At 61.2% G+C, this 56233-nt stretch carries 56 protein-coding genes (2 of these 56 only partly in view); 34 read left to right on the forward strand and 22 right to left on the reverse strand.

Annotated elements, in window-relative coordinates; translation table 11 throughout:
• A protein-coding gene (locus tag QNM96_RS14995; protein ID WP_283837359.1) for a permease crosses the window boundary here: on the forward strand, window positions 1-581 show its 3' portion. Its footprint begins 340 nt before the window's first position; the window shows 581 of its 921 coding nt (coding positions 341-921); the start codon falls outside the window, past its left edge; the stop codon is at window positions 579-581.
• A 96-nt stretch (window positions 582-677) separates the two neighbouring features.
• Window positions 678-1709, forward strand: a complete 1032-nt coding sequence (locus QNM96_RS15000; protein WP_283837360.1) for a hypothetical protein — start codon at window positions 678-680, stop codon at window positions 1707-1709.
• 50 nt (window positions 1710-1759) lie between these two features.
• On the opposite strand, the gene QNM96_RS15005 is transcribed toward QNM96_RS15000, so the two are convergent.
• Window positions 1760-1951 (reverse strand): hypothetical protein, encoded by a 192-nt coding sequence (locus QNM96_RS15005; RefSeq protein WP_283837362.1) that lies wholly within the window; start codon window positions 1949-1951, stop codon window positions 1760-1762.
• A gap of 187 nt (window positions 1952-2138) precedes the next feature.
• Here QNM96_RS15005 and QNM96_RS15010 point away from each other — a divergent pair, with 187 nt between their 5' ends.
• On the forward strand, window positions 2139-2540 hold the full coding sequence (locus QNM96_RS15010; RefSeq protein ID WP_283837364.1) for a hypothetical protein: 402 nt from the start codon (window positions 2139-2141) through the stop codon (window positions 2538-2540).
• Window positions 2537-3220: an METTL5 family protein gene (locus QNM96_RS15015; protein WP_283837366.1), complete on the forward strand. Its 684-nt coding sequence runs from the start codon at window positions 2537-2539 to the stop codon at window positions 3218-3220. The genes QNM96_RS15010 and QNM96_RS15015 overlap by 4 nt, the downstream gene beginning before the upstream one ends.
• A gap of 27 nt (window positions 3221-3247) precedes the next feature.
• Here QNM96_RS15015 and QNM96_RS15020 read toward each other — a convergent pair whose 3' ends face one another.
• A complete protein-coding gene (locus QNM96_RS15020; protein ID WP_283837368.1) occupies window positions 3248-5128 on the reverse strand; it encodes a rhomboid family intramembrane serine protease in 1881 nt (626 codons plus the stop codon).
• Window positions 5129-5254: 126 nt separating this feature from the next.
• On the opposite strand from QNM96_RS15020, the gene QNM96_RS15025 reads away from it, so the two are divergent.
• Window positions 5255-5539, forward strand: coding sequence for a DNA-directed RNA polymerase subunit L (locus QNM96_RS15025; RefSeq protein WP_283837370.1), 285 nt, complete (start codon window positions 5255-5257; stop codon window positions 5537-5539).
• A 127-nt stretch (window positions 5540-5666) separates the two neighbouring features.
• On the opposite strand, the gene QNM96_RS15030 is transcribed toward QNM96_RS15025, so the two are convergent.
• The gene (locus QNM96_RS15030) at window positions 5667-6515 is read right to left on the reverse strand and encodes a hypothetical protein (RefSeq protein ID WP_283837371.1); all 849 of its coding nucleotides are present in this window, start codon (window positions 6513-6515) and stop codon (window positions 5667-5669) included.
• Between the two features lie 175 nt (window positions 6516-6690).
• Window positions 6691-7503, reverse strand: a complete 813-nt coding sequence (hisF, locus tag QNM96_RS15035; protein WP_283837659.1) for an imidazole glycerol phosphate synthase subunit HisF — start codon at window positions 7501-7503, stop codon at window positions 6691-6693.
• A 147-nt stretch (window positions 7504-7650) separates the two neighbouring features.
• On the opposite strand from hisF, the gene QNM96_RS15040 reads away from it, so the two are divergent.
• A complete protein-coding gene (locus tag QNM96_RS15040) occupies window positions 7651-7833 on the forward strand; it encodes a hypothetical protein (protein WP_283837372.1) in 183 nt (60 codons plus the stop codon).
• A 21-nt stretch (window positions 7834-7854) separates the two neighbouring features.
• Here the strand turns inward: QNM96_RS15040 and QNM96_RS15045 are convergent, their stop codons facing one another.
• A complete protein-coding gene (locus QNM96_RS15045; RefSeq protein ID WP_283837373.1) occupies window positions 7855-8076 on the reverse strand; it encodes a ribbon-helix-helix domain-containing protein in 222 nt (73 codons plus the stop codon).
• Between the two features lie 208 nt (window positions 8077-8284).
• On the reverse strand, window positions 8285-8584 hold the full coding sequence (locus QNM96_RS15050; RefSeq protein ID WP_283837374.1) for a hypothetical protein: 300 nt from the start codon (window positions 8582-8584) through the stop codon (window positions 8285-8287).
• A gap of 399 nt (window positions 8585-8983) precedes the next feature.
• Here QNM96_RS15050 and QNM96_RS15055 point away from each other — a divergent pair, with 399 nt between their 5' ends.
• The 9 genes from QNM96_RS15055 (at window position 8984) to QNM96_RS15095 (ending at window position 18691) form a co-directional block, all read left to right on the forward strand.
• Entirely contained in the window at window positions 8984-9574 is a 591-nt protein-coding gene (locus tag QNM96_RS15055) for a sulfite oxidase-like oxidoreductase (RefSeq protein WP_283837375.1), read from the forward strand.
• A gap of 32 nt (window positions 9575-9606) precedes the next feature.
• Entirely contained in the window at window positions 9607-10944 is a 1338-nt protein-coding gene (locus QNM96_RS15060; RefSeq protein WP_283837377.1) for an isochorismate synthase, read from the forward strand.
• Window positions 10941-12749, forward strand: coding sequence for a 2-succinyl-5-enolpyruvyl-6-hydroxy-3-cyclohexene-1-carboxylic-acid synthase (menD, locus tag QNM96_RS15065; RefSeq protein WP_283837378.1), 1809 nt, complete (start codon window positions 10941-10943; stop codon window positions 12747-12749). Before QNM96_RS15060 ends, menD begins: the two co-directional genes overlap by 4 nt.
• A 66-nt stretch (window positions 12750-12815) precedes the next feature.
• A complete protein-coding gene (locus QNM96_RS15070) occupies window positions 12816-13754 on the forward strand; it encodes a 1,4-dihydroxy-2-naphthoyl-CoA synthase (protein WP_283837380.1) in 939 nt (312 codons plus the stop codon).
• Window positions 13755-13902: 148 nt separating this feature from the next.
• Window positions 13903-14841 (forward strand): 1,4-dihydroxy-2-naphthoate polyprenyltransferase, encoded by a 939-nt coding sequence (locus QNM96_RS15075; protein ID WP_283837381.1) that lies wholly within the window; start codon window positions 13903-13905, stop codon window positions 14839-14841.
• Window positions 14838-15881: an o-succinylbenzoate synthase gene (locus tag QNM96_RS15080; protein WP_283837382.1), complete on the forward strand. Its 1044-nt coding sequence runs from the start codon at window positions 14838-14840 to the stop codon at window positions 15879-15881. Before QNM96_RS15075 ends, QNM96_RS15080 begins: the two co-directional genes overlap by 4 nt.
• On the forward strand, window positions 15881-17455 hold the full coding sequence (gene menE / locus QNM96_RS15085) for an o-succinylbenzoate--CoA ligase (RefSeq protein ID WP_283837384.1): 1575 nt from the start codon (window positions 15881-15883) through the stop codon (window positions 17453-17455). The genes QNM96_RS15080 and menE overlap by 1 nt, the downstream gene beginning before the upstream one ends.
• A 54-nt stretch (window positions 17456-17509) precedes the next feature.
• Window positions 17510-18265, forward strand: a complete 756-nt coding sequence (locus QNM96_RS15090; protein WP_283837385.1) for an NRDE family protein — start codon at window positions 17510-17512, stop codon at window positions 18263-18265.
• A 75-nt stretch (window positions 18266-18340) separates the two neighbouring features.
• Window positions 18341-18691 carry a MarR family transcriptional regulator gene (locus QNM96_RS15095; protein ID WP_283837386.1) on the forward strand — a complete coding sequence of 117 codons (351 nt, stop codon included), beginning with the start codon at window positions 18341-18343 and terminating at the stop codon, window positions 18689-18691.
• A 125-nt stretch (window positions 18692-18816) separates the two neighbouring features.
• On the opposite strand, the gene gatA is transcribed toward QNM96_RS15095, so the two are convergent.
• Window positions 18817-20115 (reverse strand): Asp-tRNA(Asn)/Glu-tRNA(Gln) amidotransferase subunit GatA, encoded by a 1299-nt coding sequence (gatA, locus tag QNM96_RS15100; protein ID WP_283837388.1) that lies wholly within the window; start codon window positions 20113-20115, stop codon window positions 18817-18819.
• A gap of 2 nt (window positions 20116-20117) precedes the next feature.
• Complete coding sequence (gene gatC, locus QNM96_RS15105; protein ID WP_283837390.1) at window positions 20118-20396, reverse strand: Asp-tRNA(Asn)/Glu-tRNA(Gln) amidotransferase subunit GatC; 279 nt, start codon at window positions 20394-20396, stop codon at window positions 20118-20120.
• A gap of 196 nt (window positions 20397-20592) precedes the next feature.
• Here gatC and QNM96_RS15110 point away from each other — a divergent pair, with 196 nt between their 5' ends.
• Entirely contained in the window at window positions 20593-20862 is a 270-nt protein-coding gene (locus QNM96_RS15110; protein WP_283837392.1) for a hypothetical protein, read from the forward strand.
• A 69-nt stretch (window positions 20863-20931) separates the two neighbouring features.
• Here QNM96_RS15110 and QNM96_RS15115 read toward each other — a convergent pair whose 3' ends face one another.
• Complete coding sequence (locus tag QNM96_RS15115) at window positions 20932-21465, reverse strand: cob(I)yrinic acid a,c-diamide adenosyltransferase (protein WP_283837393.1); 534 nt, start codon at window positions 21463-21465, stop codon at window positions 20932-20934.
• A gap of 169 nt (window positions 21466-21634) precedes the next feature.
• Between QNM96_RS15115 and QNM96_RS15120 the strand changes: the two genes are divergently transcribed.
• The 5 genes from QNM96_RS15120 (at window position 21635) to QNM96_RS15140 (ending at window position 26950) form a co-directional block, all read left to right on the forward strand.
• Entirely contained in the window at window positions 21635-22309 is a 675-nt protein-coding gene (locus QNM96_RS15120; protein ID WP_283837394.1) for a helix-turn-helix domain-containing protein, read from the forward strand.
• A gap of 258 nt (window positions 22310-22567) precedes the next feature.
• Window positions 22568-24025, forward strand: coding sequence for a 4Fe-4S ferredoxin N-terminal domain-containing protein (locus QNM96_RS15125; protein ID WP_283837395.1), 1458 nt, complete (start codon window positions 22568-22570; stop codon window positions 24023-24025).
• The gene (gene nrfD / locus QNM96_RS15130; protein WP_283837396.1) at window positions 24022-25383 is read left to right on the forward strand and encodes an NrfD/PsrC family molybdoenzyme membrane anchor subunit; all 1362 of its coding nucleotides are present in this window, start codon (window positions 24022-24024) and stop codon (window positions 25381-25383) included. The genes QNM96_RS15125 and nrfD overlap by 4 nt, the downstream gene beginning before the upstream one ends.
• Window positions 25380-25688, forward strand: coding sequence for a hypothetical protein (locus QNM96_RS15135; protein WP_283837397.1), 309 nt, complete (start codon window positions 25380-25382; stop codon window positions 25686-25688). The genes nrfD and QNM96_RS15135 overlap by 4 nt, the downstream gene beginning before the upstream one ends.
• Before the next feature lie 164 nt (window positions 25689-25852).
• Window positions 25853-26950 carry a P-loop NTPase gene (locus QNM96_RS15140; protein ID WP_283837398.1) on the forward strand — a complete coding sequence of 366 codons (1098 nt, stop codon included), beginning with the start codon at window positions 25853-25855 and terminating at the stop codon, window positions 26948-26950.
• Window positions 26951-27083: 133 nt separating this feature from the next.
• Here the strand turns inward: QNM96_RS15140 and QNM96_RS15145 are convergent, their stop codons facing one another.
• On the reverse strand, window positions 27084-28211 hold the full coding sequence (locus QNM96_RS15145; RefSeq protein WP_283837399.1) for an asparagine synthase-related protein: 1128 nt from the start codon (window positions 28209-28211) through the stop codon (window positions 27084-27086).
• On the reverse strand, window positions 28208-28894 hold the full coding sequence (locus tag QNM96_RS15150; RefSeq protein WP_283837660.1) for a PHP domain-containing protein: 687 nt from the start codon (window positions 28892-28894) through the stop codon (window positions 28208-28210). The genes QNM96_RS15145 and QNM96_RS15150 overlap by 4 nt, the downstream gene beginning before the upstream one ends.
• 229 nt (window positions 28895-29123) lie before the next feature.
• Here QNM96_RS15150 and purL point away from each other — a divergent pair, with 229 nt between their 5' ends.
• Window positions 29124-31337 carry a phosphoribosylformylglycinamidine synthase subunit PurL gene (gene purL / locus QNM96_RS15155; RefSeq protein WP_283837401.1) on the forward strand — a complete coding sequence of 738 codons (2214 nt, stop codon included), beginning with the start codon at window positions 29124-29126 and terminating at the stop codon, window positions 31335-31337.
• Between the two features lie 168 nt (window positions 31338-31505).
• Window positions 31506-31844 carry a hypothetical protein gene (locus QNM96_RS15160; protein WP_283837402.1) on the forward strand — a complete coding sequence of 113 codons (339 nt, stop codon included), beginning with the start codon at window positions 31506-31508 and terminating at the stop codon, window positions 31842-31844.
• Between the two features lie 241 nt (window positions 31845-32085).
• Here QNM96_RS15160 and QNM96_RS15165 read toward each other — a convergent pair whose 3' ends face one another.
• A complete protein-coding gene (locus tag QNM96_RS15165; RefSeq protein WP_283837404.1) occupies window positions 32086-33954 on the reverse strand; it encodes a PAS domain-containing protein in 1869 nt (622 codons plus the stop codon).
• 246 nt (window positions 33955-34200) lie between these two features.
• Window positions 34201-35181, reverse strand: a complete 981-nt coding sequence (locus tag QNM96_RS15170; protein ID WP_283837405.1) for an ornithine cyclodeaminase family protein — start codon at window positions 35179-35181, stop codon at window positions 34201-34203.
• A 145-nt stretch (window positions 35182-35326) separates the two neighbouring features.
• Here QNM96_RS15170 and QNM96_RS15175 point away from each other — a divergent pair, with 145 nt between their 5' ends.
• The 6 genes from QNM96_RS15175 (at window position 35327) to QNM96_RS15200 (ending at window position 42744) form a co-directional block, all read left to right on the forward strand.
• Window positions 35327-36493 (forward strand): FAD-dependent oxidoreductase, encoded by a 1167-nt coding sequence (locus QNM96_RS15175; RefSeq protein ID WP_283837406.1) that lies wholly within the window; start codon window positions 35327-35329, stop codon window positions 36491-36493.
• 135 nt (window positions 36494-36628) lie between these two features.
• Window positions 36629-37609, forward strand: a complete 981-nt coding sequence (locus tag QNM96_RS15180) for a nucleoside hydrolase (protein WP_283837407.1) — start codon at window positions 36629-36631, stop codon at window positions 37607-37609.
• A gap of 256 nt (window positions 37610-37865) precedes the next feature.
• On the forward strand, window positions 37866-38921 hold the full coding sequence (locus QNM96_RS15185) for a BMP family protein (protein WP_283837408.1): 1056 nt from the start codon (window positions 37866-37868) through the stop codon (window positions 38919-38921).
• A gap of 6 nt (window positions 38922-38927) precedes the next feature.
• Window positions 38928-40529, forward strand: coding sequence for an ABC transporter ATP-binding protein (locus QNM96_RS15190; RefSeq protein WP_283837409.1), 1602 nt, complete (start codon window positions 38928-38930; stop codon window positions 40527-40529).
• On the forward strand, window positions 40526-41716 hold the full coding sequence (locus tag QNM96_RS15195) for an ABC transporter permease (RefSeq protein ID WP_283837410.1): 1191 nt from the start codon (window positions 40526-40528) through the stop codon (window positions 41714-41716). Before QNM96_RS15190 ends, QNM96_RS15195 begins: the two co-directional genes overlap by 4 nt.
• A 35-nt stretch (window positions 41717-41751) precedes the next feature.
• Window positions 41752-42744 carry an ABC transporter permease gene (locus QNM96_RS15200; protein WP_345782535.1) on the forward strand — a complete coding sequence of 331 codons (993 nt, stop codon included), beginning with the start codon at window positions 41752-41754 and terminating at the stop codon, window positions 42742-42744.
• A 168-nt stretch (window positions 42745-42912) separates the two neighbouring features.
• Here QNM96_RS15200 and QNM96_RS15205 read toward each other — a convergent pair whose 3' ends face one another.
• The 4 genes from QNM96_RS15205 to QNM96_RS15220 all read right to left on the reverse strand — a co-directional run bounded on the left by QNM96_RS15205 (window position 42913) and on the right by QNM96_RS15220 (window position 46566).
• Window positions 42913-44136 (reverse strand): GNAT family N-acetyltransferase, encoded by a 1224-nt coding sequence (locus QNM96_RS15205; RefSeq protein WP_283837413.1) that lies wholly within the window; start codon window positions 44134-44136, stop codon window positions 42913-42915.
• 51 nt (window positions 44137-44187) lie between these two features.
• Window positions 44188-45372, reverse strand: a complete 1185-nt coding sequence (locus tag QNM96_RS15210) for an aminotransferase class I/II-fold pyridoxal phosphate-dependent enzyme (protein WP_283837414.1) — start codon at window positions 45370-45372, stop codon at window positions 44188-44190.
• A complete protein-coding gene (locus QNM96_RS15215) occupies window positions 45369-45854 on the reverse strand; it encodes an Lrp/AsnC family transcriptional regulator (RefSeq protein ID WP_283837415.1) in 486 nt (161 codons plus the stop codon). The genes QNM96_RS15210 and QNM96_RS15215 overlap by 4 nt, the downstream gene beginning before the upstream one ends.
• Before the next feature lie 127 nt (window positions 45855-45981).
• Window positions 45982-46566 carry a hypothetical protein gene (locus QNM96_RS15220; RefSeq protein WP_283837416.1) on the reverse strand — a complete coding sequence of 195 codons (585 nt, stop codon included), beginning with the start codon at window positions 46564-46566 and terminating at the stop codon, window positions 45982-45984.
• A 146-nt stretch (window positions 46567-46712) separates the two neighbouring features.
• Here QNM96_RS15220 and QNM96_RS15225 point away from each other — a divergent pair, with 146 nt between their 5' ends.
• The 3 genes from QNM96_RS15225 to QNM96_RS15235 all read left to right on the forward strand — a co-directional run bounded on the left by QNM96_RS15225 (window position 46713) and on the right by QNM96_RS15235 (window position 48323).
• The gene (locus QNM96_RS15225; protein WP_283837417.1) at window positions 46713-47276 is read left to right on the forward strand and encodes a thioredoxin family protein; all 564 of its coding nucleotides are present in this window, start codon (window positions 46713-46715) and stop codon (window positions 47274-47276) included.
• 141 nt (window positions 47277-47417) lie between these two features.
• On the forward strand, window positions 47418-47846 hold the full coding sequence (locus QNM96_RS15230; protein WP_283837418.1) for a hypothetical protein: 429 nt from the start codon (window positions 47418-47420) through the stop codon (window positions 47844-47846).
• Between the two features lie 93 nt (window positions 47847-47939).
• A complete protein-coding gene (locus tag QNM96_RS15235; protein WP_283837419.1) occupies window positions 47940-48323 on the forward strand; it encodes a thioredoxin family protein in 384 nt (127 codons plus the stop codon).
• Window positions 48324-48442: 119 nt separating this feature from the next.
• On the opposite strand, the gene QNM96_RS15240 is transcribed toward QNM96_RS15235, so the two are convergent.
• The 5 genes from QNM96_RS15240 to QNM96_RS15260 all read right to left on the reverse strand — a co-directional run bounded on the left by QNM96_RS15240 (window position 48443) and on the right by QNM96_RS15260 (window position 54010).
• Entirely contained in the window at window positions 48443-50641 is a 2199-nt protein-coding gene (locus QNM96_RS15240; protein ID WP_283837421.1) for a thioredoxin domain-containing protein, read from the reverse strand.
• Between the two features lie 363 nt (window positions 50642-51004).
• Window positions 51005-51505 carry a small multi-drug export protein gene (locus tag QNM96_RS15245; RefSeq protein ID WP_283837422.1) on the reverse strand — a complete coding sequence of 167 codons (501 nt, stop codon included), beginning with the start codon at window positions 51503-51505 and terminating at the stop codon, window positions 51005-51007.
• A 112-nt stretch (window positions 51506-51617) separates the two neighbouring features.
• Window positions 51618-52181, reverse strand: a complete 564-nt coding sequence (locus QNM96_RS15250) for a dihydrofolate reductase (protein WP_283837424.1) — start codon at window positions 52179-52181, stop codon at window positions 51618-51620.
• On the reverse strand, window positions 52178-53194 hold the full coding sequence (thyA, locus tag QNM96_RS15255; RefSeq protein ID WP_283837425.1) for a thymidylate synthase: 1017 nt from the start codon (window positions 53192-53194) through the stop codon (window positions 52178-52180). The genes QNM96_RS15250 and thyA overlap by 4 nt, the downstream gene beginning before the upstream one ends.
• Before the next feature lie 144 nt (window positions 53195-53338).
• Window positions 53339-54010, reverse strand: a complete 672-nt coding sequence (locus QNM96_RS15260) for a redoxin domain-containing protein (protein ID WP_283837426.1) — start codon at window positions 54008-54010, stop codon at window positions 53339-53341.
• A gap of 246 nt (window positions 54011-54256) precedes the next feature.
• On the opposite strand from QNM96_RS15260, the gene QNM96_RS15265 reads away from it, so the two are divergent.
• Together QNM96_RS15265 and QNM96_RS15270 are read left to right on the forward strand one after the other, a co-directional pair.
• A complete protein-coding gene (locus QNM96_RS15265; RefSeq protein WP_283837427.1) occupies window positions 54257-55876 on the forward strand; it encodes a ribonuclease H-like domain-containing protein in 1620 nt (539 codons plus the stop codon).
• Between the two features lie 82 nt (window positions 55877-55958).
• Window positions 55959-56233: the start of a DEAD/DEAH box helicase gene (locus QNM96_RS15270; protein WP_283837428.1), read on the forward strand. It continues 2497 nt past the right edge of the window; only the first 275 of its 2772 coding nucleotides appear in the window; its start codon is at window positions 55959-55961; its stop codon lies beyond the right edge, outside the window.

The raw sequence follows: 56233 nt of genomic DNA on the forward strand, positions 1-56233 counted from the left end.
ATGCGTACCCCCTAGACTGGAACGGCCACGGACAGGATTACACGGTGGAAGTTGTCGCAGTGTACGCGGTCGGCGTCGCGGGACTCATCGCGTCGACAGGCGGCGCACTGATCGCTCACTATCTCGAGCTCGCACAATCGGCTGGAGTCGGGGGCGGGAGTTCGCTCAAGGAAGAAGAGGCGGACGAGTCCTATACCGATGCGGAGATTCAACAGGATATCGACGCCGCGATGGAAGACGTCGAACTCTCCTGGGGCGGCGTCGAAAAGGGCGACAATACGAGCCTGAGTTTTAGCGGTCACGAGTTCGACAACGTCGAGATTGACAATACCGCAACGACGACCCGATCGTCCGGCGTCGATTCGCAGGTGGCGGGGCTCAAGGGGCTCAAAGGCGGCGAAACGAAGACAACGACCTCGAGTTCGTCCGTCGAGGACCAGACGGCGAAACTCAAAGAACTCAGGGAACAAAAGCGGGCCGAAGAAATGGCGACGGACGACTCAAGCCGTGCCCTCGAGACCGTGACAAAACCGGTCGGTTCAGTTGCCGAACGGTTGCGCGAACTCTTAGGTCGAAATTAATTCCGTTGCAACGGGACAACTGTCAGTTCTCGTTACCGTGTTCGAGATAAAAATAATCCACATAGATTTATAAGTTGTCGGTGGCCTTCCCAAACTATGGCCAAAGGCCTAGACGTTGGGACAATGAACATCCTGTCTGCCCAACAGGATGGCGACGACACGGTATTCGTACAGCAACGCAACTCCTTCGTAGAGATAGAGTACTCGGATATGGCCGAGCAGATGCTCTCCCGAAGCGAAGTCCTCCACATCCGAAAGGACGACAAAGTGTACGTCGTTGGCGACGACGCGCTGAACTTCGCGAACATCTTTAACAAGGAAACGCGGCGACCGATGAAACACGGGATCCTCTCGAACGACGAGAAGTCCGCCATCCCGATGATGAAACTCATCATCGAACAGGTCGTCGGCGAACCGACGTATCCGGACGAAAAGCTCTACTTCTCGACCCCAGCAGATCCGATCGACGACGATCTCTCGACGCTTTACCATCAGAAGACGATCGAGTCGTTCCTGAACGATATGGGATACGACGCCGAGCCGATCAACGAGGGGATGTCCGTTATCTACTCCGAACTCGCGGACAACAACTTCACCGGTCTCGGTATCTCCTTCGGTGCAGGGATGACGAACGTCTGTCTGGCGTACTACGCGGTCCCTGTCATGAAATTCTCCGTCGCCCGCGGTGGCGACTGGGTCGACGAACAGGCCGCTCGAGCGACCGGTACGCCGGTCGACAAGGTTACATCGATCAAAGAAGACGACTTCGAACTCGACTTCACGACGGACATCGGCGGCGTCGAAGGTGCCCTCTCGATTTACTACGAGAACCTTCTCGATTACGTCATCGAGAACATCGTCAGCGAGGTCGACGAGGAGGACGTCGAGGAAGGTCTCGACGTCCCCGTCGTCGTCACCGGCGGGACCTCGAGCCCGAGCGGGTTCGAGGACCTGTTCCGTGACCACCTCGAGGACGCGAACATTCCGTTCTCGATCAGTGGCGTTACGCACGCGAACGAACCGCTCTACAGCGTCGCACGTGGTGGCCTCGTCGCCGCCCGTTCGGACGAAGATGTCGACCACGACCGCGACGACGAAGAAGTAGAAGCGGCCACGGCGAACGAATAACAGCGACTTCACCGTCGCTTTCACCTGCTGTAAACCCCCATTGGCGCAGCTTACTCTTCATCGGTACTCTCGGTTATGTCGTAAAACCGATTGAAGGCGTCCCGCCACGATTCGAGTTCTGGGAACTCCCGTTCGTGTTCAACAGGAACATCAGCATACCCACAATGGCTACACGTCACCGTCGTCACGTCGGCGAGCGAAAGCCGCTCGAGCGGGGACGAACATCGTGGACAGTTCTCCATACTGGTTTCTGTTACGGCACGTTCTTAACTTTATCTCAGACTCGCTTGAGCGAGTACCGATTCGCCGCTGAATTTGACTACTTATTTGTCTCGGTTCGAGCTACTCCGGGAGTGTCTCAAACGGAATGGGATATAACTACTAGACATTTACAAAACCTTTTGTATGCGGCTTACGTATCCCCGTACAATGAGTACGTCATCGAACCCCACTATCGATCAAACGATCGAACAGTGTCAACCCGAAGACATTACCCCCGTTCGGCTCGAGGCAGAGACCGTCGAGTCGACCTCACCCAGCTACCTTCGCGAACTCAAATCCGAACTGCAGGAAAACGGCCTCTTTCCCGCTGGGCTGACGATCGAGGTCTCGTTCGACGAAGATTGTTCGCTCATCACTCAACGGGAAGCCGACCGAATTCGAGAGTACGTTCGCGCCGGTTCGTTCCTCGGCGTCGGCTCGGTCCACGTTTCCGTCGACGACGTGGCAAATCCCGAAAAGGTTCGACCCGCACTCGACGCTTGCTTCGAGCGAGCACGACGGGACGGAATCGCACTCGAGATCGATTCGTCGGTGCCCCTCGAGCGGTGAGCGTGCCCTCGAGGCGAACGATCGCGCGTCGGTTAGAGGGCGTTGCGGATTTTCGGGAACCGTCTGCTGACTTAGAGCAGTATCTCACACCGCCCGAAGTCGCGGCCCATATCTGCCATTTCGCTTCGTTACAGGGAGATTTAGCCGGCGACACCGTCGTCGATCTGGGAACCGGAACCGGGATGCTCGCGATCGGTGCTGGTCTCTGCGATGGCGACCGCGTCGTGGGGATCGATACCGATCCCGACGCGCTCGCTCTCGCTCGTCGAAACGAGCAGTCTGTACTCACCGGCCATTCCGTCGACGGTGTTTCGAACGAGGAATCAATGGTTCGCACTCCTCTCGAATGGGTCCGCGGTGACGTCACCCGCCCGCCGTTGTCAGTTACTGACGCGACGGTGCTCTCGAACCCACCGTTCGGTGCTCAGCGAGGGAACCGCCACGCCGACCGCGACTTTCTCGAGACGACCCGCTCGATCGCCGCGACATCCTACACGATCCACAACGAGGGTAGTCAGGAATTCGTCGAATCGTACGCGGACGACGCCGGTGGAAGCGTTACTCACGCGTTCCGCGCGACGTTTTCGCTGGATAACCGACTGGAGTTTCACACCGACGAATCCCGGACACTCGAGGCGGAAGTGTTTCGAATCGAGTGGGACTCGGGCGATCGGCAGTAACGCTCGATCACCGCCGACGCGGTGGCGTTAGTTGATTTCGTTGTACTCCTCTTTTTCTGCGACTTGAACGATCGTTCCGTCGGTGCTCGCGTAGATCCCGCCATCTTCGTGGATGAACTCGATGCCGCCGGCCTGGGCAGTCTCGCCATCATCGGGAACCTCAACGACCGTCGAATCGACGGTCTCACCGTCGTCGTTGGTCAGTTCGACCTCGAGAACGAATTCGTCCTCGTCGGTCGCGACCGTGACCATCCGATCGTCGATCTGAACGTTCGCCATCGACTCATCTGCTGTGAACGCCAGCTGTCCCTCGCCGTCGGCTTCGGAGAGCCAGATCTGGTAGACCGGATCGTTCCCCGTCGGAACCCAGCCGGTCCGTTCGGCGTGGACCGTTTCTCGCCAACCGGGGCCGCCGACCGAAACCGTTTCTTCGCCACTGAACTCGAGTTGATGGGCCGTCACGGTCTCTTGCCAGATGTGGCGTTCGTCGCTCGAGACGATGACGCCGTTCGATTCGACCGTCGTATCCTGCCCGAACGCGCCGATGTCGATGACGCCGACAAGTTCGTTTTCTTCGCCTTCGACGTACTCGATCGTGTAATCCTCGACGGTGATCGAGTTGTCCGCAGTCTCGGTCTCTCCCGAAATGACGAAGAGATTCACTGGAAGCGCGGGTCCAGAAATGGCCGCAACGACGAGGATAATAACGAGGAACGCGGCCTGTCGTCCACTAAGCGCCGAAAACGCGCCCGAATCACGCGGGTAGCTTCCGCGGTTGATAGCGTCGACCCGTTCGAGATTGTCCCTCGTCTTGTCTCGACTCGAGGCGCCGATCTCGAGGATACGATCGATCGTGACATTCGTACGAATCTCGCGGCTGGCAGTCGACGAGCGAGTGAATCGCTCTCGGACTCTTGTGGGAACGAGTGGCCGTTCCGAGGCGGTGACTGCCAGCGTAACGACGAGTGCGAGCGCGGTGACGATCGCAATGCCAGGTCCCTGGAATAGATAGTAGATGTTCTGATCGCCGAACCAGTAAATCTGCCACAGTCCCTGTGCGAACCCGAAGATAAGAATCGCGATCCACAATCGAAGTGCGTTCGGCCGATAGTTCCGACGATGGAGGAGTATCGCACCGAGAATAAAGCCGATAAAAAACCCGAGCGCGTGGCCCTGAATGGCGACGTTCGCCCACGACGGAGCCATCGCAGGGCTCGGTTCCGCGATATACACGCCGACCGGAGTCAATAGCGCCCGATACGTCGTCAACAGGATGGTTTGGCCGCCGAGTATCGCCACAATCGTGTGAATTGGGTATCGAACGATCGCAAAGCCAGCAAACGCGAAGACGATGCCGGAGAAGCCGATCACCGGACCGAGCGCAAACAGGCTCGTGACGAGTCCGATCGCGACGACTGCCAGCGGAAAGATGACGAACGCCCGAATCCGTGGATTCGTCCACATCGACGCTATCGAGCGCTCTTCACGCCAGTTCGGATGCTTATCTCGCTCGTTTGAGTACTCGTCTCGTCCGTTCGGGTAGTGACCCCACGCGTACTCAGCGATCGGTGCGACGACGAGCGCTCCGAAGAAGTTACTCAGAAGGTGCCCCGAACTCGCGTGGGTAAACGATGCAGAGGCCATTCCGAGCGGGTAGTAGTACGACCACGCTCGATAGGGGATCGACACCGGATCGCTGAAATCGGAGATTCCGTCCTGTACGAAGAGATACACGGCGAGGACGAACGCGAGAACGATGACGGTTCCCCACGGAACGCCGAGAACGAATCGGGAACGAAGCACATCTCGCCATCGCCGTTCGGGTTCGTGCACCCACCTGATGGCCACAATCGATACGATGATCGTCGCTGCGAGGATGAGTCCCAGCACGACCCCGATCGGATCCATATCCCTCCCGTTCGAGCGAAGCAGTATAGGGGTTTATCTTCGCGCGCTCGTCGAACAGCAGGTACCCCAAACTGGACGAACGGCGTCTTCGAAAGGTACAAGCACGTGACGCTCGGATGAAATCGTATGGAATTGCGGGTCACCGAACGCACGGAGACCGAGCTTTCGATCGAGATCGGTGGAGAGGATCACACGTTCATGAACGTGCTCAAAGGCACACTCCTCGAGCACGAGGATATCGCCGCGGCAACCTACGACGTGAACCCGGAACAGTCGGGTGGACAGACCGAACCTATCCTGACGATCAAGACCGAACCGGGCGTCGACCCGATCGACGCGCTCGAGGAGGGTGCAGGAAACATTCGCGATAAAACGACGGCGTTTCGCAACGCGTTCGAAGCGGCAGTCTAATTCTGGTTCGATGATGTGCGGTCGATCCCACTATCGTTGAGAGCCATAGTGCTCGAGAATCAAGACGATACAGGTTGGGAGATGACCGTTGAGTACGACGCATCGTAATCACAACGTGATATCCGTCTCAGCACGCGGTGTATAGGACGAGTATCGATCCGTCGGGTCCAACGTGGATATCGATTCCTTCCGCGTCGAACTCCGGCCGTTCGATGTCCTGTGTCTCCATCCTCTCGAGTAGTTCGTCCGCAACGTCGTCCGCGAGTTCGCTTTCGGTTTCGTACTCCTCAATCGAGGAGTCGGCCAGAAGCTGGTAGCCCCGTGGCTCCTGTTCGCAGGTGAGATCGAACTCCGCTGGATTCGCGCGTTCGCCGCCGTCATCGTCAGTGTACGCATCGACAACGAGGCGTTGGTTTTCGGCGGTCGCGAACTCCTCGAGACCGTCATTGTACGCGAGCGGTTCGTCAAGTTCATCCCCGCCGTCGGTTTCCGCTTCGCCGGTCGCCTCCTGTTCGGCAGTGAGTCTTTCGTGGACTACCAGCGCCGTTTCCTCGAGGTTGATTCCCTCCGCTTCGGTATCCTCGCCGGGAAGGTCAGTCCCGACTCCCGGTAGAACCGATAACGGGACGATGCCGGTCGCGAATAAGGCGACGACGAGCGCGATCACGACAATGACCGGCGAGTACGGTTTCGCAACTTCGAGCCATCCGGGAACCTCGAGATCGTTGTCGACATCCTCGAAGGTCTGTCTGGTTTTCTCGAGCGTGTGGTTTCCACAGCGGGCACAGGGTGGCGAGTTCCGCATGTGCTCTCGCCCGCAGTTCGTACAGGCCCAGACGTAGGTCGGTGCCGTCTCGACCGTGCCGTCGTCCGCCTCGGCGTCCTCGACTCGAACGAACGAGTTGTAGCCGCAGCTATCACACGGGGGATCGTTCGACTCGTGTGGTTCGTCGCACCACGCACACCGCCACGTCACTGTTAGTAGCGGTTGACCGCGCGTGCATAAGGATACTGAATCGCATTCCGTCCTCGAGATTTGACTCGTGTGCGCGGACTCGAGATCGATCCGTAAACGCAGGCTCGAGAAGAGAGGCCGAACACTGAGAGGGCAAACAGGAGGTGATTGAACGCCGACGGAACGCAGTATTCGCTCACTGGCGAACTGGAACGTCTCGCTCTGCCAACTGGTCTTTAACCTCGGCGACTGAGTACTCGTCGAAGTGAAAGATCGAGGCTGCGAGTCCGGCGTCGGCATCGGCTTCGGTGAATACTTCGTGCATATGTTCGGGGCCGCCACAACCCGACGAGGCGATAACTGGCGTATCGACCGCCTCACAGACCGCCGTCGTGAGCGGAATATCGTAGCCGTCTTTCGTCCCGTCCCGGTCGATCGAGTTGACGAACAGTTCGCCCGCGCCTCGAGACTCGACCTCGCGGGCCCATTCGATCACGTCGACGCCGGTTCCCTCTCGGCCGCCCTTTTTGGTACACTCAAACCAGCACGACTCCCCGTCGATTTCGACGTAGTTCTCGCCATCTTCGTCGTAGCGACGGCGTGCGTCGACGCTGATTACGATGCACTGACTACCGAAGGCGCGGGCTCCCTCGTTGACGAGTTCAGGCCGCTCGAGTGCGCCGGTGGTGATTGAGACCTTGTCGGCTCCCGCGCGCAGTGTCTCCTTGATATCCTCGGTGGTCCGGATTCCACCGCCGACTGTCAACGGGATGAACACCTCGTCGGCGACGCGAGAGACCACGTCGAGCATGGTCTCTCGCCCCTCTGCGGAGGCGGTGATGTCGAGAAAGACGAACTCGTCGGCACCGGCCTCGTTGTACGCTTTGGCCATTTCGACCGGGTCACCGGTGTATTTCAGGTCCTCGAAGTGGACGCCGGTGTAGACGGCGGGATTTCCCTCGTCGTCGAGGTCGACGTCGATACAGGGAATGATTCGTTTCGTGAGCATACCGTCGTGTTGGGGCGACCGGCGTTTGATGGTTTCGACCACGACATGGTCTTGGCCCATTCGAGGCGTCCTCCGAACGGCTCGTCCAACAGCCCGGTTCTCGAGCACGTAGGAGGTCTTAAGTGATCGAAACCGAAAGCACTCGGTATGGCAGACGACAGCGAACCCACAGTGGACGATGATTCGGGAGCAGACATCGGTCACGATCTCGAGGCAGACCGAACGACCGCGCCGATGAGTGACTTTTCGCTCAAAAACGTCGGCATCGGCGCAATCGTTCTGGCCGTCGGACTGGCGATCAGTTACGCCCTTCCACTCCTAGCCGCCTGAAGAGAAGAAATCGAACCGCGATTAGAAGACGTACTCGTCGTCGTGGCCCATCATTCCGTCGTCTTCGAGGCCACCGCCGCCCGTTTCGTCTTCGTCCATCGGTCCGCTCGTTTTGTAGGCCTTGATACCTGTCGATAGGAGGTCTTCGATCGCTTCCTCACGGTTGACGAACTCACCGCGCTCGACCATTTGCGCGATTTGCATCTCGAGGTGTTCTGGGATAGTGATCTCTACTTTCGGCATCTGACTCGCGTTTCGGCAAGGGGGTATTTAGATTTGACGGGGATTGTGCACACCTGGGAACGCTGGGGCGAAACGAACGATCGGCAGTAACAGGACGAAATCGACTCAGCTGGCCCGAGCGTCACAGTTCGACGGCAGAAAGATCGAAACGAGGGGATCGCCCTCGAGCAATCGGTAGCCGTCGTGGATACGAATCGTTGTTCCCGAACTACTTGTTGCCCATCATCGAATCGATGGTGTTCTTGATGGTCGAACCGGGCTGGGTGATCATCTCGAGTTGCTGGCGCATTTTTCGCTGGTTGAAGTAGCTCGCGAACGCGAGAATCGTCGGCGGCCAGAGGCCGACGAAGAGACCGCGCTGGCGGTCACCGCGGATGAAAAAGTAGTACCACGACAGCCCGACCGACGCGGCCGATGCTAACAGTGCGGGCCCGAGTGCCTGTTCGCCGACTTCCTGTGCTTGCTCTCCGGAAACGCCTTCCGTTCCCATCTCTTGTTTTGAAGCCATGCATCAACACGGTCGACGAGACCGTACTAATTCGTGGCGAGGGTTCCGAACGGTACCACCAAATTGAACGCCTGAGAGACTGTTTCAGGTGGGTTTCGAGGGATCCGCCGTCCGTTGAATTCGACATTTATTCGCTGTTCGTCGACGGGGCCTCTGGTGGGAACGGGCGTTCAAACTAAATCGCGAACGGATCGTCGCCATCTGCCGTCGATTTCGCCCCTCTGATACTGTTGGCTATAAATCCTTTACAATTCTGTCGCCTCGGGGGCGAGACTATTCACACGGTTACAGCCGCAGCATGACTCCACGCTGTCTCCCCGCCGACCTCGAGATTCCCGAGCGCTGTGTAACGGCTCGCTCAAGCGGTACATCTACCTGTATAGGCCCCAACGGTCGGACATGAAAGACGTCACCGACTGCTACGAGGAGTTTGGGGACGAACGGCTTCCGCCGGGACAGCGCGAAACGACCGAGTTTCCGGTCCTTTCCAAGAGCGGAACGCCGCCGTTCGACCCGGAATCCTGGCAGTTTACCGTTACGGGTGCAGTCGAGGAAGAACGCTCGTTTTCCTGGGCGGAGTTTCGGAACCTACCCGCCGAAACCCAGCGCCAGGATTTTCACTGCGTGACCGGCTGGAGCACGTTCGATCGCGAGTTCACGGGCGTTTCGTTCCCCGAACTCGCCGATCTGGCGGGCGTTCGGGACGACGCCGTCCACGTCATGTTCTCTGCGATGGACGACTACACGACGGACCTGCCTCTCGAGGAGTGCATGCGTGAAGACGTGCTGTTCACGTGGGAACTCGACGGCGAGGAGTTACCCCGAGACCACGGTGGACCACTTCGCGTCGTGACGCCGCACAAGTACGCCTACAAAGGAGCGAAATGGGTCGACGGCGTCGAGTTTTTAACCGAATCCGAACTCGGCTACTGGGAGCGCCGTGGTTACTCCGAGACGGCGAATCCGTGGCGTGAGGAACGATATAGTTAGGCTGAAGGCACGCCGGTCCCGAGGAATGGTCGATGGAGCGACCGTCGGGTGGACGGGAGGTGGCAGGAACGCTCGCACGAGACGTCCCCGAGTATCACAGTTGCAGTTGCGAACTCGAGGGCGTCTCCTTCGGGGCCGTAGTCGACAGCAACGACGAGCCACGCATCCAGTGGGCGACCCCCGACGGACTCGAAATCGCTGGGACCGGCGTTGCGACGCGATTTCGGGCGAACGGACCGGGAAGATTCGACGCGCTTCGGTCCGAGGCGAGACGAACGTTCGATCGGCTCGAGTATGACGGCCCGGCAGTCGCTCGACCGCGGGCGTTCGGCGGCGTGGCGTTTCACGACGGTCACGAGCCGGACGGACCGTGGGACGGATTCGAGGCGGCTTCGTTCGTCCTTCCCACGGTTCAGGCCACGCGAAGGAATGGCGGCGTCTGGCTCACGGCAACCGCGACGGACGAAGACGAAGCGACAGACCGACTCGAGCGGTGGAGACAGCGCCTCGAAGAGTTGCCTTCGATGCGCCCGAGCGGTAGCGGCCCCGGCGTCGACGGGACCAGCAGGTCGACGACGTCGGACGAGTGGACCGAACAGGTCGAAACCGCCCTCGAACGCATCGAACGGGGCGAACTCACCAAAGTCGTCCTCGCACAATCGCTGACGGCGACGCTCGACGGGCCCGTCGATGTTCCGGCAACCCTCGAGCGATTGCGCAGGAAGTACCCGAACTGCTATCGGTTTTTGGTCGGCCACGAAACGGGCGGGACGTTTTTCGGCGCACCGCCCGAGCGACTCGTCTCCAAACGTGGCCGGACGGTCGAAACGGAGGCGCTCGCCGGGTCGGTTCCGCGGGGGGAGAGCCTCGAATCCGACAGCGAGTTTGCAGCGACACTACGCAACAGCGAGAAGGTACAGCGCGAACACGGTCTCGTCGTCGAGGCGATTCGAGATCAGCTCGACCCGCTGGCGGAATCGGTGACCGTTTCCGAGCAGACGATCAGACAGCTGGCGACAATACAACACCTCCAGACGCCGATTTCGGCGACGCTCAGCGATGATTGTCACGTTCTCGACATCGTGGAAGCGCTTCACCCGACCCCCGCGGTCGGCGGCGTCCCGCCGACGAACGCCTGGGAGACGATTCGATCGACCGAGGCGTTCGATCGCGGTTGGTACGCCGCTCCGATCGGCTGGTTCGACGGGAACGGCGACGGCGAGTTCGCCGTCGGCCTTCGATCCGCGGTCGCGACCGACAGCTCAGTTACGCTCTTTGCAGGGAACGGAATCGTCGCGGACAGCGACCCAGCCGAGGAGTGGGACGAGGTCCAACTCAAGTTCAGACCGATCCTCGACGAACTCCAATGACGGACGCACCCAACGAGGCGACGTTGTGGGCCCGAATCATCGTCGAGGAGCTCGCAGCGGGCGGACTCGAGGCGGTCTGTATCGCGCCGGGGAGCCGTTCGACGCCGCTTACGGTCGCGTTCGTCCAGCACGACGAAATCGAGGTGTTTTCACACCTAGACGAACGCTCGGCGGCGTTTTTCGCACTCGGACGAGGTCGACGGACGGGCGAGCCGACTGCGCTCGTCTGTACGTCAGGCACGGCGGCCGCGAACTTTCACCCGGCCGTTATCGAAGCGAATCAGGCTCGAGTACCGTTGCTCGTCCTCACGGCCGACCGTCCCCCGGAACTGCGCGACAGCGGCGCGAACCAGACGGTGGACCAGGTCAAGCTCTACGGCGATTCGGTTCGATGGTACGCCGAGCTCCCCGAGCCCAGAGCCCAGCGCCGGCGCGTGCGTTCGCTGCGAACGACGGCGGCTCGAGCGCTCGCGGAGACGCGAGGGACGCCTGCGGGACCGGTTCACCTCAACTGTCCGTTCCAGAAACCCCTCGAGCCGACGGAGGCGTCGGAGACGGTACCGAACTCGGTCGAGGACACGGTCGCTGGCGACGGTCGAAACGGAGCCTTCGTCGAAACTGCGCGGGGACGAATGGGGCCGTCGACCGAAGATTGTCGGACTATCGCACGCCAACTCGAGACGGCCAACAGACCGCTGATCGTCGCCGGCCCGGCGGATCCCGTCGGATACTCGGGTGGTGATTCACCGGGCGTCGACCCGGTACCCGTCCGACGGCTTTCGCGGGCCGTCGACGCACCGGTGCTCGCGGATCCGCTCTCCGGGTGCCGGTTCGGATCCCAGTTCCGGGCTTCTGATACCAATTCACCCATTTGTGGTGGCTACGACACGTACGTCTCAAAACTACCGACGCCCGACACCGTCTTCCGGTTCGGGGCGTCGCCAACGTCAAAGCCGCTCCGCCAGTACCTGGCAGACAGTTCCGCTCGACAGTTCCTCGTCGATCCGGCCGGCGAGTGGCGCGAAGCCACGTTCACCGCGACCGATCTGATCGCCGCGGAACCGGAAGCGGTCATCGACGCCGTGCTGGACGAACTCGAGGTGTCTCGGGGGCGGGAAACGACCGCCGAGGACTGGTTGGAAGAGTTCGAGACCGCAGAGCGAACACACTGGCGAGTTCACGAGCAGACGATAGCAGACGCGAAGTCGGAAGCGGACCACGGCCCACTCGAGGGGTCGATCCTTTCGGCCGTCTTTTCTGAAGCGCCGGATCCAGCGTCGATTTTCGTCTCGAACAGTATGCCGATCCGGGACGCGGACCGGTTCGGGAAACCGCGGCCGGCGGAGCTGACGGTGCTCGCGAACCGCGGGGCGAGCGGCATAGACGGGATCACGAGCACGGCACTCGGCGTCGGCAGCGCGACGGACGACCCGCTCGTGCTCGTCACCGGCGATCTGGCCTTCTACCACGATTCGAACGGGTTGCTCGCCGTCGACCGCTGCGACGTCGACGCGACCATCGTCGTACTCGACAACGACGGCGGCGGCATCTTCCACATGCTTCCGATCGAGGAGTTCGATCCCCCGTTTACCGGCCAGTTCAAAACGCCCCACGGCCTCGAGTTCGACTCGCTGGCGGACTTGTACGACCTCGAGTTCGAGACCGTCGACCCCGCGGCGTTTCCCGAACGGTACCGAGAGTCGGTTCGAAGCGATGGGACGCAAGTGCTCCACGTCGAGTTCGACGCCGAAGCGAGCCACCAGCGCCGAGAAGCGCTCGCAGAGCGGGTTCGATCTCGGCTGTAGCACGGCGGAATACCGCTTGGCCCCGCGAGCCGAACCTATTTCACCGCCAAGTGCCCAGTTTTGGACATGGTTTCAGAACACTTCGACCCGGAGCGGTGGGAACCGATCGAGGAATTCGACTTTCGCGATCTCACCTACCATCGAGCGGTCGACTCGGGAACCGTCCGCATCGCGTTCGACCGCCCCGCCGTTCGCAACGCGTTTCGGCCGGGCACCGTCGACGAACTGTACGACGCGCTCGAGCACGCCAAACGCCAGACCGATGTCGGCTGTATTCTGTTGACGGGGAACGGCCCTTCGCCCGAAGACGGCGGCTGGGCGTTCTGTTCCGGCGGCGATCAGACTGTTCGCGGTGAAGACGGCTACCAGTACGAGGACGACGAGGTGAGTGAGGCGCAACACGCCTCTGATAACGCGAGCGGGCAGAGCCCGCGAGCGCGAGCGTCGGAGCAGGGACGGCTTCACATCCTCGAGGTCCAGCGACTCATCCGCACTATCCCGAAGGTCGTCGTCTGCGTGGTTCCCGGCTGGGCCGTCGGCGGCGGTCACTCGCTCCACGTCGTCTGTGACCTCACGCTCGCGAGCGAGGAACACGCGAAGTTCCTCCAGACGGATCCCGATGTGGCGAGCTACGACGCCGGCTTCGGTTCCGCGTATCTCGCGAAACAGATCGGCCAGAAGAAAGCTCGAGAAGTGTTCTTCCTCGGGAAAACCTACTCCGCCGAGGAGGCCGAAGAGATGGGGATGGTCAACGAAGTCGTTCCCCACGAGGACCTCGAGGAGACGGCCCTCGAGTGGGGCCAACGGATCAATTCGAAGAGCCCGACGGCGATGCGGATGCTCAAGTACGCGTTCAACATGACCGACGACGGCATGGTCGGCCAGCAGGTCTTCGCCGGCGAAGCGACGCGGCTCGGATACATGACCGACGAGGCAAAGGAGGGGCGGGACGCGTTCGTCGAGGGGCGAGAGCCGGACTTTTCGGAGTACCCCTGGCAGTACTAGGGTTCTCGCGAACCAGTTGTGGGCACGCTTGCACTACTCGAGACGTTCCGAACGATCGGCATCCGCTCGAGCGCCAGATAATCGAATCGAGCCAACTGTTCAACCGCAATGCCAACGTTGACACTCCCTGAAGTGGGACACTCGAGTAATGAGTACGGCAACGGTTTCGCGGACGAAAGCCTGGGTGATGGCCGCTCGGCCACAGACGTTGCCGGCGGCCGCGGCACCGGTTATTGTGGGCATCGGACTCGCCGTTTCCGCGGGAGTATTCGCCCCACTGCCGGCGCTGATGGCGTTCGTGGGGGCGGCGCTGATTCAGGTCGGGACGAACTTCGCGAACGACTACTACGACGCCAAGAAAGGAGCGGACACCGATGATCGCGACGGATTCACTCGCGTGACCCAATCCGGGCTCATCGAACCCGGACAGGTCAAACTCGCAACGATCGTTACGTTCGGACTCGCGATCCTCGTCGGAACGTATCTGGTGTACGTCGGTGGCGTCCCGATTCTCGTGATCGGACTCGTGAGCGTCTTCTGCGGGTGGGCCTACACTGGCGGCCCCTACCCGCTCGGTTATCACGGACTGGGCGACCTGTTCGTCTTCGTCTTCTTCGGCGTCGTTGCCGTGATGGGGACGTTTTACGTTCAGGCCGCTTCGGTCTACGCAGACCCGTTGACGACGTCGGTTCCGGACGGAACGGTCACGATGACGGCGTTCGTCGCGAGCTTACCGGTCGCCGCAGTTTCGACTGCGATTCTCGTCGTCAACAACGTCCGGGACAGAGAGACCGACCGCGAAACGGGCAAACACACGCTCGCAGTTCGGCTCGGCTACGGGTGGAGTCGCGTCGAGTTCGTCGCGCTGCTCGTCCTCGCCTACGCGGTCCCGATCTGGTTCTGGCTCGGTGACGGTTTCGGACCTGCCATCCTGTTACCGCTTCTGTCGATTCCCTACGCCGCGATGATCACACAAACGATGTTGAACCGAACCGACGGAGACGCCCTCAATCCCGCGCTCGAGGACACGGGGAAACTGCTCACGATCGTCTCGATACTCCTTGCCGCGGGGTTGATACTCGGATGACGCCGACGCTTTCGTTCCGGCGCTTCTCGCTCCCGCTCGAGTCGCCACTCGAGACCGCTCACGGACGAATCGAACAGCGCGAAGGCTTTCTCGTGAAACTGACCGATGGCGACGCCGTCGGCTACGGGGAGGCGACGCCTCTCCCGGGGTGGACGGAATCGCTCGAGGCGTGCGAACGTGGGCTCGAACAGGCGAGAGCGGTGCTTTCTACGGAAGGAACAAGCCGAGCGATCGACACCGTCGACGACCGCGTGGCGGCCCGCCACGGTGTGACGCTTGCGGTCGCCGATCTGCGCTCCGCTCGCGACGCGACGCCGCTGTACCAGTACCTCGGCGGGGACGCGCTCGTCGGCCGGGTTCCGGTCAACGCGACGATCAGCGACGGAACGCCGGGGGAGACCGCCGAGGCGGTCGAGACGGCCGTTTCGCGAGGATTCGACTGCTGTAAGCTGAAAGTCGGCGTTCGTCCCGTCGAAACGGATATCGAACGCGTTCAGCAGGCTCGAGCGGCGGCCGGTCCGGAGGTCGAGCTTCGAGCCGACGCGAACGGGGCGTGGACCATCGAGGAGGCCGAATCCGCGATCGAGGGGTTCGCCGACTACGGCGTCTCGATCCTTGAACAGCCCCTCCCGGCGGGTGCACTGGAGGGCCACGCGGCGTTGCGCGGCCGAGGCGTCGGCATCGGCCTGGACGAGGGACTGCTCGAGCACGGCGTCGACGCGATCTGCGAGGCAGGTGCGGCGGATGCGATCGTTCTGAAACCCATGGCGCTCGGTGGGCTGGATATCGCCCAGCAGATCTCCGCGTGGCTTCGCGAACTCGAGGTCACGCCCATAGTGACCACGACCATCGACGCCGTCGTCGCCCGAACGGGTGCCGTCCATCTCGCAGCGGCGATCCCTGACCTCCCCGCCAGCGGACTCGCGACGGGTGAGTTGCTCGCCGAGGATCTGGGGCCCGATCCCGTCCTGTTCGAAAGCGGTTCGGCGGTCGTTCCGCAGGCGAAGGGTCTTGGGGTTTCGGGCCTCTGGTCCGAGTAATGCGCGAGTCCGTCGACTGGCCGACTGCGGATCTGCTGACTCATCGGCGCGAGACGACGCCCGACAAAACTGCGGTAATCGACACCGAGACCGACCGCCGGTGGAGCTACCGCGAGTTCGATTGCCGCGTGGACCGCGTCTCAAATGCTCTCGAGTCGATTATCAAGGCTCAGGCTACCAGCAATAGTGACGGACCGCCCCGAGTCGGTGTCCTGATGGAGACTCGCCCTGCGTTCGCGAGTCTCGTCTTCGCCGCGATGCGAACCGGGTGCGTTCTCGTCCCCCTGAACGTCCGCGAGACGGCGACCGAGATAGAATCGAAGATTGAGCGAACAGATCTCGAGGCCGTCATCTGCGAACGGGAGACAGAACCCCTGGCCGTCTCGAGCACGGCCAGACCGGTTTTCTCCGTCGACGAGCCGTCCGATTCGGGCTCGAAGTCCGTTCGCGTTCGACCGCTTCCGGCGGACTCGGGCGAGGCCATGACGGCTCCCGAACCGACCGTTCTGGATCGAGACGATCCGTTTCTGATCCTCTTTACCTCCGGAACGTCCGGCGAACCGAAGGGAGTTCGACTGACGGTCGGAAACCTCGTCTCGAGCGCGACTGCGTCTGCGTTTCGGCTTGGCGTTCTTCCGACGGATCGCTGGCTCTGCTGTCTTCCGATGTATCATATGGGCGGACTCGCCCCTGCGGTCCGGTCTGTGCTCTACGGGACGTCGCTCGTCATCCAGCGTGAATTCGAGCCGGAAGCGACCGCTCGAGTCCTCGCGGAATACGATATCAGCGGCGTCTCGCTCGTTCCGACGATGCTCAAGCGACTGCTCGAGGCAGGCTGGAGCGAGCCCGATTCGCTTCGATTCGTTCTGCTTGGCGGCGCGCCGGCCTCGAGCGAGCTACTCGAGCGGGCGCGAGAAGCCGACGTGCCCGCCTTTCCGACCTACGGAATGACCGAAACGGCTTCACAGATATCGACGGCGACTCCCGAACAATCACGGGCGCACGACGGAACCGTCGGCCAGCCGCTCGCTGTGACCGATGTCACTATCGCTGACGAGGACGGCGAGCCAGTATCGCGCGGTGAAACGGGGGAAATCGTCGTTTCGGGACCGACGGTGACGCCGGGCTATCTCGAGGACGAGCATACCGCAAAGGCGTTCGACGAACACGGACTGCACACAGGAGATATCGGCTACCGCGATCGGGACGGCCGACTGTGGGTGCTGAACCGGCGGAGCGACCGAATCGTGACGGGCGGCGAGAACGTCGATCCTGGCGAAGTCGCCGACGTCATTCGAGCCCATTCTGCGGTCGAGGAAATCGCAGTCGTCGGCCTGTCGGATCCGGAGTGGGGCGAGCGCGTCGGGACGCTGGTCGTCCCGTCCGGCTCTGCGAAGAACATGTCCGCAGGCGACCTACTCGGGTTCTGTGATGGCCAACTGGCGGGATTCAAGCAGCCGAAAACGATCGGTTTTACCGATTCGCTTCCGCGGACGTCATCGGGTACTGTGGACCGAGACGCTGTCCGGGATCTCCTCCGGGACGGCGGGATCGATGCGGCGGCGCTCGAGTGAGGAGCGCGACGATCGGGCGATAGCATATATACGCCAGGGTCCTACGTGTCTCTCGTGTGCACTCTGACCCTCGCCTGGCAGGTTTTCGACGACGCGCCCGTCGCCGTCGCGGCTAACAGGGACGAGGCCCTCGAGCGTCCGTCGACGCTCCCCAATATCTATCACGAGGAGCCGCTGGTGGTCGCGCCGAGGGATACGGAAGCCGGCGGGACCTGGATCGGGTACAACGAGCACGGCGTTTTCGCCGGAATCACGAACCGCTGGACCGACGCGGATCTCGCCGGGAATCGCTCTCGAGGATTGCTGGTCGGCGACGTTCTCGAAGCCGAGTCGGCGGCCGAAGCCGCGCAAACTATCGAAACGGCCACTGACGATCACGAATACGACGGATTCAACCTCACCGCCGCCGACGCGGAGCAGGCCTACTGCTACACGTGGGACGGCGAGTTGGAACGCCTCGAGTTCGAGCCGGGCGTCCACGTCGTGGTCAACGTGGCCGTCGACGACGAAGTCGCGATCCCATCAATTCGCCCGGAACTGGCTCGAGCGCAAGCGAGTAACGCCCGGTCAGTTCGAGACGAACTCGAGTCGAATTCTGGCGAACTCGCAGGCGAGTGGCTCGAGCGCGCGGGCGACGTTCTGGGCGACCACGAGTACGGCGTCTGTATCCACCGAGACGGGTTCGGCACGCGGTCGTCCTCGTTGATCGCACTCGGCGACGCGACGACCTACGAGTTCGCGGACGGCCCACCGTGTCGAACCGCCTACGAAGAACTGTCCTCGGTCGGCGGCCTCGAAGGCCACATTTAAGCGCCTTGCCCACTGTCTTTGTGATATGCGCGCACATCCGTTCGTAGCCACGAGTACGCTCGCGAGGTGGGTTCCGTGAGTCTCTCGACCGCCGAAGCCGAACTCTCCGCGGATGAACGAGCGGGTCTCGAACTCGTCCGCAACTCCGGGGGCATCCACCAGAGCGACTTCTGGAAGGAACTCGATGTCTCTTCGCGAAAGGGGAGCCGAATCGTCGAGTCGCTCGTCGAGAAGGAACTCGTCGACCGCGAAGATACGGTGTACAACGGACACAACACCTACTACATCACGCCGACCGCTCGAGATCTGGACTTTACGCTCCTGATGGCTGGCGATATGCTCTCGCCGTTCATCGGCGAGGAAGAGGTCGATCCCAACAGCGACGCGTTCTCGCAGTGGATCATGAACCTCGCGTATCAGGACTGAGTAACGCTCTTTCGCGATCGCTTCCAGTTGTCGCCGATCTCCGAGCACGCCGCCAATTCTTCCGATGCCGTCTCTCGCTGAGGCTCGTTCTTCCCAGTCGTCTCCTAACGTGATCGCTTCCCCGCTTACTCGAGTGCGCTACCGGCCCGAATAATCTCGCGCTCGCCGAAGGCCGGGCCGACGAGTTGGACGCCGACTGGGAGCCCGTCGGTCTCGCCCGCAGGAACCGAAATCGCCGGCAGGTTAGCGAGGTTTACCGGTACCGTGTTCGCGTCGGCGAGGTACATCGTCAGCGGGTCCTCGAGGCTCTCGCCGAGTTCGAACGGCGGAACCGGCATCGTCGGCGAGGCGAGCACGTCGGCTTCCGAAAGCGCCTCGTCGAAGTCCTGTTTGACCCACGCTCTGGCGTCCTGTGCCTTTTTGTAGTACTTGTCGTGGTAACCGGCCGAGAGCGCGTACGTGCCGAGCAGGATGCGGCGCTTGACCTCGTCGCCGAACCCTTCCTTTCGAGCCTGCGAGAACGCCTCGTTCCAGTTGTCGTTTTCACCCTTCTCGCCGGCGGCGTGACCGTACCGGACGCCGTCGAACCGCGCGAGGTTCGAGGAGGCTTCCGACATCGCGATCACGTAGTACGCTTCGACGGCGTGTTCGACTGACGGGAGGCTGACTTCCTCGTAGGTCGCCCCTTGGGCCTCGAGATCCTCGATTGCGTCCCAGAACGTCTCGACGACGCCCTCGTCCGCGCCCTCGAGCAGCTCCGTTGGAACGCCGATGGTCAGGCCGTCGACATCCCCGTCAGCGGCGGACGCGTACGATTTTCCGTCGGTGTCGTTCTCTGCCCCACCTGGCGGCTCGCGGGTGGTCGCATCTCGTTCGTCCGGACCCGCGATAACGTCGAGCAGGGAGGCGGCCTCCTCGACGCTCGAGCCGAAGGGGCCGATCTGTTCTAAGCTGTTCCCGTAGGCGACCAGTCCGTACCGCGAGACCAGTCCGTAGGTTGGCTTGATGCCGACGACGCCACAGAAGGCGGCCGGACAGCGGATCGAACCGCCGGTGTCGGATCCAAGCGCGAGGTCGGCCTCGTCGGCGGCGACGGCCGCGGCCGAACCGCCCGACGAGCCGCCGGGGACGTGTCCCGGTGCGGCGGGGTTGTCAGTCGACCCGAAAAAGGAGGTCTCGGTCGTCGTTCCCATCCCAAATTCGTCCATATTCGTCTTCCCGACGATGGTCGCACCGGCGTCCTTGAGCCGGGAGACGACCGTCGCGTCGTAGGGCGGGACGTACTCCTCGAGCATTTTCGACCCGCAGGTGGTCCGGACGCCTTCGGTCGAAATGTTGTCCTTGACGGCGACGGTTTTGCCGGCCAGTGGCCCGTCGTCGTCGCCCGCTATCGTCTCGTCGGTGATGAAGATATTCTCGGACATGATCAGGAGACGTTTGGCCCTTTGAAGTAGCCGTCCTCGGTTTCGGGGGCGTTCTCGAGTGCCGATTCGCTGTCGAGTGAGTCACGAACCTCGTCGGGTTCCATGACGTTCGTGAGCTCTGCGTCCTGGTCCACCGCTGGAACCTCGTCTAACGTCTCGAAGTACTCGAGGATATCCGCGAACTGGCCGGTGAACTGTTCGATCTCGTCGTCCTCGAGATCGACCCGGGCCAGCGACGCGACGTGGCGGACGTCCTCCGGAGTAACGGCGTCGTCGCTCATATACAATCGCACCGGCCTGTCGGGAGTAAGCGTTTCGATACGACCGACAGGTGAGGGTACTGATCCGGGAGACTACGGCCGCGGATACCTCTGTCCATCTTCGGGGCCGATTCGGCTGCTGGTAATTCGATATTACCCGCGAACGAGACGTAGAAACCGTCGCATACTCATGAACGTTCATCTCGAGACGACTGGTATGAGTTGCGACAACTGCGGGGCGAACGGCGATATCGCGTACACACTTCGGACCCATCCCGCGACCGAATCCGATACTGCGAGCGAATCGGATCTCTCGACCGAGTCGGAGACGAACTCCGCAACCGAATCGATCGACTTGCGGTTTTGCTCCGCCGACTGCCTTCAGGAGTGGACTACCGTTCCGTCGGCGACTTTCGTCGACGAGCCGTCGATTCGGCGGCGACTCCGCTCGACGGATCGGTCTCGGATAGTGGACGGATCCAAATAAGTTAGGTCGGGGTGTCCCTCGATAGGTCGGTCCGATGTAGACCTTCAATCGGACGGTTCGACGTGGACCTCAATAGGTCGGACTTTCTTCGGCGACGCCGTCTCGAGCGTTCGCGACGCGGCCGAACACGAATAGGGCGTCGGAGAGCCGATTGAGATAGGTGACTGCGGTCTCGTTGATCTCCTCTTCGCCGGCCAGTGCGACGGCGCGTCGTTCCGCCCGCCGACAGATCGTCCGCGCGTAGTGAAGCCCGCTTCCGAGATCCCCCCCGCTCGGAAGGATAAACGACGTCAGGGGCTCGAGTTCCTCGTCGTACTCGTCGATCCACCCCTCGAGGAGGTCGACGTGTTCGGGTTCGATTTGGGGGTCGTCGTCGTCCGGTTCCGGGTTCGCGAAATCGGCCTGCACGACGTGGAGATGGTTTTGAATTTCCCGAAGTTTCGCCTCGAGGTCGTCGTAATCGGCCGGCCGAGTCGTTCCGATGACGGCGTTTAGTTCGTCGACCGTGCCGTAGGCTTCGATCCGGTGGCTCGCCTTCGACACCCTTTCCATCGTCCGGAGATCCGTCTGTCCGTCGTCTCCGCGGCCGGTATAGATGTCCATGCCAGAGACGTTCACGACCTGCTCGCATAATGATGGCGGTGGCAAGGAGGGTATTGGGCTCACAGTCTATGGCTCCTTACAACTCGAGCTTTCGATCATTCCCAGTTGGTTGCAACGGGGCGAACATATTGGTAGTCGGGACAGCAACGTCTCGACGAGAACGGGTATCATGGCACAGGCAACACTCGCGATAACGATGCCGGAGCAGGTATGGATTCAGCAGGTGTCGACCGCACACCCTGATTCGACGTTTCGCGTCCTCGCGGCCGTCCCCGATTCCGAATCCGGATTCGCCCTCGTAGAGATCGCCGGACCTGACGTTCCGGGCGTCGTCGAAGCGATGACCGGGCACGAACAGATAACGGAACTTTCGACGATCCAGCGCGGCGAGGGGAAGGTGACGGTCCACTTCGAAACCACCGATCCGCTGCTCCTCTTTTCCTCGCGGGAGTCGGGCATGCCGATCGAGCTTCCGGTCGAAATCCAGAACGGAATGGCGACGATAGACGTGACGGGAACCCGTCAGCGACTCGCGAATCTCGCCAGCCAACTCGAGCGATTCGGCATTCAGTACCGGATCGAAACCGTTCGTGAGGACCCCCACGAGCGCCAGTTGCTTTCGGAACGGCAACTCGAGGTCGTCGTCGCGGCAGTCGACGAGGGGTACTATGATACGCCGCGGCGGTGTTCGTTGACCGAACTCGCCGATCATCTCGACATCGCAAAATCAACGTGCAGCGAAACCCTTCATCGAGCGGAGGAAGCGGTTGTCAAACGGTTCGTCGAGAACGTTTCACACGTCGACGAATTCGCGGATACGAACGAGCCAATTGCCTCGACGTGATTCCCGGTTGAGCCGGTTCGGTAACGGTAATCGTTGTTCGGAGTGCAACAATAGTATTCCCGGCAATTTCAACCCATTTACTTATAAACTAGCGAATATATTCGCATCAATTCTCGAGCGCTGGAAATCGACTCGACACTTGAAACAGATCTAGTGGTGAAAACGGTATAGAGGTTCCACTAATGAACGAAAATGATTGCGTGCGGACATGTATGATGCACGTGTATCCAACAGCCACATCGGAGGTGTTCTAACCCGATGAGCGCAGACGACGAGTCGTTCCACCCGCTCGGACAGGAGTGGGAGGACGATCTCGAAGCTATGCTCGATGATACCGAGTATGATACCGACCTCGGGATGCAGATGGCAGAAGATGCCATGCGCGTCACCAAAGGTGAACTCTCCGAGGCCGAGTTCCACGAACAGTATCACGAGGATATGATGGAGGAGTTCGGCCAGGACGACCGGCCGACCGAGCAAGCCTTAGAGGAGATGGAAGCGAACGCTTCCAACGCACTCGAGGCGTTCGAAGGCGACGAGGATATGGATCGTCGCGAAATGATGAAGAAGATGGGTGCGGGGGCCGCCTTCCTCGGACTCGGTGCTGCGGCGACCTTCGGCGATGACGAACCAAGCGTCGACGCCGCCGCGCAGGAAGATGACGATGACAACGACGGAACCCAGTGGGGGATGGTCATCGACCTCGAGCAGTGTGACGGCTGTCTGTCCTGTGTTCAGGCCTGCGCCGAAGAGAACCAGCTCGACGCCGGCGTGAACTGGATGTACGTGCTGGACTACGAGGATCCCGAAGAGGATCTGAACTCCGGTCGACAGCGTCTCGTCCGTCCGTGCCAGCACTGTTCGGACGCGCCGTGTGAGAAGGTCTGTCCGACGACGGCCCGACACACGCGTGAATCCGACGGACTCGTCCTGACGGACTACGAAGTCTGTATCGGCTGTCGATACTGTCAGGTCGCCTGTCCGTACGGCGTCAACTACTTCCAGTGGGACGAACCTGACGTGGCCGCCGAAGCAATCGATAACGACCACGTCTACGATGAGCGCGGACGCCCTGTCGATAGTCGTGCGCCCCGCGGCGTCATGAGCAAGTGTACGATGTGCCCGTCCCATCAGGACGGTAAGCAGGGCGAAGAAATGATCGGAACGACTGCTTGTGAAACTGCTTGCCCGCCGGACGCGATCCAGTTCGGCGACATGAACGATTCCGAAAGCGCTCCCCAGCAGTACCTCGATAACGTCGCACTGACGCGTGCGAAGTCGGAATTAGCGGGTAACAACTTCGCACCCGAGGAGGGCCTCGATTACGACGAACTCGAGGAAGACGATCTGGACGATGCTGAGGAAGACTTGCTCGAAGCCGTTAGAATCCTCGACGGCGAGGACGAACCCGCCGAAGATGATGACGACGACGGAATGACCGAGACCGAAGCGGAACGGATCGTTCAGGGCGAAGAAGGTTCGCACGCTTCGACGTTCAAGCTGCTCGAGGACGTCGGCACGAACCCGAACGTCGTCTACGTCGGTAACGAACCAGGTCCGAACGCAGAGCAGACCGAAGGACCGGTCGATTACGAGCAGATGGACTACGAGCGAGCCGACAATGGTGAGGATCAGGTCCTCGCCGACGTTCGAAAGGACGTTACCGACGAAGGAACAGTCGACCTCGATTACATCTCCGAGAGGATGCCGATATGAGCACCAAGACGCCAAACGAGGACGACATCCTCCGACCGATTCGCAACACGTCGAAGAACTACTACATCCTCTTCGGCGCGGCGTTGTTGGCGTTCGCGGCGTTCCTCGTGGGCTGGGCCTACCAGCTCCAGCAGGGATTGGTCGTCACCAACCTCTCGGACTGGGGTAGCGGTGGCGGCGTCACCTGGGGACTGTACATCGGCGCGTTCATTTGGTGGGTCGGGATCGCCCACGGCGGCATTATCCTTTCCGCCGCCGTTCGACTGCTCGGCATGGACCGATACATGCCGGTTGCCCGCCTCGCAGAGATGTTGACGCTCGCCGGTCTCTCGGCCGCAGGGTTCTATATTATCGTTCACATGGGCCGACCGGACCGCATGGTCACGAGCATTATCGGTCACTACCACATCACCGTACACAACTCGCCGCTGGTGTGGGACGTGACGGTCATCACGGCCTATTTCGTGCTGACCGCGACCTACCTCGCACTGACGATCCGATACGACGTGACCCGACTCCGCGACCAGTTACCGGACCACTTTGATCCGATCTATAACGTGCTGACGCTCGGATACTCCGAGAGCGAGGACAAGATCATCGAGCGGATGGTCTGGTGGCTCGCACTCGCGATCATCATCATGGCGCCGCTGTTGCTTCACGGCGGCGTTATTCCGTGGCTGTTCGCCGTCCTCCCGGGCATGCCCGCCTGGTTCAGCGCCGTGCAGGGTCCGCAGTTCCTCACGATCGCGCTGACTTCGGCGATCAGTGGCGTGATCCTCATCTCTGCGGCCTTCCGGTACGCCTACGACTGGGATCACATCATCACTGACGACGTCTTCCGCGGCCTCCTGCTGTGGCTCGGTTTCTTCAGCCTGCTGTTCCTCTGGCTTCAGCTCCAGCAGAACGTCGTCGGTATGTTCGCCGCGCCGCTGGACACGGCCGTCGCACAGGAAGCGACGCTGTTCCACCCGATCTACCTCCTCTCGATGGGGATGGTCTTCGGGACGCTGGTCTACATCTTCGCACAGACCATTCGGCCGTCGCTGTTCACGCGAACTCGTGCGATGGCAGCCGGAGTGACGGTGCTTCTTGCGACCCTAATGGAGAAGATCCTCTTCGTCGTCGAGGGCTTCCTGCACCCGACGTTCGAAATTTACGCGGCTACTCCTGGGGTGTACTTCCCGAGTTTGATCGAGTGGCTCTCACTGGTCGGGACGGTTGGCATGGTAGTGCTGTTCTTCCTCGTCCTGGCCAAGGTCATTCCCGTGGTCGAACTCCACGCGATCGAACACCTTCGCGAAGATCACGGTCACGAACCGGTAGACGAAAGTGCGAGTAAACAGGAGGTTGAAGCATGATTGCCGCGCTCTCAAACGGCCTCTCACACGTCCTCTATCACGGCTACGAGGGCACCGAAGGGATAACCGGTTTCCCCAACATCGGCACCTTCCTTATCTTCGGCGTGATCCTCGTTCCGGTGTACGTCATGATCGCAGCGTGGTTCGTCGGCAAGCCTCGAGAAACGAATTCGGGCCTGCTTGGCGTCTCCTATCTCGTTGGCATCACGGCCCAGATGTGGATCGGGATGTTTATCCTCACCCTGATCATCAGCGTTGTATTCTACGGAGGGGTGCCGGAGCCGTTCACTTCCGTCGGGCCGTAATTCCGCCGAGTACTATTTTTCTCTTTTTGCGCTGATGATAACAGATTTGTGCGATTCGTCGCTGTTCGCCGTTGTCCGTACCCGCTAGCTGAATTTTCGAACCCCAAACCATCACACGTATCCCGTTCCACCCCTACCTTTCGCGTAGAGCATCTCGACGCACCATGAGTATCACAGAACACGAACTCAAAATCGAACTCGAGAGCATCGAGGATCCGATGATCGGCGACGACATCGTCTCGCTCGGTCTGATTAATAGCCTCTCGATCGAGGACGGAACGGCGAACATCTCGCTCGCGTTCAACGCCCCGTACTCACCAGCCGAAATGGAGATCGGGACGGAGATTCGCGAAGTACTCGCCGAAAACGGGCTCGAGGCGAGCCTCCAGGCCAACGTCAGTGGCGAGATGGGATTCGACGACGAAGTCCTTCCTCGAGTGCGAAACGTTATCGCCGTTTCCTCGGGGAAAGGAGGCGTCGGCAAGACGACGGTCGCCGCCAACATCGCCGCCGGTCTCGAGGCGCGCGGAGCGATGGTTGGCCTTCTCGACGCGGACATTCACGGCCCGAACATTCCGCGAATCCTGCCAGTCGAGAGCGAACCGGGAGTGTCGCCGGACGAAAACCTCGTCCCGCCACGATCCGACGGCGTTCGCGTCATGAGTATGGGATTCATGATGGAAGACGACGACGATCCGGCGATTCTCCGGGGACCGATGGTCAACAAGTTCATGATGAAGTTCCTCGAGGGCGTCGAGTGGGGTCGACTCGACTACCTCATCGTCGATCTGCCGCCGGGAACCGGTGATGCGTCGTTGAACCTCCTGCAATCGATGCCGGTCGACGGATCGATCATCGTCACGACGCCACAGGAGATGGCGCTCGATGACACGCGAAAGGGAATCAACATGTTCCAGAAACACGACACGCCGATCGTCGGCGTCGTCGAAAACATGAGCTCGTTTATCTGCCCGAGCTGTGACGACGAACACGAACTGTTCGGCGATCAGGGCGAGGGCGTCGAGAAGATCGTCGACGATTTCGACATTCCGATCCTCAACAGAATTCCGATGCATCCCGATTTCGGTGCCGATGGCGGCACGGGAACCGTCGCGAAGGATACGGAAAGCGATGTTTACGATGCTGTCGACGAACTCGTCGCAAACGCCGCGGACCGAATCGGTGAAATCAACAGACAGCAAGTCGCCGACCACAGAGGCGAGCAGGCCCGAAACGTGGTTCCAACCGAAACGGATAACTGAGCCGGACTCACCCGTCGTTTTCAGCTCGCGGTCGTTTTGCAAAACAGTTCGTCGGCTCTCATGCAAGACGGAAGAATCGGCGCGAAAAAATCACGCCGTAGGCTGAATAAAGAAATCGTATTTGCAACAACTGTTATTCCTCGAGTAGCGAGTCGATATACTTCGAGACGTGATCGTCGATCCGGCGTTTGTACCCGGCTTGCCTCGCGAGCCGATCGAGTTCTCGAGCGATCAGACTGCCGTACTGAACTGCCTTTTTGTCCCGATAGGCGACCTCGCTGGGAAGGTACTCGGTTGCAACGGATCTGAGCCCCTTCTTCCTCGTGTTTTCGTCGGCGAGCAGGTCGTCCGGAAGTCGAAGCGCCGCGTCGACGACGGCGTCGTGAAGGAGCGGCGCGACGGGTTCGACGCCCGCCGCCCGGATCGTACAGATATCGCGGGGCAACTGACTCGGAAGCGTCGCGATGCTTTCGCGAACCGCTCCGCGGACGGTCTCGGCGTCGACACGGTGATCCAGACGAACCACCTTCTCGTAGCCGCCGAACAGTTCGTCGGCACCCTGCCCGACGGCGAGTCGATCGAACCCGTCCTTGGCGACCCGTTCGCCGACGAGATACAGCCCCAGCGCGATCTGGACGTCCATCGCGTTCGTTCGGCCGGTCGCTCGCACGACCTCGGGAACGGCGCGTTCCAGATCGGCCGGCTCGAGTTCGACGACGGTCAGTTCGCGCCCCATCGCGTCCGCCGCCGTCCGTGCGGCTTCGACGTCGTGACTGTCGGGGAAGCCGACGACGTAAAGCGGTGCGTCGAGTAGCTCCGCGACTAGTGCGGAGTCGACGCCGCCCGAGAACGCGACGGCAGTGTTTTCGGTTTCGATGGTCGACGAAGCCGTCTCGATCGCGGTCGAAAGGTTCTCGAGAGCGGTATCGTGATCGTCGTACGGAGCCGGATCGGGAAGCGTCCAGACCTGCTCGGGGAGCCCCGTTTCGTTCAGTGCTATCGCGGAACCGGCGGGGAACAGCTCTGGGGCGTTCAGTTCGGTCGGATCGAACGCCCACGTTTCGAAACGGCCGCTTGTTCGGTCCGCGTTCCTGGTGCGATCGTTTTCGGGGTCACCTTCGATAAACAGCGGAACGCGCCCGAGAACGTCTCGGACGAGGTGGTCGTCGACTCTCCCGGCAAAGCCCGCCGTTCCGGGGAGCGGATCACGCTCTTGGAGGGCAGTTCGAACGGGTATCGGATCAGCGCCGCGAAGCGTCATTGAAACAACGCCCCGACACCTTTTCGGACCCGACGCGTCACGCCACCTGCGGCTTGACGGAAACTAATGTGCCAGGGAGTCCGTTTGCCTTCGACGGAGGTCTCTCCCTCGCCAATCGCGGTTAGAATCGGATCGACTGCCCGTTCGTCAGTGTTCACGCGGGTCACCGCTTGGCCGACCATTTCGCTGATGTGTGCGTCACTCCCGGCGGTCATCGGCAACCCGTGGGAGTCGGCGAATCGTTCGGCCTGCCGATTGGCACGGCCCGTAAGGAGCCGAGAGTTGTAGATCTCGATCGCGTCGGCTTCGGCGAGTTCTTCTCGAGTGATACGTGCCATAACCCCGTGGCGGGATTCCTGAAACGGGTGGGGGATCACGGCGAGTCCGCCCTGGGATCGGATCGCCTCGAGGGTCGATTCGTAAGAGAGTCCCGGTGGCACGGCTTCCTCGATACCGAGCCCGAGGATGTGACCGGCCTTGCTCGAGATTTCGATGCCGGGAATGCCGACTAGGCCGTACTCCGAGGCTCGTTCGGCGGCCTCGAGACTCGCGTCGATTTCGTCGTGATCTGTGATCGCGATCGCATCGAGACCGACGGCAGCAGCCTGCTCCAAGATGAGCTCGACTGGGTCTCGGCCGTCGTACGACAGCGATGAGTGGGTATGAAGTTCGACCGACAGCACGGTTCGATGTTTAGCCCGACTGATCAAAAGCACCTCGGTACGCGGACGTAGTCGAAGGTGATCGTCGCCACTGCTGATTTTCGCGACGTTCTCACCGCTCGCATTCGTCGCCACTGGGGCTCTCGGTTCGCATTCTGGGCTCACGTTCGACATCGATGGCTACCGAAACGGTATACACGGACGTGCATATAGAAATCCATTTACCGGCCCGCTTTCAACATGGGGATGAATGAGTCTTGCCGATTCGGACCGTGAACTCGTCGTCGAGGAACTGGGTCGCGATCCCACCCCGGCCGAGGCGGCGCTGTTCGAGAACCTCTGGAGCGAACACTGCGCGTACCGCTCCTCGAGACCGCTTCTTTCCGCGTTCGAAAGCGAGGGGGAGCAGGTCGTTATCGGGCCAGGAGACGACGCGGCAGTCGTCGAATTGCCGTCGAACAGCGACGCTGATGTGAGCGGTGATGATCGTGAGTCGAACCGCGAAGCGAACGCTGGGACCGAAACCGAAGCCGACAAATCGGTCTACATCACGATGGGTATCGAGAGTCACAACCACCCCTCCTACGTGGACCCGTTCGACGGCGCGGCGACGGGCGTCGGCGGCATCGTCCGCGACACGCTATCGATGGGTGCCTATCCAATCGCCCTCGCGGATTCGCTGTACTTCGGCGAATTCGACCGCGAGCACTCCCAGTATCTCTTCGAGGGCGTCGTCGAGGGGATCAGCCACTACGGCAACTGTATCGGCGTTCCGACCGTCGGCGGCAGCGTCGATTTCCACCCCAATTACGAGGGGAACCCGCTTGTCAACGTCGCCTGTGTCGGCCTGACGAACGAAGATCGACTCGTCACCGCCGAGGCACAGGAGCCGGGAAACAAGCTCGTGCTCATCGGCAACGGGACCGGTCGTGACGGCCTCGGTGGCGCGAGTTTCGCGAGCGAAGACCTCGCGGAGGACGCCGAAACCGAAGACAGGCCCGCCGTTCAGGTTGGCGACCCATACGCGGAAAAGCTCCTCATCGAGGCCAACGAGGTGCTCGTCGACGAGAACCTGATCGAATCTGCGCGGGATCTGGGAGCCGCCGGACTCGGCGGTGCCTCGAGCGAACTCGTCGCGAAGGGCGGTCTCGGCGCGACCATCGAACTCGAGCGCGTCCACCAGCGAGAGCCGAACATGAACGCCCTCGAGATCCTGCTCGCGGAGTCCCAGGAGCGGATGTGTTACGAGGTCGAACCCGACAACGTCGACCGCGTTCGCGAAATCGCCGAACGGTTCGACCTGGGGTGTTCGGTGATCGGCGAGGTCACGGACGGAAATTACAGTTGTAGCTTTAACGGCGAGACCGTCGTCGATGTCGACGCGTACTTCCTCGGTGAAGGTGCGCCGATGAACGATCTCCCGGTCGAGAAACCGCCGGAACCGACGGTCGACCGACCGGAAACCGATATCAAGGAGGCCTTCGAAGCGGTCCTCTCGAGTCCGAGCACGGCCTCGAAACGATGGGTCTACCAGCAGTACGACCACGAGGTCGGCGCTCGAACGAGCGTGCCGCCGGGAGACGACGCTGCGGTCATGGCCATCAGGGAGTGCGAAACTGGCCTCGCGATCTCCTCGGGTGCCGCGCCGAACTGGACCAGTGCAGATCCGCTTGAGGGCGCGAAAGCGATCGCACTCGAAAACGCGACGAATCTCGCGGCCAAAGGGGCAACGCCGCTGGCGGCGGTTGACTGTCTCAACGGCGGGAACCCCGAAAAACCGGAGGTGTACGGCGGTTTCAAACGGATCGTCGACGGACTCGCGGAGATGTGTTCGACGCTTTCGATTCCCGTCGTCGGCGGGAACGTCTCGCTGTACAACGACTCGGCCGCCGGCCCGATTCCGCCGACGCCGACGCTCGCAGTGGTCGGAACGAAGGCGGACTACGAGGCCCCGCCGCTCGCGGCGGAGTCCAACGGCGAACTGATGCTCGTCGGCGACCTCGGGAACGATGCCGACGGCTACCGGCTCGGTGGCTCCGAGTATCTCGCCCAGTTCTCGGGAAGCGATCGATTCCCGGAACTACCCGACGCGCCGGATTCGTTCGTCGAAGCGCTCGCCGCGGTCGCCGACGACGACGCGACCCGGGCCGTCCACGACGTGAGCCACGGTGGACTCGCCGTGTCCCTTGCGGAAATGGTTTCACCGGACGTCGGACTTGAGGTGTCTCTCTCGAGTGACGATCCGGTCGGTGCGCTGTTCCACGAACAACCGGGACGAGCGCTCGTCCAGACGACCGATCCCGATGCGGTTCGCGATGCGTTCCCCGACGGGACGCCGGTCGTTTCTCTCGGAGCTCCGACCGAAGACGGGACGCTCACGATCGAAATCAGCGAGAAAACGCTCGAAACCGACGCGGCGGAAATTCGGACTCTTCGACGGACGATCGAACGCGAACTCGAGTAGCGAGAAACGGTCGGAGCGAAACCACGGTGGAAAATGTTGTCTATAATAAAAGCAGGCAGAGTACCTCGGGCCACCGTGCCCGGGGGTGAATGCCGTCGGCGTGATGGACAAACCATGTCAGGCTGGTGTTGGTTTTAAGTAGAACTCTTGTGATGGGTTAGGTGTACGATGGATGAGCTTGTTGAGACGCTACGTTTCCGCCTGCACATCGAGAGCGGGGAGCGTTGGCGGCTGAAACAAGCTCGATTCGATGCTCGGCCCATCGCTAATCACGCTTGGGCAATGCGTGAACTTGGCTATTCGAAGAACGAGATTTCAAAGCAAGTTACGCCGACTGCGAACGATTTTGTGAAAAATAATGCGCAGGCTGTCGTCTGGAAAGCGTGCGACGCCTACGACGCCTACGAAAGCGCACTCAACAAGTGGCACAACAGCGCCAATCAAAGCGAGTTACCGAAGCCACAACCGCCTTCAACTGACTCATGGGGTGCATTCCCCTCATCATGAATCACGGCGAAGGGTACGAACTCAAAGTCCGAGACGAAGACGATCGTGTTGGCTACCGCATCAGTGCCCAACCATATGAACAGAAAGTTCGTGGGTTTCTTCGTGGAGCCACAACACCAACTTTGGTAGCGTGGATGTAAACCGTCCAACCTCATCCCACGAGATCGCCTCGCAGGGAGTGCTTCACAGCTGATTTGGGGGAATTACAAAAGCCGCGGGCCACCGCGCCCGCGGTCGTTTACTATGCTTCTTCGAGGGTCGTAATGTCTCGGAACTCGATTCTGGTTTCGCCGTTCTCAGTCGTTTCGACGGTGACCGTCCAATCGTGTGCCTCCGCGATCACGCGAGCGAGTACCAGTCCAAGCCCGGTACTGGCCAGTTCTTCGCCGATGGGCGGATCCAACAATTGACCGTGCCCATCGAATGACTCGTCCGAGGCAGTGTCTGCGACGAAAAACCCGCGAGTTGGTTCGGACGGATCACTGACACCGATCGTCCCGAGTGTCACGGTGGTGTCGGTTGCCCGACGGGCGGCAACGTCGTCGAAAACGGTCTCGAGGAGTCGAGTAAACCGATCTTCGTCGACTCTGAGCGTCGCACCGTTCTCGAGCCGGATGTCCGATTGCTCGAGCTTCGATTGTGACGCGGCAGTCTCAACGGCGGTTTCGAGGTCGACTCGGGAACGGGCTCGGACGCTCCGAGAGTTGCGAGCGAACTCGCGAACGTCGTCGACCAACTGTTCGGCTCGTCCGAGCGTCGTCTCGACCGATTCGTCTGAAGCCGGAAGCGTCATCTCCGAAGCCGAATCGCTCTCGATATCGAGAGCGTTGGAAATCGTCTCGATCTGGTCCTTGAGATCGTTCGAGAGCACGTCGGCGACGGCTTCCAGCCGTTCGGTTTGTTGCTCGAGTTGATCCGTTCGCTTCCGGAGGAGCCGATCCTGCTCGGCGCGATCGAGTGCAACGTTCGTGTTTTCAACGAGCGTCGAGACGAGATCTAGGTCGGTTGGGTCGAACTGGTTGGGCTCAAAGGAGCCGGTCATGAGGACGCCGTGCGTGCCGATCGGAGCGATGATCTCCGATCGAATCGGTGTCGATGGGTTGTACAGTTCGTCGACCTCGGTTAGATCCTTGTAGTACTCCGTCTCGCCGGATTCATAGACGTCCCAGACGAGTCCCTCGCCCGGGCGAAAGCGAGGAAGGCCACCGAATTCGTCGTGTGCTTTGGCCGTGCCGGCGACCGGATCGAGATAGCCGTGGGTGTCGTCGAGCAACCAGACGCCACTGATCGGCAACTCGAGGAGGTCGCTTCCGGCGTGGACCGCGATCGAACAGATTTCGTCGGGGTCGTCGGACTGGAACAACCATCGGGTGAGTTCGTGGAGCGACTCGATAACCTGCTCGTGAGTTCGCTGTTTGGTCACGTCGCGGATAATCCCCGCAATGTTCGCCCGTTCGTCTTCGATCGGGACCAGTCGAAGTTCACAGATCCGATCGTTTCCGTAGCGGTCGGTAAACGGGATCTCGAGTTCCCGAAACTGCGCGGCACCGACGGAGACATCGTCGATCGCCCGCCCGATCTCGAGAGTGTCTTCGTCCTCGATCGACACTAACTGTGGGAGCGACTCGACGTGTTCGCCGAGGAGCTCCGAGCGTTCGATTCCGAAGTTTCCCTCGATAGCTTTGTTGACGGAGACGATGTGATTTCCGTTGTCGAGGACAACGACACCGTCTCGAATGGATTCGACGACGGCGGCGTTCTGGGCGAGTTTCGTCTCTCGATCCTTTCGCTCGGTGATATCCCGCATAAAGACGGAGAGCCCGTCTTCGGAGGGATACGCGCGTGCCTCGAACCAGGTTTCTAGTCGCGTGTGATAGACTTCGAACGAGACGGGGATCTGTTCGTCCATCGAGCGGTAGAACCCGTCAGGAAACTGCGTCTCGATCGTCCGAGGGAACTCGTCCCACATCACTCGGCCGATTAGCTCTCCACGAGAGCGTTTGAGGAGCGCCTGGGCCCGCTCGTTGATGTACGTAAACCGATATCCCGAATCGAGCGCGAAAAACGCGTCCGTCACCCGATCGACCAGCGGAATCGACCTACTGGCCACGATAGATCACCAACGAGAATTGAGACGACCTGCCGGTCTCTCTCGCTCGAGTGCTCGAGTGCACGCCAGATTGCAGGTCTGTCATCGGCTGTAAATGTCTATCATTGCTACGTAGAGACGGTATTTGAGTGTCGTGGCCGTCGATGGGATCGCTCGACAGTTCGCGGACACGTGAGACGATCCTGTCGGTCACCATCGAAACAGCGTTCTCTCGAGTGGCTCCCCGTCGGAGTAACTCGAGGGAGTTCACAACGAAACGACCGTCCCGACGTCTTTATGGACGCCACGTTCGTAGACGTATTCCGCAGTCGCTGCATCCAGGACGGCAGACCCGACACTCGAGAAAACGAGTATTTCGTCGGCCTCCTCGCGGCCACTGTCTCCCGCCAGCACGTCGCCGAACTCGATGACTTCGAGTTCCGCGTGGCCCGAGAGATCACCGGTTTCTATGGCCTCTTCGGGAACGTCCGCGAAAATTCGATCCGCTCGAGCGATCGTTTCGTCGTCGAGTTCGCGCATTTCCGGCGAGTACGCGCCGACTGCGATGACGAGCGCTCCCGGACTCAGTGTCTCGCCTGGGAATACGGGCTCCGTGCTCGTCGTTGTCGTGACGACGACGGTCGCCCCGTCGACGGCGTCTCGAGGGTTCGAGACCGGTTCTGCAGGAACGCCGAGTTCGTCCTCGAGATCGGTTGCACACTGCTTTCTCGAGTCGCTCGGCGAGTAGACGCGGATCGACTCGAGTTCGGTGGCGGCGTCGATTGCACGAGTTTGCCAGCGAGCCTGGGTGCCGGCCCCGATCACGCCGAGATCGATCGGCTCGTCCGGGGCGAGTTCTCTCGCAGCGAGACCACCGATACAGCCCGTTCGAGCGCTCGTTATTTTTGTCCCGGCGAGATAGGCGACGGGCTGGCCGGTTTCGACGTCGACGAGCGAAACCTGTGCGTTGACCGTCGGTAGTTCGCGCTCTGCGTTCTCGGGACAGACGGTGACGAGTTTCGTGGCGGCGTACGGAGAGCCGTGAATATACGCTGGCATGCAGAGGCCGGTTCCAGTCGGCTCGCCGGGTGTGTCGGTATCGATCCCCGTTCCGATCGGATAGTGGGGACGTTCAGGTCGCTCGACGGCACCCTCGCGCTGGTGCTCGAAAGCGCCAGCGACGACGGACAAAACGTCCTCGAGTTCGAGGAGGGAGGCGATGTCCGAATCGGATAAAATACGGACCATACCCGAACCACGGATGGCTACTACTTCAGTGTACGTCAGACAGATGACACACTCGAACCAGTGAAACGACAAGTCGGAATACCGAGGAAATGTTGCCCCTCGGAACCACCGAATCCTTATCGGTATGTATGTCCATTGGTAACGTATGAAGGTAGTCGTTATCGGGGGCGGTATTGTCGGCCTCTCGAGTGCGCACGCGCTCGCCTCCCGCGGTGGCGACGTCACCGTCTGTGAAAAAAGGTCCCTCGGGAGCGCAAGCACTGCGCGGAGCGCAGGCGGGATCCGCTCTCAGTTCTCTACGCCCGTCAATATCGACCTCTCGATCGAGAGCGTCGTCGTCTGGGAATCGTTCGAAGAGCGCTTCGGCGTCGATATCGGCTACCGGCGAGCGGGCTACCTCTTTCTCGCCAGAAGCGAAGCGAGAGCGGAGGCGCTCGAAGACGGGGTTCGATTGCAAACCGACCGAGGCGTCCCCAGCGAATTTCTCGAGGCGCCGGACATCGCTCGGTACAATTCACACGTCGACGCGGATTCGTTCGTCGGGGGAACGTACTCACCGGGAGACGGGTTCGCGGACCCGCACCTCGCGTCGCAGGGGTACGCGACAGCGTGCGCGGATGCAGGTGTAGAGATCCGAACAAACACCGCTGTCATCGATATTCTCACGGACGCGGACGGAGACAGCGTGGTCGGAGTCGAAACCGAGGACGGACGCCTCGAGGCCGATTTCGTCGTTAATGCCGCCGGTCCCTGGGCGGGTCGCGTCGCATCGATGGCCGGACTCGAGTTGCCGATTGTGCCGAAGCGACGACAGATCGCCATCGTCTCGCCCGAGAAGGCGGTTCCGGCGGACGTTCCGTTTACCATCGATCTCGAGTCCGGAACCTACTATCGCCCGGAACGGGACGGCGACGCGCTCATCGGCGGCCACGGAGCCGAGGTCGCTACTCGCGACGACGCTCAAGCGAACCCCGATTCGTACTGCAAATCGGCGGATTTCGAGTGGATCGCGAACGCACTCGAGACGATCTCGGGCTGGACGACCTGTTTCGGTCCGGAGACTCGCGTCAAACGCGGCTGGGCGGGTCTCTATGCTGTCACGCCGGACGATCACGCGATCGTCGAGGAGACGGTCCCCGGCTTCGTCACTGCCGGCGGGTTTTCGGGACACGGGTTTCAACACGCGCCGGCGACAGGGAAACTCGTCGCCGAACTGATTTTCGACGGCGAACCGTCGCTCGTGGATCCCTCGGCGCTCTCGAGTGAGCGGTTCGAGACGGGCGACGGACGAATCGAGCGAAACGTCGTTTGACTGTGTCGGAAACCGTGTCGAGTATACGGCGTTCATCTGTGCGGCTCGGAAAGAAACATTTCTATTTGTACACAAAATCTCACTTTTATCCGAAGAAGGTGACATATTTGTACTCGCGCTCGCAACTGGTGTCGTATGAGTACGACGGAAACCCGACGACTGATTCTGGATACGGACACTGCCGGTGACGACACGCAGGCGATTTTGCTCGCGGCGCTCTCTGATCGCGTCTCGCTAGAGGGCGTTACGATCTGTACGGGAAACGTTCCGTTCGAGTACCAGGTCGAAAACGCAAAATACACGCTCGAGCTTGCCGGGGAGGCCGAGGATACACCCGTCTACGAAGGCGCGCGTTCGCCGTTGCTCAAGGAGTACGACTTCGCAGAATACGTCCACGGGGAGGGTGGACTCGGCGGCGACCTCTTCCCCGAGACAGGAGTTCCATCGGCCGACGAGCACGCGGTCGATTACATCGTCCGGATGGCTCGAGAGAACCCCGGCGAGATAACGTTGGCCTGCATCGCTCCGTTGACGAACGTCGCACTGGCACTCCAGCGCGAGCCGGATCTTCCCGAACTGCTCGACGGCGTCTGGATCATGGGCGGAGCCGTCAACACGCTGGGGAACATCACCCCGGCGGCCGAGTACAACTTCTGGGTCGACCCCGATGCGGCTCGGATGGTGATCGAGGCGTTCGAGACGACCCTCGTCGATTGGGGCGTCACGGTGCGTGACTCGTTGTTCGAACGCGACGTGTTCGAAGAAGTCGAGTCGATAGACACCCAGTTGGCCGACTTTTACGTGACGATCACGGAAGCCGTCCGCGAGTTCAACGCCCAATCCGACGACGACGCTCTCGGCGCGGACGTCACGACCCAACCGGACTCGATGACTCTCGCGACGCTCCTCGAGCCGGATATCATCGAAGAAGCCAAAACATACTACGTCGAAGTCGACGACCGCGAAGGTCCGACGCGGGGATACAGTCTGGTGGACGAACTCGAGGTCACCGACGGAGAGGCCCGAACCCGCGTGATTGAGTCGGTCGACGGCGATAGATTCGAGCAGATGATGCTCGATATGTACCGGCACGGGGACCCTCACTACTCCGGGTGATCAGTCCGTCGTCCGTCGTATCGACCCCCGACTGTTCGGGTGTGCCGGATGCAATTCGTCTCGAGGACCCGACTACTGTATTCGGCCGACGAAACGTGCTTGAAACACACGTACACAAACGCGTGTAGGTACCACCGATAACTTTCGGAAATAGGGTTTAGGATATAAATATCCCAACTGAATTAGACGATCGGTTGGGGATAGCTAAAACCTCGTTCAGAAAATATAAGATGGTTCGGTTTGATTCATAACTGTTATGGAACGACGAACCTTTCTCACGTCGGTTGGGGTGGGAGCAACCGCGGGAATGGCCGGGTGTTTAGTTGACAACGGAGACGGTGACGACGAAGCGGATGTCACAGTTGGCATCGTCTACTCGACCGGGGGGCTGGGCGACGAATCGTTCAACGACATGGCGTACTCTGGCATCGAAGACGCCGAATCAGACTTCGATATCGACTACCAGGATGCCGAGCCGGATACCGTCGCGGATATGAACGACATGCAGCGGCAGTTCGCAGGGGACGAGGATATCGACCTGGTCTGTTGTATCGGTTTCGACCACGAAACCGATCTGATCGAGAACGCCGATGAATTCGACGACCAGCGGTTCGTCATTATCGACGCAGTCGTCGACGCCGATAACGTCGACAGTTACGTCTTCCGCGAACACGAAGGGTCCTTCCAAGTTGGACATCTCGCAGGGCTCCTGACCGAGACCGAATACGCACACGCTGGCGGCGAAACGAACCCCGATGACTCCATCGTCGGATTCGTCGGTGGCGAAGAAACGTCCCTTATCGAACGGTTCGAGGCCGGCTACATCGCTGGTGCAGAGTACGTGGACGACTCTATCGAAACACCGTCCGCGTACGCCGGGAGCTGGGACGATCCGTCGACGGGACAGGAGATCGCAAACGGGATGTACGAAGACGGCGCGGATGTCGTCTATCACTCCGCGGGCGGTACCGGTGGCGGCGTCTTCGAGTCGGCCCAATCGTACGAACGGTTCGCGATCGGCGTCGACGATGACCAGTCACTGAGCGCCGAGGAATCAAGCGATGTCATCGTCGCTAGTATGATCAAACGCGTCGATAACGCCGTCTACGACTCGATCGAATCCGTGGTTGAGGACGAGTTCGAGGGCGGAGATACCAACGACCTCGGTCTCGAGGAGGACGGCGTCGACGCGGTTATCGGCCAAGACTTCGAGGACGACCTTCCCGACGATATCGTCAACGCACTCGAGGACTCCCGCCAGCAGATTATTGACGGCGATATCGACGTCCCGGACAACCTCGACGATCTCTAGATTCAGATGAACGTTGACGACGAGTCATCAAACCGCACACGAACTGGAAACCTCGCCGTCCATCTGGACGGAATCACGAAACGGTTTCCGGGAGTCATCGCGAATGATGATGTCGATTTCGAAGTCGAGTCGGGGACGATTCACGCGCTCATCGGCGAGAACGGTGCCGGAAAGACCACGTTGATGAACGTTCTGTACGGGCTCTACGAACCGACTGAGGGGTCCGTGTGGATCCACGGTGAGCGACGCGAATTCGACGGCCCTCGCGACGCGATGGAGGCCGGAATCGGGATGATCCACCAGCACTTCATGCTCGTGGACACGATGACCGTCGCCGAAAACGTCGTCCTGGGCGACGAGCCAACCAAGTGGGGCGGACTCGCAACCGACCGAAAGAAAGCTATCGAGGAGACGAAAGCGCTTGCAAAACAGTACGGCTTCGACCTGGATCCGACCAAACGTATTCAGGATATAAGCGTCGGAGAACAACAGCGCGTCGAAATTCTCAAGACACTTTATCGAGGATCCGACATCTTGATTCTCGACGAACCGACTGCGGTGCTTACGCCCCAAGAGGTCGACGGATTGTTCGGCATTCTCGAGGAGTTGATCGCCGAGGGGAAGACGATAATTTTCATCACGCACAAACTCAGCGAAGCGTTGCACGCGGCAGACGACATCAGCGTCCTCCGGGACGGCGAACTAGTGGACACCGTTTCGGCCGAAAACGCATCCCGCGAGGATCTCGCCCGGATGATGGTCGGCAGAGACGTTCTGCTCGAGGTAGATAAACCGGATGTCGAGCGGGGCAATCCGATCCTGGAGGTCGAGGAAGTGACCGTCGAGGATGAGCGGGGCGTGACGGTGGTCGATGGAGTCGACTTCAGCGTCCACGAAGGTGAAGTGATCGGAATTGCCGGAGTCGACGGCAACGGTCAATCCGAACTCGTCGAGACCATTACGGGCCTTCAGACTCCCTCCGATGGATCGATTACGTTCGACGGGACGGAGATTACCGACGTATCGCGCGCCGACAGGATCGGAATGGGAATGGCATACATCGCCGAGGACCGCCAAAAGCGAAGTCTCGTCATGGAGTATGAGCTCCGTCGAAACGGAATTCTCGGTTGTCAACGTCTCCCGGAGTTTTCCAACGGGTGGCGGATCGACTGGGAAAGCGCCGAAGATTACGTCGACGACGTGATCGACGAGTACGACGTTCGACCGCCCGACCCGTCGGCCGAAGCGCACTCGCTTTCTGGTGGCAACCAACAGAAGTTCATCGTCGGCCGTGAGTTCGAGCGCGATCCGTCGCTCGTCATCGCATCGCAACCGACTCGAGGCGTCGACATCGGAAGCATCGAGTTCATCCACGATCGATTGTTGGACCTCCGAGCGGACGGAAAAGGGGTGTTGCTCGTCTCCTCGAAACTCGAGGAAGTCAGGCGACTCTCGGATCGGATTGCGGTCATGTACGACGGCGACATCGTTGGTATCGTCGATCCGGCGGACGTTACCGAAGAGGAACTCGGCCTGCTGATGGCCGGTGAACGACCGACGGGTATGGACGTCGACAGTGCTCGAGTTCGGAGGCGAGAATCCGCATGAGCAGACTACCAACGAGCATCGGCGCGGCGCTCGATCGACTCGTCGACGCCTCGCCGGTCGAACGGATCGTCATCAGTATCGCCTCGCTTCTGTTCGCGGTGGCCGTCGGAGCGGTTCTCGTACTCGTCTCGGGATTCGTCACCGAGTGCGACGACCCGTTCGTTCTCTTGCCGGGGGTCGGCTACGGCTGTTACAACCCACTCGAGGTGTACTGGACGATGCTCGAGGGCGCGTTCGGCTCCTCGAGCGGGCTCGGACGGACCTTACAGGAGACGACACTGTTGCTGTTTACCGGACTCTCGGTTGCTGTTGCCTTCCGGGCCGGACTGTTCAACATCGGAACGCAAGGTCAGATGGTTCTGGGCGCACTGGCGACTGCACTAGTCGTGCTCGAACTCGGCCAGCTCGTTCCGCAAAACGTCGTCGGCATGGTCATCGTTATCCCGGTCGGAATCGCCGCCGGGGCGCTTGCCGGCGGGATCTGGGGAATGATCCCGGGGCTGATGAAAGCCTACGCTGACGCACACGAGGTGATCACGACGATCATGCTCAACTTCATCGCGACCGGAGTCGCGTTATATCTTGTCCAGAACCATGTTGGTGATCTGACGTCAGACTCGGTTCTGACCGAGACGATCCCCTCGGTTGCTCGATTCCCGACGTCTATCAGCGACTCTCGGTTTTCGATGTACGCGCTGATCGGCGCGTTACTCGTCGCGGTCGGGATCTCCCTGTTGTACACGCGGACCATCCTCGGCTACGAACTACGTACGAGTGGCATTCAGGAGACCGCCGCCGAGTACAGTGGCGTCAACGCCAAACGAAATATCGTGACCAGCATGACCCTTTCGGGCGCACTCGGTGGCGTTGCCGGTGCGATTTACGTCATGATGGTCCAGTACCGCTGGCAATCCGGCATCCCAGCGCTCGGGTTCGATGGAATCGCGGTCTCCATTCTCGCTGGAAACAACCCGATCGGCGTTATCCCTGCGTCGCTCCTTTTCGGCGGCCTTAAAAGCGGGAGCGTCGCGATCGATCTCTCACTCGGCGTGCCGAACGAACTCGTCGACGTGCTTCGCGGACTGATCATCCTCTTCATCGCGATGCCCGAGTTCTTCCGAATGCTCGGCAAGTGGTCCGGATTCGGGTCCGACCCGGTTGGGGCAAGCGGAGGTGAAGAGGCGTGAAGAAACCGACAATCGAAATTTCCAGGCGGGATGCAATGGCTCTCGGAGCCGTTTTCGTCGGACTGTTCATCTTCGCCCTCTGGACCGTCGGCCTCGTGGGTTCGTCGTCCATCTCTTCGGCGTTGCGACTTACGGTTCCCATCGGGTTCGCCGCGATGGGCGGTATCTTCGCCGAAAAAGCCGGAGTCATCAACATCGGACTCGAAGGCCTGCTCATCATCGGTGCCTTTGGCGCAATTGCAAGTCTGTACGCGCTTTCAGTTACCCCGATCGGCGCGAGCATTTGGCTCGCGTTCGCGTTCGCGGTCGTCGCAAGCACGGTGGTCGCACTGCTGTTCGCGATCGTCTGCATCGAATTCAAGGCCGACCAGATCATCGCCGGGCTCGCAGTCTGGTTGATCGCGCTCGGGTTCGCCCCGTTCGCGAGTTACATCATCTGGGATCAGACGAACAGTCCGAGCGTCGGCTCGTTCTCCGCATGGGCGATTCCCGGTCTCTCCGACCTCCCGGTAATCGGCGGTCTGTTCGTCGCGACGCCGCCCGTGATACTGCTCATTATCGCGGTTCCCGTCTCGTGGTACCTCCTCAATCGAACCACGTTCGGGATGTGGATCGAGGCGAGCGGTGAGGACCCGAAATCGCTCGATACGGCGGGAGTCGACGTTCGGAAGGTCCGATACGCCGGCGTTCTGCTTTCTGGCGTCTATTGTGGAATCGGCGGGGCCGGAATGGCGCTCACGGTCGGCCAGTTCGTCGGGAGCGGCGACACGATGATGGACGGCCGCGGGTTCATCGGACTCACGGCGTACCTGATCGGCAACTACAATCCGATCGCGGCGTTCTTCGCGTCGTTCCTCTTCGCCGGTCTCGAGGCCCTCCAGATCCAAGTTCAACAGATCGCCGGATTCGACGTCTCCTCGAGACTCATCGGGATAATCCCCTACGTCACGGTACTCGTCGTCCTCGCGTTCGTCGGGAAAACTCAGATGCCCTCGTCCGCCGGTGACCACTACGAATCCGACGACTGAGTGACTCCGCTCTTGTTCTGTCGTTCGCCCCGTTCCGACCCGATTTTCGTTTCGGCCTTCAGTTTCCGTTCGACACTCGAACCCACGATCCAGCGATGCCAGTCGACTCGTCGAGCCGACTGACGATACGGACCGAAAATACACCGCTCGAGCGTCTTCGAAGCGTCGTCAAAAATGCTCTCGGAGATAGACCTTGGTTTCCGGAAATAGCGCCTCGAGACGCTCGAGTTCCGCTTCGGATGCGGTTCGAAGCCGTCCGACTCGCTCGAAGTCGCGTGCGGAACGGGTCCCGACCAACAGCTGTGAGAGCGCGCCGATATCGAGTTCGGCGTCAGCCTGACCACTGGTTCGTTCGCAGGTTGCCTCCCCTTTCGCAGCCTCGAGTTCGAAGCACCCGTCGTTCCACTCGACCAGCGGATCGGAGACGGAAAGCGTTAGTCGGCGGGTCGTTCCGGACGATTCTGCGACCGGATACGTGATCATCGAAAGCGCCGATTCGACGTCCACGATGCGGACCATTGGTCCCGTTTCGACGGTACAGTCGACGGCCTCGGGTTTCGGCGTGAGATCGAGAAGCTTCGAATCCACGGGACCGGGTAGCTCGACCGTCTCGACTTGCGAATCGTGCGTGTGACAGAACGAGAGAAGGGAGAGAAACGCGTCGTGGTCATTGAAGGCCATCTCCTGGACGGCCATCGTTCGGGACTCCCATTCGCCATCGATCGTGTACACGAGATATCCCGAAATTGACCCATCGCGTTCGAGCGCGTACACGAACGGGTCCGTGCCGTGATTGGAGAGGATGCGATGTCGCCACCACGCCTCGTCTCGCTCGAGCGTGAGAGCGTACTCGCTCGAGTGTCGTCTATACACGTCGTCAAGCGATCCGTACGAATCGGAACCGACGGCGACAAAATCCGGGTCGTCGACCGCCGCAGTCGCGAACGCGAGCGCGGCAGGTTCGCAGTCGTAGCTCATGCGATCGTTGGCCGTGTCCCAGCCGTACTTCCGGTAGAAGTCGTACTGAAACGGCCAGAGAACGGACACGGCTCGGTTCCGGTCTCGATACTCCTCGAGCGAACACTCGAGGAGTTTTCGAACCAACCCCTTCCGGCGAGATTCTGGGGGAGAGGCGACTCCCGCGAGTCCGGCGACGGGGTGGGTTTCGCCGCGAATGTTCGCCTCGAGCCAGTACTGGCGACAGACGACGAGCGGGTCCTCGTCGGATACACCTTCCCTGTAGAGGCCGCGAGGCGATCCCAGATTGAACCGCGGCGTGTCGTGCTCTTCCGAATCGTACTCTACCGGACCGTTCTGCGGAGAGAACGCGTAGTTTGTGTACTCGAAAAAGACCCGCTTGTGTTCGTCCGGAAGGGGACGATAGTCGACCATACGCTCGCAAACGGGCCGGAAAATCAATAACGTGGCGAATCGTCGAATCGGCTACGAGTCATCGATGGGCGCGACCTCGTTGCGTTCCTCGAGAAACGCCTCGATTCGATTCAGCGCTTCCTTGAGATCCTCGAGACCGGTCGCGTAGGAAACCCGAAGGTGGCCTTCAGCCCCGTCACCGAACACGTCGCCGGGAACGGCCGCGACGCCCTGTTCGTGCAACAGTTCCTCGGCGAACTCCTCTGCGGTCCATCCCGACGGAACTTCGGGGAAGACGTAAAACGCCCCCTTCGCCTCGAAACACGCCATGCCGATCTCACGAAACCGTGAGAGGACGAACCGCCGCCGCCGGTCGTACTGATCGACCATCTTTCGGACGTCGTCCTCGCAGCTATCGAGCGCCTCGAGGGCCGCGTACTGGGGCGTCGTCGGTGCCGAAAGCATCGTGTACTGGTGGATCCGATTCATCGCGCCGATCGCCTCGGCGGGGCCGAGCGCGTAGCCCAGTCGGAGCCCCGTCATCGCGTGGGCCTTCGAGAACCCGTTGAAGACGACGGTTCGCTCGCGCATCCCCTTGAGGGAGGCGATGGAGGTGTGGTCGGTGTCGTCGTAGGTGAGTTCGGCGTAGATTTCGTCGGAAAGTACCGTCAGGTCGTGCTCTCGAGCGAAGGCGGCGATCGGCTCGAGATCCGCCCGCGTCATGATCGCCCCCGTCGGATTGTTCGGGTAACAGATCACGAGCACGTCCGCGTCTGCCGCGCCGGCACGTTCGAGTTCCTCGACGGTGAGCCGAAAGTCGTCCGTTTCGCGGGTCGGAACCGAAAGCACTTCGCCACCGGCGAAGATGACGCCGGGTTCGTAGGAGATGTAGGACGGTTGGGCGACCGCAACCGTATCGCCGGGGTCGACGATGGCCCGAAACGCCAGGTCGACGGCCTCGCTGGCTCCAGCCGTCACGAGTATCTCCTCGTCGGCACCGTACTCGAGGTCGAAGCGGTCCTCGACGTATCTCGAAATGGCCTCCCGAAGCTCGCGTTTTCCGCGGTTGGCCGTGTAGGACGTCTTGCCCTGCTCGAGGGAGGCGATAGCGGCGTCGCGGGCGGCCCAGGGGGTCGAAAAGTCCGGTTCGCCGACACCCAGCGAGATGACGTCGTCGCGCTCCTCGGCGATTTCGAAGAACCGGCGGATCCCGGACGGTCCAACCGATTCGACGCGGTCAGACAGCTCGATCGTCATGGAGATACCGAGAGTCTATCGTCGTCGTCGCCGTCGCCGAGTTCGATCCCGTTTTCCTTGTAGGAGGTCATCACGTAGTGGGTGACCGTCTGGGTGATCTCGGGGACGGGAGCAACTTTTTCGCTGATAAACTGGGATACTTCACGAATGGAGTCCCCCTCGACCTCCATATCGAAGTCGTAGTCGCCGCTGACCAGTCGCAAGGCGGTTACTTGCGGAAACCGTGCGAGACGCTCTGCGATGTCTCCGTAGCCGGTTTCGCGGTCGAGCATAACGTTCAACTCGACTTCCGCGCGGACCCGCTCGTCCTCGAGTTCGTCCCAGTCGACGACCGGCTGATAGCCACAGATTACACCTGCCTCCTCAAGTGACTCGATCGTCTCTTCGACCGCCGACTCCTCGAGGTCGGTCATTCGCGCGATATCCGCAGTGCTGTATCGCGCGTTCTCACGGAGCAACTCGAGAACCTCGCGTTCGCTCATACGGACGGATGCATGAGCGCGAGTAAATTTCTTCCGGACTCGTGTCGGTCACTCCCAAACGCGTCGGCCAAGAGCCGGCCTCGCAAACTCGTCGGTCAGACGGTCACCAAATCACGAAGACCGGGGACTATCGATACTTCTTGAAAAGAATCGCCCGAACGTCGTCTTTCGTCTGGACCTCTTCGGTCGATCCGTCCGGGAGTTCGACGCTGTAGCGATGGTCGCCCGACGACGATTCCTCCCACTTGTCGTCGTGGGTCTCGAGCAGACTCATCATCTCGTCTAACATATCGTCGTCGTCGGCGGCACCGCCGCTTTCGTCGCTATCGGCGTTTTCGTCGCCGTCGACCTCGCCGGCCCCTTCCGCCTCAGCTACGTCTTCAGCTCCGTCGCCTTCACCACCTTCGTCGCTACCGTCGGCTTCCGAACTCTCATCCACTGGCTCTGCGTCCGAACCTCCCTCTTCGGATTCGTCGTAGGAAACCTCCTCTAGGTCGTCTGACTCCTCACCATCCTCGATCGGTTCCGTCGAAACATCTGCCGCTTCGAACTCGCCGTCCATCTCGAGGTCCCCGTCGAGATTGTCGATCAGGAACTGCACGGCGTCTTTCTCGCGAACGTGACCGTATTTGCCGACGACCTGTTCTGAAATTTCCTCGCGGAGATGCTGTACGAACGCGTACTGCTCGTCCGTGACCTCGAGTGACTTCATACGACATGGATGTTGCGGGGGGTACAAATAGGTGAGTCGTCGCGGCCCCCTCGGGACTCGTCTTGTGTCGGCCCCCTCGATCTCGTCTTGCTTCGAGACGGCGGCGAACCCGATACTTAAGGGTCGACGGATGAAACCCACCGGGTATGGTCCTGAAAGAGTCCGAGACAGAACTGGACGAAGGTGACGCCGCGCCCCCGTTCGAACTCGAGGGTGCCGACGGAGCCACGCATACGCTCGAGTCGTTCGCGGAACACGAGGCCCTGCTGGTTGTCTTTACCTGTAACCACTGTCCGTACGCCAAAGCCAAGTTCGATCTGATGAACGAGCTGGCCGCGGAGTACGACGACGTCGCCGTCGTCGGAATCAACCCCAACGACGCCAAAGAGTATCCCGAAGACTCGCTCGAGAAGATGCGCGAGTACGCCACGGAGGGCCCGATAGACTTCGACGCCTACCTGCGAGACGAGAGCCAGTCGGTCGCCGCGGAGTACGGCGCGGTCTGTACGCCGGATCCGTTCCTCTTCGAAAGCAGTAACGGGGAGTTCCGACTCGCCTACCAGGGACGCCTCGACGACGCGATGAACCCCGAGGACGAACCAACCCGGTTCCACATTCGCGAGGCCATCGACGCGATCCTCGCCGGCGAGGATGTCGACCTCGAGTGGAAGCCCTCGCAGGGCTGTTCGATCAAGTGGGTTGACGAATAGCCGGGAGCCGACCCGTTCAATCGTCCGGAACCATTTCGTAGGCTGACTTTCTCAGGCAGTCACCAGCTCGAGTAGCCAGTCGATCGACACGAAACCCTGAAGATAGTAATGTTCAAGCTCTGGGGGGATCGATCCGTGGCTATGACTAACCAGGGATGGCGACTCTTCGGAATTCTTGGCGGTGCGCTCGGGCTTCTCTCGCTGGTGTTTCCCTATCTCCGGGTCACCGAATCGGTCGGCGGCTTCGGTACCAACCAGACGGAGTACACGCTTCTCGAGGTGCTCTCCGAGGTCGCAGAGTACGGCGATCCGGAGGCGGTCTACGGGGTCGTCCTACTCGTCGTCGGCGGGTCGTTGCTCGCACTCCTCGGAGCGATCGTCTCGAGCTGGCTCGTTTCGCTGGGCGGCGTTATGCAGGGGTTGGGGGCAGGCTCGATCGGGTACGCGGTCGCGACCGAGCGCGTCGTCTTCGCGGCGGGGATCGGCTCGGCGGAGATGGAACCGCGACTCGGCCTCTACGTGATCGGTGCCGCTGCGATCGTATCTGTCCTCGCGATCGCCGCCGAGTGACCGCGCCACGTCCCGCCCGCCGGCGTCTCGACAGCGTTCGAAACACCTGCCAGAAGCGCGGTCGTTAAGCCGCCGGGCGCACAACTCGAGTCCATGAGTCTCGAGACCATGCAGCCGAATCCGACGTGGGACGCCCCGTCCTACGAGGAGACCGTCGACACGCTCGAAGCGCACAACAACGAACTAACCTACAAGGTCTGGGGAGGCGACTGGTGTAAGGACTGCCGAAAGCTTCTCCCCGACTTCGGCGCGGCCCTTGAGGCCGCGGACGTTCCCGAGGATCGCATCAAGGAAATCGCCGTCGACGAGGACAAACAGGGCCCTGGTGTCGAGGAGTACGACATCGAATACATCCCGACGGTCGTCGTCGAAGACGACAACGGCGAGGAGGTTACTCGCTTCGTCGAATCCGAGGATCAACCGCCAGCTGTCTGGCTCGCCGATCAGCTCGAGGCGACGCTCGAGACGGCAGAATAACGTTCGGAGAGCGAACAGCGAATATTCTTGTCCGTTCGTGTCCGATCAACATCCACAGCCAGGAGCAGTGCCGTCCGAGGACAGTCAAAGAAATAGATCGACGTTCTCCGATCCGAGGGTTAAAACGGCACGTTCTCGTCGTCGATACCGCCAATTTCTCCCGTCGGTTGTCGATCTTCCAGATACTCGAGGGCCTCGTCGATATCCGTCGTCGGCGGTGAACACGCCCGGTCTCGACAGACGTACAGCGTCGGTTCGCCGTCTCGGGCCTCCCGACCCGCCCAGATCGCCGGCGGCTCCTCGAGGTCGAGCCGATCGAGCCACGTTTCGAGTTCCTCGTCGGTCGACGGCCGTCGAGCGAGGAGTCGGTCGGGAAGATACCGTTCGCCGAGTCGGTCCCGCCACGCCTCGGGCAGCTCCGAGGCGGCAACGGTGAGCTCGAGGAGGCCGCTTTCGAGGCGATCCGCGGCGAGACAAAGCGTCGCGTACTGGAGCGGATTGGACTCGATCGTCGCCGCGTGAGTCTCGAGCGTGGCCGCCGCGATTTCGCCGAAGCCCGAGTCGGGAGCCGCCACGTCCTCGAGCGCGAGCAGGGTCTCGACGGCGACGCCCGTCGAGGAAGGCGTCGAACTGTCGTCGAGTTCCTGGGGCCGGGTCACCAGCGACTCGCCGCTTTCGGGGGTGTAATACAGCGTTTCTTGCTCCGCGTCCCAGAACTCGTCCTCGATGGTCTCTGCGAGCTCGAGCGCGAACGCGAGGTGCTCGAGATCGCCGGTTGCTTCGTAGCAGTGGAGGGCGCCGCGGGCGAGGAACGCGTAGTCCTCGAGGTACCCCTCAATGGCGACGTCACCGTCTTTGTACCGGCGGGAAAGCCGCCCCGTTTCCTCGTCCCAGAGGGTTTCGCGGGCGAACTCGAGGGCGTCAGTCGCCGTCTCCGCGTGGTCGTCCTCGCCGAGCACGAGTGCGGATTCGGCGAACGCCGAGATCATCATCCCGTTCCAGCCCGCGAGGATCTTCTCGTCGCGGTTGGGTCGAGGCCGTTGCTCACGCGCGTCGTAGAGAGTCTCGAGGGCTTCCTCGAGTCGCCGTTCGACCTCGTCCTCGGACAGTTCGAACTGGTCTGTGAGTTCCGCCGCGGTCGCGGTCCGGTTCAACACGTTCGCTCCCTCGAAGTTCCCCGAGGAGGTGACGTCGTATCCGGCACAGACGAGTTCCGCGGTATCCTCGTCCTCGAGAACGGCCTCGACCTCTTCGGGCGTCCAGACGTAGAACGTACCCTCTTCCTTCTGACCGTCCTCGTCTCTGCTCTGGGCGTCGAGCGTGCTGAAGAAGCCGCCATCGTCGTGGGTGAGCTCCCGCTCGACGAACTCGAGGGTTTCCTCGACGATATCGGCGTAGCGCTCCCTACCGGTGAGCTGGTAGCCTGCGAGCAACGCCCGCGGAATCTCGGCGTTGTCGTAGAGCATCTTCTCGAAGTGAGGAACCGTCCAATCCCGATCGACGCAGTAGCGGTGGAAGCCGCCGCCGACGTGGTCGTAGAGGCCGCCCTCGACCATGGCGTCTAGGGTCTCCTCGAGTACCTCGCGGTAGCCGTCGCGATCCGATCGGTCGGCCGCTCGAGCGAGGATGTGGAGCCGAGCGGGCTGGGGGAATTTCGGCCCGTCGGAGCCGAACCCGCCGTACAGACGATCGGCGCTTCTGAGCGCGCTCTGGGCCGCGCTCTCGAGGGTATCGCTCGAGGGTGGTGCGGATTCGCCGTCTCCGACGCCTCCACCCGTTCGGTCGGGACCCGCCGTCTCCTCGAGTTGATCTTTCGCCGCGGCGGTCCACTTCTCGGCACGGTTCTCGACCTCCTCGCGATCCTGATTCCACGAGCCGCTCGTCTTCTCGAGGAGGTCCAGAAAGCCGGGCATGCCCCGCTTTTCCTCCTTCGGGAAGTAGGTGCCGACGTAGAACGGCTTGCCTTCGGGAGTCAACCACGCCGAGAGCGGCCAGCCGCCCCGGCCCGTCACGAGCTGGGAAACGGTCATGTAGACGCTGTCGACGTCCGGGCGTTCCTCCCGGTCGACCTTGATCGGGACGAAGTTCTCGTTGAGGACCTCGGCGACCTCCTCGTCGGCGAAGCTCTCTTCTTCCATGACGTGACACCAGTGACACGCCGAGTAGCCGACCGAAAGGAAGATGGGTACGTCGTGTTCCCGGGCGGCCTCGAGGGCCTGCTCGTCCCACGGCTGCCAGTTGACGGGGTTGTCCGCATGCTGGCGCAGGTAGGGGCTCTGTTCCTCGGAGAGCCGGTTACGCTCGGTTGGTTGGGTCATGCCCCGACGTAAGCCCGGGAGCTGTAAAAACACGGCGGGCTTGCGGATCTCGCGATGCTCAAATCACTCATATCTCGAGATGAGTGATTTCCCGGTTCTGGCGCGCTTTCGAGGCGTCCGAGCCGTCAGTGGCGAGGACGCCTCGTTCCTTCACAAGGGGCGAGTGAGTGAGTCTACGAACGAACGAGTCGGCTGGGGAGTACGAGGTGCGAACGAAGTGAGTTCCTCGATGATGCGAGCGGGGAACGAAGTGACCCGTGAGGTCGTTGTAGGCGGGATCGAAAGGGGCCGATCCGGCCGGGGCTTTCTGGACGAAAAATGCGGTTCAGTACGATCCGTTCGGACGAGCTGACTCGAGACCGTTCAAACGAGTCCGAGAAGCGAGAGCCCATACATGGACGCGACGACCAGCGCGACCGTCCAGAGGGCGATGCTGATCGTCATCCAGCCGGCCACGTCTCGAGCGCGACTTCCCGCCGCGAGCGCGACGAGCGCGGCGATGTGAACCCCCGTCAGCACGACCCCGCCCAGCGAGAGTCCGGGGAGACCGTACCGCTCCCACACGCGGCGGGCTCGAGCGTACCGGTCGCTTCGCTCTTTGGGCGGCGCGTCGCGGCGGCTGGCCCACCAGTTTGCGATTCGTTGCTGGAAGAGAATCAAGACGTAGACCGAGGCGACGTTTCCCGCGAACGCGAAGACACCCGTCAGAACCGGGTTGAGCCCGATCCCGATCGCGACGGGGATCACGAAGAGGATTTCGATCACCGGAATCGCCGCGAACACGAATACGAGGAGATACTGCAGCAGGCCGGACGCTTCCTCGAGGTTCGTTCCGACGTCGATCAGCAGTGGAAGGAGGGTCATTGTGAGTCTCGGCGGGGAGTTCGATTCGACGGTAGGCGGGGGAAGTACTCTATCCGTCTAAAGGACGCACAGAATTCAAATAGCTGACGCAACCGGCACGTTAATAGCCGAGTTAGCGTTTCACACGGGAGTACTCGAGAAACGAGAACCCGTCTCGCTCGTCGCGCGCGAGTTCCTCCCACTCGCCGTCGCGATCCCACTCGGGAAAGTGCGTATCGCCGTCCGGCTCGTCGTGAATCTCGGTAACGACCAGCCGATCGAGTGCGGGGAGGAACTGCTCGTAGACCGTCGCCCCGCCAGCGATGAACGCGCGCTCGGTCCCGCCGTGGCGCTCCCGATCCGCCGTTTGGGCCGCCTCGAGCGCGTCCTCAAGACTATTGGCCACGACGGCGTTTTCGGGCGTCTCGAGATCCCGACTCGTCAATACGATCGTCGTGCGCCCCGGGAGCGGTTCGCCGAGCGCCTCGAGGATCCCTTCGTAGGTCACCCGGCCCATGATGACCGGGTGATCTATCGTCGTCTCCTTGAAGTGTTTCAGATCCTCGGGAACGTGCCAGGGCATGTCGCCGTCCTTGCCGATGACGCCGTTTTCAGCGACGGCGACGATGCCGACCAGCTCGAGGTTCGTCTCGAGAGCTGGACTGTCTACTGTTCCGGTCCGTCCGTCCCCGCTCATTCGGCGACCGCGAACTCCAGCCCGTCGTGGGACTCGTAGTCCTCGAGCGAGACGTCCTCGGCAGTTAGTTCGTCGATCGAGACGTCGGCGACCTCCAGGGTCGGCCGTTCGAGCGGTTCGCGAGCGAGTTGCTCGAGCAGTCCCGGGACGTGGTCGAACCGTTCGTCGCCCTCGGCTTCGGCCGGGGCTTCGGACTCGAGCCACGACTTGACCGCTTGGAACTCCTCGCGGTCGTCGACATCGGCGAGACGCGACTGAAGTCGCTCGAGGTTGTCCGCGTACCAGTTGCCCCGCTCGCCGCGGCCGCAGTAGACGTGCGAATCGACCACAGTGTGAGCGAAGGTACCCGGTTCGAAGCCGGTCTGGTTGGCGATCACCTTCGTCAGGAGCGCGTAGGCGGCGATGTTGAACGGAACACCGAGTGCAACGTCGCCCGAGCGCTGTGTGAGGTGACAGTTGAGCTGGTCTCCTTGTACGTTGAATACGTAGGAGTAGTGACACGGCGGCAGCGTCGACACGGCCGCGTTGGCGGGATGCCAAGCGTTGACGACGAGTCGACGCGAATTTGGGCTATCCGAAAGTGTATCGACGACGTACTGAAGCTGATCGAATGTCCGCCGGCCGTCTGCCTCCTCGCTAACCCAGCGGTGACTTTCCTCGGGCCAGGACTCGCCCTCGAGTTGGCTCTTCTCAGCTGGAATCGGATACCGACGCCAGAACCGGCCGTAGGCGGTGTCGAGTTTGCCTTCCTCATCGGCCCACGCGTCCCAGATCTTCGTTTCCTCGCGGAGGTTCTTGACGTGTTCTTCGCCGGAGAGATACCAGCAGACCTCGTGAATCATCGAGTTCCACCGGTAGCCGTCCATCGCCTTGGTCGTCAACAGTGGATACCCTTCCTGTAGATCGACCTCGTAGTGCTCGCTAAACGACGAAATCGTGTCGACGCCGGTTCTGTTCGGCTTGTGTGTCCCCTCCGAGAGAACCGAATCGACTAGCTCGAGGTACTGACGCATTATACATTTGTCTCGACTGGGACACCATAAAATCGCCTCGATTCTGCCGGTCGCTCGCGCCGAGTCGCGACCGCGGACGTTCGGCTCGAATACCCTCCACGGGCGTCCACACCGATTTCCTCGTGAATCGCTTCCGTTGAGCGGTTACTCCATCTCGTCCTCGACGTTGACCGCGTCGTCGATTGCCCCGAGAAGCCGACTCGATCCGCTCTCTCCGGAGTAACTCCAGGAGACTTCTCCGTCTCCATCGATCACGATCGTCTCGGGCAAGCTCACGGCGTCGTAGTAATCGCTGGCCACACCGCTTTCGTCGATCCCGAGGAGCCACTCGCCGTCGGTTTCCGTCTCCCACCACTCGGCCAGTTCCTCGTCGGTATCCGCCGGTCCCCTCGTCCAGTCGTTAACCGTGAGAAACTGGACCGAATCCGTCGTCACTTCGGCGAACGCCTCGGACATGTCGGAAACTTGCCCCTCGCTGGTCGGACATTGGGTTCTCGAAAAGCTGACGACGAGAATCGTGTCTTCCTCGGGAATCGTACTCTCCCCGCTCTCGCTCCCGCGGGCGTCGATCGTTCTGATATCGAACGGCGGACTCGGGTCGGAGCCGCTCGTCTCGCTTTCGGATCTGTCGTCGTCCGGATCCGAGTCCGAATCGTCGTCGAGACACCCGGCGAACGCCGTCAACACTCCTACTCCCACCGCCGTCGAAGCGCGGAGATACTGGCGACGAGCGACACCGGACCACCCACCGTTTCGAGATTGCGGGGATCGAGTGGCTCGCCCGCTCGAGTCTTTCGCCGGCCGATTCGGGTCCATGTCGAAACATTGGCCCCGGCTGAAAAAAGCGTGCTGGAGAACGGCCGTTAGTCCAATGCTCAATCGCTCTGTTCGCGACGGCGGGCGCGAGACGGTCCACCCGGACTCGATATATACTGCCGGCTGTACGTCGTTCACAATTCTCGACGCCTCGGGGGTGCGAGAATCTTTCCATAGTTACAGTGAGAGTATACTTTCACTCCGATCTCCAAACCCTCATAGTTGCGGGCGGCCTTCCGACCACCGATGCGTACTCGCGACGGCCCGCGCGTGCTCGTGCTCTCGCCATCCGTTCTCTCGAGTCGGTCGCTCACGGCCTTTCGAGACGCTCGAGCGTACTTCGAACCGGATTTCGTGTTGGTCCACGGTCCGGAACGCGCGCCGCAAGCGGACGCTCGAGCTCGACACGCGTTCGACGTTCCGGTCGTCCACCCGCCCCTGATGGACGCCGCTGAACAAGTTCAACGGCATTCGATTCGACAGGGGGAACCGGACCGCTATTCGCTCCTCATCGCTCGCTCCGCCGACGGGCTTGCGGACGCCGAACCGACCCTCGATCGACAGCTCGAGAACACGGATTCAGTCGCCGCCGTCGTCTGTGACGACGTGACGACGACGGTTCGGCCGACGGCGCTCGAGACCGACCTCTCCTATCGATCCCAACTGGCCGCGGCGCTTCCCGCCGGCGAGACGATGACCATCATGAGCGGCGGACTCGCCGCCGGATACGACGAGGTTTGGCGACTCGAGGCAGACACCGGTGCCGTGTTGGGAGTCGGAACCGAAGGGGATGACGCGATAACGACGCCACATCCGTCCACCGAAACCGCCGTCGGCGTTCGAATCGTCGGAATCGGCCCTCGAGAGGGGTACGGAACGGCGGGATCGATTTCGGCGGTAACTCTCGGCTCCGCTGACCGGCCCGAATCCGGGACTGCAGATACTACCGAATCCGGGTTAGCCGACGTGACCGATGTCGAAACGCTCTCCGCGGACGCCTTCGGCCTCGAGGCCGTTTCCGGAATCGGACCGAAAACCGCCATCCGCCTCGAGAAGCAAGGCGTAACGACCAGAGCCGAACTCCTCGAGACGCCGATCGAGACGCTCTCGTCGATATCGGGTATTGGCCGCCAAACGGCACTGCGGATGCACCAGCAGGCGCGGGTGCTCGAATCAGGAGAACCGCGCCGCCTCTCGGACGAGCCGCTACCCGGCGGAACGCACCCTGGGTCGCCGCTGTGTCTCGACATCGAAACCGACGGACTCTCGCCGACGATCATCTGGCAGATCGGCGTCTACGACCCCAATATCGATGAATACCACGCGTTCGTCGAGCGATCGAGTCCGGAGGATCCCGGCCCAGTTCTCGAGCGCTTTTGCGACTGGCTGTTCGGGGTTCATCCCGATCGGGCGCTCCTGACCTGGAACGGCTGGCGGTTCGATTACCGACACCTCGAGTCGTTTCTCAACCGATACGTTCCCAGATACGTCGACGCCTGGGACGGCGTGGCGAAGCTGGATCTCTACGGCTGGGCCGTCGGCAACGAGAACGCGGTGCTTCCCGGTCGGACGAACACCCTCGAGGACGTCTCGGCGGCGCTCGAGTACGGAGGGTCGGATACCGGTCTCGACGGCGCGCAGACGGCGGCGGCCTACCAGCGATTTATTCGAACCGGAACGGAACTCGAGTGGGATCGCCACGAGGCCTACTGCGAGGACGATTGCCGGGCGCTGTGGCACGTTTACGAACAGCTTCGAACCGCCCCCAAACCCGCTGTGGACCAAACAACGGCGGCAAATGATGGGACCGCTTCGACAAACGAATCGACGACCGCCGGCTCCCAGACCGGACTCGGTGATTTCTGATGGCAGGCCCGCGAAGCCGACTAATGCCGAGCGCGAGAGCACCGGATCACGCGAGTAATCGAACCGACGAGTATGCGAACCCATGACTAACAGCCAACAGGAAACGGACGCGTCGCCCCTCGAGGGTCCGATAACCGGTGACAAGTTGCTCGAGAGCTTCCCGCGGTATCGCGACCCCGAGGATGTAACCGTCCTCGAGCGGCCGGGACGCGAGGCCGAGACGGTATCGAACGAGGAGCTACTCGAGCCCGAACTCGCCGGCCCGCTGGAACACGACTGTTACGTCCATCAGGTTGAAGCCCTCGAGGCGCTCGAGCGCGGCGAAAACGTCTGCGTCGCGACGAGTACGTCCTCCGG

It is taken from the genome of Halostagnicola sp. A-GB9-2 (assembly GCF_030068615.1).
In the GTDB taxonomy this organism is placed as follows: domain Archaea; phylum Halobacteriota; class Halobacteria; order Halobacteriales; family Natrialbaceae; genus Halostagnicola.

What these genes read in the sequence shown, in the direction of transcription:
- QNM96_RS15050 (WP_283837374.1), bottom strand. Translation starts at nt 8,584, where the DNA reads ATGGCTTCAAAACAAGAGATGGGAACGGAAGGCGTTTCCGGAGAGCAA.
- QNM96_RS15140 (WP_283837398.1), top strand. Translation starts at nt 25,853, where the DNA reads ATGAGTATCACAGAACACGAACTCAAAATCGAACTCGAGAGCATCGAG.
- thyA (WP_283837425.1), bottom strand. Translation starts at nt 53,194, where the DNA reads ATGCGTCAGTACCTCGAGCTAGTCGATTCGGTTCTCTCGGAGGGGACA.
- QNM96_RS15115 (WP_283837393.1), bottom strand. Translation starts at nt 21,465, where the DNA reads ATGGACATCTATACCGGCCGCGGAGACGACGGACAGACGGATCTCCGG.
- QNM96_RS15000 (WP_283837360.1), top strand. Translation starts at nt 678, where the DNA reads ATGGCCAAAGGCCTAGACGTTGGGACAATGAACATCCTGTCTGCCCAA.
- QNM96_RS15190 (WP_283837409.1), top strand. Translation starts at nt 38,928, where the DNA reads ATGAACGTTGACGACGAGTCATCAAACCGCACACGAACTGGAAACCTC.
- QNM96_RS15225 (WP_283837417.1), top strand. Translation starts at nt 46,713, where the DNA reads ATGGTCCTGAAAGAGTCCGAGACAGAACTGGACGAAGGTGACGCCGCG.
- QNM96_RS15110 (WP_283837392.1), top strand. Translation starts at nt 20,593, where the DNA reads ATGAGTTGCGACAACTGCGGGGCGAACGGCGATATCGCGTACACACTT.
- gatC (WP_283837390.1), bottom strand. Translation starts at nt 20,396, where the DNA reads ATGAGCGACGACGCCGTTACTCCGGAGGACGTCCGCCACGTCGCGTCG.
- QNM96_RS15060 (WP_283837377.1), top strand. Translation starts at nt 9,607, where the DNA reads ATGGAGCGACCGTCGGGTGGACGGGAGGTGGCAGGAACGCTCGCACGA.
- QNM96_RS15245 (WP_283837422.1), bottom strand. Translation starts at nt 51,505, where the DNA reads ATGACCCTCCTTCCACTGCTGATCGACGTCGGAACGAACCTCGAGGAA.
- QNM96_RS15210 (WP_283837414.1), bottom strand. Translation starts at nt 45,372, where the DNA reads ATGACGATCGAGCTGTCTGACCGCGTCGAATCGGTTGGACCGTCCGGG.
- QNM96_RS15055 (WP_283837375.1), top strand. Translation starts at nt 8,984, where the DNA reads ATGAAAGACGTCACCGACTGCTACGAGGAGTTTGGGGACGAACGGCTT.
- QNM96_RS15135 (WP_283837397.1), top strand. Translation starts at nt 25,380, where the DNA reads ATGATTGCCGCGCTCTCAAACGGCCTCTCACACGTCCTCTATCACGGC.
- QNM96_RS15250 (WP_283837424.1), bottom strand. Translation starts at nt 52,181, where the DNA reads ATGAGCGGGGACGGACGGACCGGAACAGTAGACAGTCCAGCTCTCGAG.
- QNM96_RS15075 (WP_283837381.1), top strand. Translation starts at nt 13,903, where the DNA reads ATGAGTACGGCAACGGTTTCGCGGACGAAAGCCTGGGTGATGGCCGCT.
- QNM96_RS15240 (WP_283837421.1), bottom strand. Translation starts at nt 50,641, where the DNA reads ATGACCCAACCAACCGAGCGTAACCGGCTCTCCGAGGAACAGAGCCCC.
- QNM96_RS15045 (WP_283837373.1), bottom strand. Translation starts at nt 8,076, where the DNA reads ATGCCGAAAGTAGAGATCACTATCCCAGAACACCTCGAGATGCAAATC.
- QNM96_RS15010 (WP_283837364.1), top strand. Translation starts at nt 2,139, where the DNA reads ATGAGTACGTCATCGAACCCCACTATCGATCAAACGATCGAACAGTGT.
- menE (WP_283837384.1), top strand. Translation starts at nt 15,881, where the DNA reads ATGCGCGAGTCCGTCGACTGGCCGACTGCGGATCTGCTGACTCATCGG.
- QNM96_RS15025 (WP_283837370.1), top strand. Translation starts at nt 5,255, where the DNA reads ATGGAATTGCGGGTCACCGAACGCACGGAGACCGAGCTTTCGATCGAG.
- QNM96_RS15260 (WP_283837426.1), bottom strand. Translation starts at nt 54,010, where the DNA reads ATGGACCCGAATCGGCCGGCGAAAGACTCGAGCGGGCGAGCCACTCGA.
- QNM96_RS15070 (WP_283837380.1), top strand. Translation starts at nt 12,816, where the DNA reads ATGGTTTCAGAACACTTCGACCCGGAGCGGTGGGAACCGATCGAGGAA.
- nrfD (WP_283837396.1), top strand. Translation starts at nt 24,022, where the DNA reads ATGAGCACCAAGACGCCAAACGAGGACGACATCCTCCGACCGATTCGC.
- menD (WP_283837378.1), top strand. Translation starts at nt 10,941, where the DNA reads ATGACGGACGCACCCAACGAGGCGACGTTGTGGGCCCGAATCATCGTC.
- QNM96_RS15230 (WP_283837418.1), top strand. Translation starts at nt 47,418, where the DNA reads ATGACTAACCAGGGATGGCGACTCTTCGGAATTCTTGGCGGTGCGCTC.
- QNM96_RS15265 (WP_283837427.1), top strand. Translation starts at nt 54,257, where the DNA reads ATGCGTACTCGCGACGGCCCGCGCGTGCTCGTGCTCTCGCCATCCGTT.
- QNM96_RS15160 (WP_283837402.1), top strand. Translation starts at nt 31,506, where the DNA reads ATGGATGAGCTTGTTGAGACGCTACGTTTCCGCCTGCACATCGAGAGC.
- gatA (WP_283837388.1), bottom strand. Translation starts at nt 20,115, where the DNA reads ATGTCCGAGAATATCTTCATCACCGACGAGACGATAGCGGGCGACGAC.
- QNM96_RS15040 (WP_283837372.1), top strand. Translation starts at nt 7,651, where the DNA reads ATGGCAGACGACAGCGAACCCACAGTGGACGATGATTCGGGAGCAGAC.
- QNM96_RS15180 (WP_283837407.1), top strand. Translation starts at nt 36,629, where the DNA reads ATGAGTACGACGGAAACCCGACGACTGATTCTGGATACGGACACTGCC.
- QNM96_RS15185 (WP_283837408.1), top strand. Translation starts at nt 37,866, where the DNA reads ATGGAACGACGAACCTTTCTCACGTCGGTTGGGGTGGGAGCAACCGCG.
- QNM96_RS15120 (WP_283837394.1), top strand. Translation starts at nt 21,635, where the DNA reads ATGGCACAGGCAACACTCGCGATAACGATGCCGGAGCAGGTATGGATT.
- purL (WP_283837401.1), top strand. Translation starts at nt 29,124, where the DNA reads ATGAGTCTTGCCGATTCGGACCGTGAACTCGTCGTCGAGGAACTGGGT.
- QNM96_RS15220 (WP_283837416.1), bottom strand. Translation starts at nt 46,566, where the DNA reads ATGAAGTCACTCGAGGTCACGGACGAGCAGTACGCGTTCGTACAGCAT.
- QNM96_RS15020 (WP_283837368.1), bottom strand. Translation starts at nt 5,128, where the DNA reads ATGGATCCGATCGGGGTCGTGCTGGGACTCATCCTCGCAGCGACGATC.
- QNM96_RS15080 (WP_283837382.1), top strand. Translation starts at nt 14,838, where the DNA reads ATGACGCCGACGCTTTCGTTCCGGCGCTTCTCGCTCCCGCTCGAGTCG.
- QNM96_RS15175 (WP_283837406.1), top strand. Translation starts at nt 35,327, where the DNA reads ATGAAGGTAGTCGTTATCGGGGGCGGTATTGTCGGCCTCTCGAGTGCG.
- QNM96_RS15125 (WP_283837395.1), top strand. Translation starts at nt 22,568, where the DNA reads ATGAGCGCAGACGACGAGTCGTTCCACCCGCTCGGACAGGAGTGGGAG.
- QNM96_RS15195 (WP_283837410.1), top strand. Translation starts at nt 40,526, where the DNA reads ATGAGCAGACTACCAACGAGCATCGGCGCGGCGCTCGATCGACTCGTC.
- hisF (WP_283837659.1), bottom strand. Translation starts at nt 7,503, where the DNA reads ATGCTCACGAAACGAATCATTCCCTGTATCGACGTCGACCTCGACGAC.
- QNM96_RS15215 (WP_283837415.1), bottom strand. Translation starts at nt 45,854, where the DNA reads ATGAGCGAACGCGAGGTTCTCGAGTTGCTCCGTGAGAACGCGCGATAC.
- QNM96_RS15170 (WP_283837405.1), bottom strand. Translation starts at nt 35,181, where the DNA reads ATGGTCCGTATTTTATCCGATTCGGACATCGCCTCCCTCCTCGAACTC.
- QNM96_RS15205 (WP_283837413.1), bottom strand. Translation starts at nt 44,136, where the DNA reads ATGGTCGACTATCGTCCCCTTCCGGACGAACACAAGCGGGTCTTTTTC.
- QNM96_RS15005 (WP_283837362.1), bottom strand. Translation starts at nt 1,951, where the DNA reads ATGGAGAACTGTCCACGATGTTCGTCCCCGCTCGAGCGGCTTTCGCTC.
- QNM96_RS15235 (WP_283837419.1), top strand. Translation starts at nt 47,940, where the DNA reads ATGAGTCTCGAGACCATGCAGCCGAATCCGACGTGGGACGCCCCGTCC.
- QNM96_RS15200 (WP_345782535.1), top strand. Translation starts at nt 41,752, where the DNA reads ATGGCTCTCGGAGCCGTTTTCGTCGGACTGTTCATCTTCGCCCTCTGG.
- QNM96_RS15145 (WP_283837399.1), bottom strand. Translation starts at nt 28,211, where the DNA reads ATGACGCTTCGCGGCGCTGATCCGATACCCGTTCGAACTGCCCTCCAA.